The sequence below is a fragment of the Paenibacillus sp. FW507-14B1B genome (assembly GCF_058781425.1).
In genome coordinates this window covers 57,672-115,342 of the sequence record NZ_JBYSWS010000006.1, presented here as the reverse complement: position 1 = coordinate 115,342, position 57,671 = coordinate 57,672, and the positions used below count along the sequence as shown (strand labels likewise).

40 protein-coding genes and 3 pseudogenes (2 of these 43 cut by a window edge) are annotated in these 57,671 nt (G+C 41.1%); 32 read left to right on the top strand and 11 right to left on the bottom strand.

Annotated elements, in window-relative coordinates:
* A protein-coding gene (locus AC3WJJ_RS23195; RefSeq protein ID WP_492544230.1) for an SPFH domain-containing protein crosses the window boundary here: on the bottom strand, positions 1–736 show its 5' portion. The gene continues 563 nt to the left of window position 1, outside the view; the window shows 736 of its 1,299 coding nt (coding positions 1–736); its start codon is at positions 734–736; its stop codon lies beyond the left edge, outside the window.
* A 323-nt stretch (positions 737–1,059) separates the two neighbouring features.
* On the opposite strand from AC3WJJ_RS23195, the gene AC3WJJ_RS23190 reads away from it, so the two are divergent.
* Positions 1,060–2,247 carry an MFS transporter gene (locus AC3WJJ_RS23190; RefSeq protein ID WP_492544228.1) on the top strand — a complete coding sequence of 396 codons (1,188 nt, stop codon included), beginning with the start codon at positions 1,060–1,062 and terminating at the stop codon, positions 2,245–2,247.
* Between the two features lie 4 nt (positions 2,248–2,251).
* Here AC3WJJ_RS23190 and AC3WJJ_RS23185 read toward each other — a convergent pair whose 3' ends face one another.
* Positions 2,252–3,175: a LysR family transcriptional regulator gene (locus AC3WJJ_RS23185; protein WP_492544226.1), complete on the bottom strand. Its 924-nt coding sequence runs from the start codon at positions 3,173–3,175 to the stop codon at positions 2,252–2,254.
* A gap of 225 nt (positions 3,176–3,400) precedes the next feature.
* On the opposite strand from AC3WJJ_RS23185, the gene AC3WJJ_RS23180 reads away from it, so the two are divergent.
* The 4 genes from AC3WJJ_RS23180 to AC3WJJ_RS23165 all read left to right on the top strand — a co-directional run bounded on the left by AC3WJJ_RS23180 (position 3,401) and on the right by AC3WJJ_RS23165 (position 12,868).
* Entirely contained in the window at positions 3,401–3,880 is a 480-nt protein-coding gene (locus AC3WJJ_RS23180; protein WP_492544224.1) for a nucleoside deaminase, read from the top strand.
* Between the two features lie 200 nt (positions 3,881–4,080).
* Complete coding sequence (locus tag AC3WJJ_RS23175; RefSeq protein WP_492544222.1) at positions 4,081–5,049, top strand: tRNA dihydrouridine synthase; 969 nt, start codon at positions 4,081–4,083, stop codon at positions 5,047–5,049.
* Between the two features lie 133 nt (positions 5,050–5,182).
* On the top strand, positions 5,183–6,343 hold the full coding sequence (locus tag AC3WJJ_RS23170; protein WP_492544220.1) for a cobalamin-independent methionine synthase II family protein: 1,161 nt from the start codon (positions 5,183–5,185) through the stop codon (positions 6,341–6,343).
* A gap of 453 nt (positions 6,344–6,796) precedes the next feature.
* On the top strand, positions 6,797–12,868 hold the full coding sequence (locus AC3WJJ_RS23165) for a glycoside hydrolase domain-containing protein (RefSeq protein ID WP_492544218.1): 6,072 nt from the start codon (positions 6,797–6,799) through the stop codon (positions 12,866–12,868).
* Between the two features lie 128 nt (positions 12,869–12,996).
* Here the strand turns inward: AC3WJJ_RS23165 and AC3WJJ_RS23160 are convergent, their stop codons facing one another.
* The 3 genes from AC3WJJ_RS23160 to AC3WJJ_RS23150 are packed head-to-tail and all read right to left on the bottom strand — an operon-like array spanning position 12,997 to position 14,255.
* On the bottom strand, positions 12,997–13,572 hold the full coding sequence (locus tag AC3WJJ_RS23160; RefSeq protein WP_492544216.1) for a hypothetical protein: 576 nt from the start codon (positions 13,570–13,572) through the stop codon (positions 12,997–12,999).
* A gap of 55 nt (positions 13,573–13,627) precedes the next feature.
* Positions 13,628–13,987, bottom strand: coding sequence for a DUF1648 domain-containing protein (locus AC3WJJ_RS23155; protein ID WP_492544214.1), 360 nt, complete (start codon positions 13,985–13,987; stop codon positions 13,628–13,630).
* On the bottom strand, positions 13,968–14,255 hold the full coding sequence (locus tag AC3WJJ_RS23150) for an autorepressor SdpR family transcription factor (RefSeq protein ID WP_492544212.1): 288 nt from the start codon (positions 14,253–14,255) through the stop codon (positions 13,968–13,970). Before AC3WJJ_RS23150 ends, AC3WJJ_RS23155 begins: the two co-directional genes overlap by 20 nt.
* A 236-nt stretch (positions 14,256–14,491) precedes the next feature.
* Here AC3WJJ_RS23150 and AC3WJJ_RS23145 point away from each other — a divergent pair, with 236 nt between their 5' ends.
* The 7 genes from AC3WJJ_RS23145 to AC3WJJ_RS23115 all read left to right on the top strand — a co-directional run bounded on the left by AC3WJJ_RS23145 (position 14,492) and on the right by AC3WJJ_RS23115 (position 23,862).
* Positions 14,492–16,138, top strand: a complete 1,647-nt coding sequence (locus AC3WJJ_RS23145; protein WP_492544210.1) for a formate--tetrahydrofolate ligase — start codon at positions 14,492–14,494, stop codon at positions 16,136–16,138.
* 227 nt (positions 16,139–16,365) lie between these two features.
* On the top strand, positions 16,366–16,932 hold the full coding sequence (locus AC3WJJ_RS23140) for an SF0329 family protein (protein ID WP_492544208.1): 567 nt from the start codon (positions 16,366–16,368) through the stop codon (positions 16,930–16,932).
* A gap of 286 nt (positions 16,933–17,218) precedes the next feature.
* Complete coding sequence (hisD, locus tag AC3WJJ_RS23135; RefSeq protein ID WP_492544206.1) at positions 17,219–18,535, top strand: histidinol dehydrogenase; 1,317 nt, start codon at positions 17,219–17,221, stop codon at positions 18,533–18,535.
* A gap of 95 nt (positions 18,536–18,630) precedes the next feature.
* Positions 18,631–19,809, top strand: a complete 1,179-nt coding sequence (locus tag AC3WJJ_RS23130) for a DUF4317 domain-containing protein (protein WP_492544204.1) — start codon at positions 18,631–18,633, stop codon at positions 19,807–19,809.
* 261 nt (positions 19,810–20,070) lie between these two features.
* Entirely contained in the window at positions 20,071–20,727 is a 657-nt protein-coding gene (locus AC3WJJ_RS23125) for a TetR/AcrR family transcriptional regulator (protein ID WP_492544202.1), read from the top strand.
* A 53-nt stretch (positions 20,728–20,780) separates the two neighbouring features.
* Positions 20,781–23,099, top strand: coding sequence for an ABC transporter permease (locus AC3WJJ_RS23120; RefSeq protein WP_492544200.1), 2,319 nt, complete (start codon positions 20,781–20,783; stop codon positions 23,097–23,099).
* A gap of 4 nt (positions 23,100–23,103) precedes the next feature.
* Positions 23,104–23,862, top strand: coding sequence for an ABC transporter ATP-binding protein (locus AC3WJJ_RS23115; protein ID WP_492544198.1), 759 nt, complete (start codon positions 23,104–23,106; stop codon positions 23,860–23,862).
* 52 nt (positions 23,863–23,914) lie between these two features.
* On the opposite strand, the gene AC3WJJ_RS23110 is transcribed toward AC3WJJ_RS23115, so the two are convergent.
* The gene (locus tag AC3WJJ_RS23110) at positions 23,915–24,775 is read right to left on the bottom strand and encodes an AraC family transcriptional regulator (RefSeq protein ID WP_422659838.1); all 861 of its coding nucleotides are present in this window, start codon (positions 24,773–24,775) and stop codon (positions 23,915–23,917) included.
* A gap of 405 nt (positions 24,776–25,180) precedes the next feature.
* Between AC3WJJ_RS23110 and AC3WJJ_RS23105 the strand changes: the two genes are divergently transcribed.
* Positions 25,181–32,659: an endo-alpha-N-acetylgalactosaminidase family protein gene (locus tag AC3WJJ_RS23105; protein WP_492544195.1), complete on the top strand. Its 7,479-nt coding sequence runs from the start codon at positions 25,181–25,183 to the stop codon at positions 32,657–32,659.
* Positions 32,660–32,746: 87 nt separating this feature from the next.
* On the opposite strand, the gene AC3WJJ_RS23100 is transcribed toward AC3WJJ_RS23105, so the two are convergent.
* Positions 32,747–33,586: a helix-turn-helix domain-containing protein gene (locus tag AC3WJJ_RS23100; protein ID WP_422659840.1), complete on the bottom strand. Its 840-nt coding sequence runs from the start codon at positions 33,584–33,586 to the stop codon at positions 32,747–32,749.
* A gap of 217 nt (positions 33,587–33,803) precedes the next feature.
* On the opposite strand from AC3WJJ_RS23100, the gene AC3WJJ_RS23095 reads away from it, so the two are divergent.
* The 13 genes and pseudogenes from AC3WJJ_RS23095 to AC3WJJ_RS23035 all read left to right on the top strand — a co-directional run bounded on the left by AC3WJJ_RS23095 (position 33,804) and on the right by AC3WJJ_RS23035 (position 46,067).
* The gene (locus AC3WJJ_RS23095) at positions 33,804–35,171 is read left to right on the top strand and encodes a carbohydrate ABC transporter substrate-binding protein (RefSeq protein WP_422659841.1); all 1,368 of its coding nucleotides are present in this window, start codon (positions 33,804–33,806) and stop codon (positions 35,169–35,171) included.
* Between the two features lie 119 nt (positions 35,172–35,290).
* Positions 35,291–36,184: a carbohydrate ABC transporter permease gene (locus AC3WJJ_RS23090; protein ID WP_422659842.1), complete on the top strand. Its 894-nt coding sequence runs from the start codon at positions 35,291–35,293 to the stop codon at positions 36,182–36,184.
* A gap of 12 nt (positions 36,185–36,196) precedes the next feature.
* The gene (locus AC3WJJ_RS23085; RefSeq protein WP_422659843.1) at positions 36,197–37,090 is read left to right on the top strand and encodes a carbohydrate ABC transporter permease; all 894 of its coding nucleotides are present in this window, start codon (positions 36,197–36,199) and stop codon (positions 37,088–37,090) included.
* A 10-nt stretch (positions 37,091–37,100) separates the two neighbouring features.
* Positions 37,101–37,277 (top strand): DUF6903 family protein, encoded by a 177-nt coding sequence (locus AC3WJJ_RS23080; RefSeq protein WP_492544192.1) that lies wholly within the window; start codon positions 37,101–37,103, stop codon positions 37,275–37,277.
* A 14-nt stretch (positions 37,278–37,291) separates the two neighbouring features.
* Complete coding sequence (gene gnpA / locus AC3WJJ_RS23075) at positions 37,292–39,466, top strand: 1,3-beta-galactosyl-N-acetylhexosamine phosphorylase (protein WP_492544190.1); 2,175 nt, start codon at positions 37,292–37,294, stop codon at positions 39,464–39,466.
* 254 nt (positions 39,467–39,720) lie between these two features.
* Positions 39,721–40,083: a BlaI/MecI/CopY family transcriptional regulator gene (locus AC3WJJ_RS23070; protein WP_422659847.1), complete on the top strand. Its 363-nt coding sequence runs from the start codon at positions 39,721–39,723 to the stop codon at positions 40,081–40,083.
* 2 nt (positions 40,084–40,085) lie between these two features.
* Positions 40,086–41,861 (top strand): M56 family metallopeptidase, encoded by a 1,776-nt coding sequence (locus tag AC3WJJ_RS23065; protein ID WP_492544188.1) that lies wholly within the window; start codon positions 40,086–40,088, stop codon positions 41,859–41,861.
* Positions 41,862–42,051: 190 nt separating this feature from the next.
* Positions 42,052–43,095 carry a WXG100 family type VII secretion target gene (locus AC3WJJ_RS23060; protein ID WP_492544186.1) on the top strand — a complete coding sequence of 348 codons (1,044 nt, stop codon included), beginning with the start codon at positions 42,052–42,054 and terminating at the stop codon, positions 43,093–43,095.
* A gap of 14 nt (positions 43,096–43,109) precedes the next feature.
* Positions 43,110–43,568, top strand: a complete 459-nt coding sequence (locus tag AC3WJJ_RS23055) for a hypothetical protein (protein WP_492544184.1) — start codon at positions 43,110–43,112, stop codon at positions 43,566–43,568.
* A 203-nt stretch (positions 43,569–43,771) separates the two neighbouring features.
* Positions 43,772–44,065 (top strand): hypothetical protein, encoded by a 294-nt coding sequence (locus AC3WJJ_RS23050; protein WP_492544182.1) that lies wholly within the window; start codon positions 43,772–43,774, stop codon positions 44,063–44,065.
* Positions 44,066–44,510: 445 nt separating this feature from the next.
* Positions 44,511–44,687, top strand: coding sequence for a hypothetical protein (locus tag AC3WJJ_RS23045; protein WP_492544180.1), 177 nt, complete (start codon positions 44,511–44,513; stop codon positions 44,685–44,687).
* Positions 44,677–45,323 (top strand): annotated as a pseudogene (locus AC3WJJ_RS23040) (ABC transporter permease family protein); the annotation flags it as partial. The gene AC3WJJ_RS23045 and the pseudogene AC3WJJ_RS23040, both read left to right, overlap by 11 nt.
* A gap of 132 nt (positions 45,324–45,455) precedes the next feature.
* Positions 45,456–46,067 carry a DNA modification methylase gene (locus AC3WJJ_RS23035; RefSeq protein ID WP_492544178.1) on the top strand — a complete coding sequence of 204 codons (612 nt, stop codon included), beginning with the start codon at positions 45,456–45,458 and terminating at the stop codon, positions 46,065–46,067.
* A 165-nt stretch (positions 46,068–46,232) separates the two neighbouring features.
* Here the strand turns inward: AC3WJJ_RS23035 and AC3WJJ_RS23030 are convergent, their stop codons facing one another.
* From AC3WJJ_RS23030 to AC3WJJ_RS23020, 3 genes and pseudogenes are all read right to left on the bottom strand, one after another.
* The gene (locus AC3WJJ_RS23030; RefSeq protein ID WP_492544176.1) at positions 46,233–46,445 is read right to left on the bottom strand and encodes a helix-turn-helix domain-containing protein; all 213 of its coding nucleotides are present in this window, start codon (positions 46,443–46,445) and stop codon (positions 46,233–46,235) included.
* Positions 46,446–46,585: 140 nt separating this feature from the next.
* Positions 46,586–47,681, bottom strand: a pseudogene (locus tag AC3WJJ_RS23025) (IS3 family transposase).
* Between the two features lie 122 nt (positions 47,682–47,803).
* The gene (locus tag AC3WJJ_RS23020) at positions 47,804–49,030 is read right to left on the bottom strand and encodes a DNA adenine methylase (protein ID WP_492544174.1); all 1,227 of its coding nucleotides are present in this window, start codon (positions 49,028–49,030) and stop codon (positions 47,804–47,806) included.
* Positions 49,031–49,210: 180 nt separating this feature from the next.
* On the opposite strand from AC3WJJ_RS23020, the gene AC3WJJ_RS23015 reads away from it, so the two are divergent.
* Together AC3WJJ_RS23015 and AC3WJJ_RS23010 are read left to right on the top strand one after the other, a co-directional pair.
* Positions 49,211–51,004 carry an McrB family protein gene (locus tag AC3WJJ_RS23015; protein WP_492544172.1) on the top strand — a complete coding sequence of 598 codons (1,794 nt, stop codon included), beginning with the start codon at positions 49,211–49,213 and terminating at the stop codon, positions 51,002–51,004.
* 263 nt (positions 51,005–51,267) lie between these two features.
* On the top strand, positions 51,268–52,905 hold the full coding sequence (locus tag AC3WJJ_RS23010) for a DUF2357 domain-containing protein (RefSeq protein ID WP_492544169.1): 1,638 nt from the start codon (positions 51,268–51,270) through the stop codon (positions 52,903–52,905).
* A gap of 247 nt (positions 52,906–53,152) precedes the next feature.
* On the opposite strand, the gene AC3WJJ_RS23005 is transcribed toward AC3WJJ_RS23010, so the two are convergent.
* A complete protein-coding gene (locus AC3WJJ_RS23005; RefSeq protein ID WP_492544167.1) occupies positions 53,153–53,407 on the bottom strand; it encodes a helix-turn-helix domain-containing protein in 255 nt (84 codons plus the stop codon).
* A gap of 167 nt (positions 53,408–53,574) precedes the next feature.
* On the opposite strand from AC3WJJ_RS23005, the gene AC3WJJ_RS23000 reads away from it, so the two are divergent.
* The 4 genes and pseudogenes from AC3WJJ_RS23000 to AC3WJJ_RS22985 all read left to right on the top strand — a co-directional run.
* Complete coding sequence (locus AC3WJJ_RS23000) at positions 53,575–54,060, top strand: hypothetical protein (protein ID WP_492544165.1); 486 nt, start codon at positions 53,575–53,577, stop codon at positions 54,058–54,060.
* Positions 54,061–54,294: 234 nt separating this feature from the next.
* Positions 54,295–54,591, top strand: a pseudogene (locus AC3WJJ_RS22995) (helicase-related protein); the annotation flags it as partial.
* 487 nt (positions 54,592–55,078) lie between these two features.
* Positions 55,079–56,761 (top strand): DUF262 domain-containing protein, encoded by a 1,683-nt coding sequence (locus tag AC3WJJ_RS22990; protein ID WP_492544163.1) that lies wholly within the window; start codon positions 55,079–55,081, stop codon positions 56,759–56,761.
* 173 nt (positions 56,762–56,934) lie between these two features.
* Positions 56,935–57,671 carry the 5' portion of an SMI1/KNR4 family protein gene (locus tag AC3WJJ_RS22985; RefSeq protein ID WP_492544161.1) on the top strand. The gene runs 4 nt beyond the window's last position, so only the first 737 of its 741 coding nucleotides appear in the window; the start codon lies at positions 56,935–56,937; its stop codon lies off the right edge, out of view.

Sequence of the window (57,671 nt, the reverse complement as noted above, 5' to 3'; positions counted from 1 at the left end):
ATCTCTCTTGCTGATAGGTATAGCCGATGATGTCCATTTCTGCTTTTTTAGCTAAAGCCTCTTTGATTCTCATAGCTGCAGGGTCGTTGGCAGGAGTATTGATAGAGTCGATATAAAAATTAAGAAGAGATATACCCATTTCCCTGAACGAAGGCGTAATAGCTTCTTGAATATGCTTGGATATTTCTGCGGCATAGGCATTAATTTCAACGACACTGATTCTTTTGTGGATAATGTATGAAGAAATGATTTCATTGATATTAGACATGAGGATGCCGCGGTAATATTTTATTAATGTATCTTGGTCGAATGTTGGGAGTGTACCCACCAGTTTAAGTAAGAATTTACGTGGATCTTCGATCTGAATTCCGAATTGTCCAAAGGCTCTAACGGATACAATAATATTGAATTTAGGGTCTTGAAGTTGTAGAGGGGTGCTGGTTCCCCACTTGATATCTAGTGAACTCAGTTTATTTATAAACCACACTTCTGCGGTAAATGGAGACTTGCCGCCAAAAGGAAGATTAATAATGTTAGATAGGATTGGAATATTCGCAGTGCTCAATGTATGACGCCCTGCTGAGAAGGAATCCATAGCTTGTCCTTCTTTGAAGAGAATCACCTCTTGTGATTCCTGAACAATCAATTGGGTCCATGTTCCTAATTCCTGATTCGGGTAACGCCAAGCGAATACGCCAGGAGGTCCGTCATACTTAACTACTTCAATAATAGCCATCCCTTGCACTCCTTTTCATACGGTACAATCCATCGAATGTATAATAGTTCCAATATACTATCATTGTATACGATTTATAGCCTTTGTTGTTGCATAATTTGGAAAAACGTCAAGCGTATGATCACGTCAGTGAACAAGCACCTGGAAGAACCGGTGCGCAAGAGAACGCTCCTTCATCTATATCAAAAATATTAATTCCTTATATGTTTTTCGTATTTTTATTGTAGAAAGCCACATGCTAACATATACCAATGCAGATTGAGAGGGAACTAGTATTCAGTTTCTGATTCATATCTTTATCTATTTAATAGAGGAGATCATAAATGTTAAAGAAGTCAGCGTTTCCATTACTACTATTGAACATGTTTCTAGCCAATCTAAGTATGGGTCTTGTCATTCCGATCGTGCCTGAACTTCTCGAGATGTTTAACGCAAGCGGTCAGGCCGCGGGATATCTGGTCTCCTGCTTCGGCTTAACTCAGTTTCTATTCTCACCCCTTGCAGGCAATTTGTCAGATCGGTACGGCCGTAAACCAATGATTATTATAGGTTTAATCTTATTCGCGGTCTCAAACCTGCTCGCTGCGTTAGCAAACGATCTAACTTTATTGTTCATATCGCGAATGATTGGTGGAGTGGGTTCGGCAGCCTTAATCCCTTCCATTATTGCGTATATTGCTGATATTACAGCAGATGATCAGCGCAGCAAGTCTATGTCATGGCTAGGTGCTTCGATGACTTCTGGGTTTATTATCGGACCAGGTGTCGGAGGAATGCTAGCGGAATGGGGCATCAAAACGCCATTCTATGTATCCGCATGTGTAGGGCTAATAGCGATGATTTGCAGTCTATGGGGATTGCCTGAATCACTGTCGGCGAACATCCGTCAGATGCGTCGGCAATTGCAGGAAAAGAGGGACAATGTTTTCAAGCAGATCGTGCTTTCGGTTCGATCTCGCTATTTTGTCCTGTTATTCATTATTTTCGCTATGACCTTCGGTTTGACGCATTTTGAAGCGATTTTTCCGCTTTTTGTCGTGCAAGTTTATGGATTCACAACGCGTGATATCGCTATACTGCTTACCGTATGTTCGCTCATCGGCACAGTGAATCAACTTTTATTGACTGATCGGATCACACGACGATTTGGGGAAAAACGGATTATTGGTGCCATGTTGTTATTATCGGCGGTATCCCTTGTACTCTTATTATTTTCTGGCCAATTCTATTATGTCATGGTAGTCACGATGTTATTTTTTACGTTCGGTAATATTCTGCGTCCCACGATTAATACGTTGCTGTCTAAAGTGGCCGGGGATGAACAAGGATTTATGGCAGGGATGAATAATGCCTATACGAGTCTTGGTATGATATTTGGACCGTTGCTGGCAGGTATTTTGTTTGAAGTTCATATCGACTTGCCCTATCTGTTTGGAGGATTCGTACTGCTAGTGAGCAGTATCATATCGGCAAGCAGATTAAGAAAAGTACTTTCGTCTGAAGGCGCTTAGACGGTCATAGTAATCCATTCATTTCCTTCTGCGCATGATGTTGCAGATATCTTCCTTCTTTTTTGAATAATTCGATAAAATTCCGTGCCGTGTTAGATAAGCGATGATTTTTAAGCCATATTAACCCAAGTGGAGAAGACATCCCGATTGTAGGGGGGATTTTATACGCATGAATCGCAATACTTTTATGCCGAAGAAGAAGTGTTTCCGGAATGATCGACGAACAAAAGTCAGCAGAAACTAAATCCATCAAAAGCGCAACGTCGGAGCATTCACCGATAACAGCGGGCTGCAGCTGAAACTTAGAGAAAGCTTCCAAAATTGAATAATGCACACCTAATCCCTGCGTGCTTGGCAATAAGATCCGCCCGTTAGTCATGTCCGTGATCGTTATTTCATGTTCTAAACGTTTCTGGTTCCTAGATGTAATGAAATAAAACGGTTCCGTATACAGGTGAAGAACTGAAAAATCGTCCAATTCAAGTGGCAATCGAATGAATGCCAATTCAATAGCACGTTCCCGGACTAACTGACAAAGATGAGCGGACTCATTTTGCTGAATTTTGTACGTCACCTTTGGATATTGTTTTTGAAATTGATAGAGGATTTGAGGTAAATCAGTAACTGAAAACGTATTTACTCCCATCGTCAATCTGCCGTTTACCCCATTTCCAACTTCATTCACTTCCATTTTTGCCTCTTGCATTAATTGATCCATTTGCAATGCATAGGAATATAAGGTTTTTCCTGCATCCGTTACGACCATACTTTTTCCGCTTCTCTCCAACAATATTGTGCCGAGTTCTTCTTCCATTGCTTTCATTTGTTGGCTTAAAGGCGGTTGAGAAATATGAAGTCTTCTCGCCGCGGCTGATATGCTCTTTTCCTCTACGATCGCAATAAAATAGCGAAGCTGTCTAATATCCATCGTCGAATAGATTCCTTTCTCATATATGAAAAACATATACAAAACTAATTTATTATATAATTTTCATTTGGTTTTCTTCATGTTAGCATATTAGTAAAGTATGAAAAAGGAGGCCACGTCAATGCGTTGCACTGGAGGGCATTGTTAGAAGTGGTCTTAGTTAACTAATGCAATGTTAGAAACGGCTTTTGAGTATGATAACGATGTGAAAGGAATGTGAATACCATGATTAATGATTTAGATATGAAGCATCTTAAACGTTGTATCGAACTTGCAAGGACGGCTCTGGAAGCTGGCGATCAGCCATTCGGTTCTGTCCTTGTCTCAGAGAGCGGAAATGTACTTGTAGAAGATCACAACCATATTGCCGGTGGCGACCACACCCAACACCCAGAATTCTACTTGGCACGGTGGGCAGCTGAGAATATGTCTCCAGAAGAAAGAAGCAAAGCAACCGTATATACCTCCGGTGAACACTGCCCGATGTGTGCTGCGGCCCACGGCTGGGTTGGCTTGGGACGGATTGTTTATGCTAGTTCTTCGGCCCAATTTGCACAATGGCTGAATGAAATGGGAATACCTGCATCTCGTGTGCGCAATCTTGCGATCCAAGAGGTTATTCGCGATACAACAGTTGATGGTCCTGTTCCCGAGCTTGCAGAGCAGGTTAAGGAGCTTCATCGTAAGTACTATGAGAAGAGATAAGAGCTACAAAACTTAGAGCGAATCGTTGAAAGCTCCTCAAGACATTGAGGGGCTTTTTTTCTGTAGCTACAAGAAGAAAGAAGACTTCGTTTGAAGATGATAAATGAATAAAGCTAGGGTATACTTTAAAATGATTTCGTTTCTCATTTTTGAATGAAGATTTGACGATTTACTTATCATGAGAGGATTTGAATTTATATATGGCAGAAAATTTCTGGGAGCATTTACCGAAACCATTCTTCGTACTTGCACCAATGGAAGATGTAACAGATGTAGTATTCCGTCATGTGGTAGCTAAAGCAGGTAGACCGGATGTGTTTTTCACGGAGTTCACCAACGCAGAGAGCTATTGCCATCCAGAAGGAATGAAAAGTGTTCGAGGACGCTTGTTGTTTACTGAGGATGAACAGCCAATGGTTGCACATATATGGGGCGATCAACCTGAGAATTTCCGCCTGATGAGCAAGGGTCTAGCGGAGATGGGTTTTAAAGGGATTGATATTAACATGGGCTGTCCGGTTCCGAATGTGGCACAAAGAGGGAAAGGCAGCGGGTTAATTCTTCGTCCGGATGTTGCGGCAGAACTTATCCAAGCGGCAAAAGCGGGCGGACTACCGGTCAGTGTAAAAACTCGCCTTGGCTTTAAGGAAGTAGAGGAGTGGAAAGAGTGGTTAGCACATATTTTAAAGCAAGATATTGCGAACCTTTCTATTCATTTACGTACAAGAGATGAAATGAGTCTGGTTGATGCACACTGGGATCTAATTCCGGAGATTAAAGAGTTGCGTGATCAAATTGCGCCCAATACATTGCTTACCATTAACGGCGATATTCTTGATCGTCAAATGGGGATGGAGCTTGCCACAAAATATGGTGTGGATGGCGTGATGATTGGGCGTGGTATTTTCAAAAATCCGTTTGCCTTTGAAAAAGAACCGAGAGAGCATAGTAGTAAGGAGTACCTTGATCTCTTAAGATTGCAGCTTGATCTGCATGATCAGTATATCGAAACATTGCCTCGTTCCGTTTCAGCACTTCAGCGGTTCTTCAAAATCTATGTCAAAGGATTCCGAGGCGCAGGTGAACTAAGAAATCAATTGATGAATACGAAATCAACGGATGAAATCCGAGCGTTGCTGGATCATTTTGAAGCAAACAATTTTGAATGATATGAAAGTAGAAGTTTGCTATAGCTTTTAGCTATAACTAGATATCGATTATAAGTGTTACTTCGATCGGATTCCTTCATGCTAGAATCAAAGCATTACATAAAGAGCTTTGTGACATGGAGGAGGAACTATAATGTGCAATAGATTTCAAATCGTAGGTAGCCTGTTACGTCCGTCGGATTTATTAGAATATAAGCATCAAATCGAACATCGTGATGATATTAACTATCCTTTTTACGATGATTTAAAGGGGTATGAACAGACAGAATCAGATGCGATTCAGGCTGTCGTCGATAAAGAAATTCAGAATGGCTTGACCATTTTAACGGATGGGGAATACTCTAAATCCATGTGGCATCTAGACTTTGTTTGGGGATTCCAAGGGGTTAACCGTTATATCGCAGACCATGGATATTTCTTCCGAGATACGGATGGAACTTCGAAATACGAGACTCGAAAAGATATTGGTTTACGCATTACAGATGAATTGAGCGGGAAGAATCATCATTTTATTCATGTATACAAAAAGCTTCAAGCCCTAGCTGGCGACCGTGAAACGAAGCTATGTGTACCATCTCCATCCCATATTTTTGGTGAGTTATCCTGGTCAGATAATATTGGTGGTAAAGATGCCGTGTATAACGATAAACAGGAGCTTAAAGACGGTCTTGTTAAGGCGTATATAGAATTTGTAGAGGAGTTCGCTGCGGCTGGAGGGAAAATCCTTCAATTCGATGATTGCTTATGGGAGCTATTTGCAGATGATAACCCGAACTCCCCATATACTGGCGAGAGTATCAATCAAGAGGAAGTACAGGCTCTAGCTGCTGAATTTATAGACATTAACAATACAGTCATCGATTACGGTCATAGCCTAGGTTTGAAAATGTGGACCCATAACTGCCGTGGTAACTACGATTCCCGTAATATGGGTGGCGGTTCCTATGCCAAAATTGCGAATCTGTTCTTGAAGCAGCTTAAATACGATCGCTTTTTCCTGGAGTGGGATGATGATCGTGCAGGTTCCCTTGAGGCACTTGCGGTGTTCAAAGATAAGCCTGATACGGAAATTGTGCTTGGATTATTGTCTTCTAAGACGAACACGCTTGACGATGAGGAGCGAGTCGTTAGAATGCTGGATGAAGCATCTAAAATTATTGATAAGGATCGATTGTTACTCTCTCATCAGTGTGGTTTTGCGTCCTGTGATGGCGGTAATGAGTTAACGGAAGATGAGCAATGGGCGAAGATTAAACAAGGACAACGTATTGCAGAGCATTATTGGGCTAAGTAATATTTAACTAAGGTATAGTGGGATTCCTTCTTTCAGACTGTCGAAGATTTTGTCGGCAGTCTTTTTTCGCTATCCGTTCATATTGTCAACAAGATAACTCTGATCCTATCGGTGCAAGAAAGTATGGAGATATTGCTCCTGGAACTATCTATACAAAAACCTTGTCAAAATAAGATCCCAAATGTAAAAAGAAAGGTATATCAAAAATAAAACGATTTGTATACGATAAAATGAAAGCGCTTTATATTTGAAAAATGAGGGGGTTAATGGTTCCAGGCACATGAAATGATTTTACATAAAAAAATATTTATCTTATCTATGAAGGGAGGGATATTGTGTGCGGCGCAGAGGCGCTTTAAAAATCCTCGAATCAACACAAAGTGTATAAGTCCTGCAGCGTAAAAGGTAATATGATCATCAAAAAATTATGGAAAGTCAAAAGGAGTATGCACAATGAATAAATTAAAAAAAGTGACGAATAAATTTATTCAGATTGTTTTGACAAGCGTGATGGTATTAACGACAGTAATAACCGTTAATCCAGTCGAAGGATATGCAGAATCCACATCTAATCTTATCGTGGATGATACTGTAACCTCAGGTGATCATTATTTTACGTACACGACAGCTACAGATCCAAAAGGATTAACGGGATGGGCAAAGGATAGGAAGTCATCTATTATTGGAATTGAAGAAGCTAAGACGCAACACTGGGTGTGGAATATGAATTATGAAGAGGCCCGTAAGCATACCTATTCGTTTACATTTAAAGGAACAGGAATAGAATTGTACGGTGTTAAAAATGACCCGAAAAATACGTTCCAATTGGATAATCAAGCTCCCGAAACATTAGTTATAACAGGCGCTGCTAATACAGAAACAATACTGTATAGCAAAAAAGGATTAGCGAATGGAACTCATACCGTAAATGTTACTTTACCCGAAGGCGGTACTGGCTTACAAGTCAGTTACGCACGTGTGTACAACGATGATGTAGAAGTAGAGACTACAGCGATCCCACACACGAAAACGACGGGGACGAATAATCACTTTACATTCTCTAACAATTGGACAGCAGGCGATGCTGAACATACCTGGTCTAATCCACTAGGTGCTAATCCAAAAGATACCTATTACGAAGTGAATTTTATTGGGAATAAAATTGATATTTATGCAGGCAAAAATAGGCCTATGGGGAAGGTGCGATACCTGATAGATGGAGTAGAAATAGGTGTGTTTAGTTTGTATAATTCCTCCAATATCAATTCTACCTTGATTACCACGGTGAGTGGATTGACGGAAGGAACCCATGTACTTCGGGCAGAGGCAACAGGAGAGAAAGAGCCAAATGCTACAGGGACACTCATTGATAGCGCAAAAGTCGTTGTCTATCATTCCCCATACCAAGTGAGTGATATTGTACTATCACAAGACAATCTTACTCTCATTGCAGGCTCACAATATCAAATGAATTATACGGTGGTTCCCGATTACGCGGATATTAGCGATCTTAAATATCGTTCAAGTGATTCAAAAATTGCCACAGTAAGTGCCAATGGATTGGTTCAAGCTCTTTCTGCTGGAACGGCAACGATTACGATCAGCTCATTAAAACACAATTTATCTAAAACACTTACAGTGAAAGTAACCGAGGGTAATCCGCAGATCCATGGAAGTATAGTGGATACGAATTCGCAATACACACAGGATCGTTATACGGAAGTTAAGGGCTTGGGTGTAGTAGATAAGTCCATTTTTGCTTGGAAAAATGATAAAGCCGTATCCGAAATTGCATTGATATCATTAGAATCTGGATTAAATAATGTCAATGTACAGGCAACTGATTTTGTAAGCGGATCCAACACGTTATCGGCTAATAATATCACTGCAACATTTATTAAATCGACACAAGCATATACGGGTATGCCAGGCTATGGCAGCAAAACAAGGCCTATACCACAGGGGAATCGTGCAGAAAGTAATGATATTCTATATCAAACGACACCAATACAGATTCCATTTAATGCGGTGCAGCCCGTATGGGTTGAAGTTGATGTACCTAAGGATACACAGGCTGGAACTTATGTTGGTAAAATCATTGTAACAGCAGACAGAGTAGATACACCTTTGGAATTCACATACAGCCTGGAAGTGTTAGATGCAACAATGCCTGATGCAGAAGAGTTTAAACAGGGCTTTGATATTGAATTATGGCAGGCGCCGTATAGTGTAGCAGAGTACTATGGTGTGAAGCCTTTTTCACAAAAGCATCTGGAAATTTTACGTCCGCATATGGAGAAATATAAAGAATTGGGCGGGCACGCCATTACCACGACCATTGTTGATGATGCATGGGATGGTCAGACATACAGTGCAAACGAAATTCACTACCCATCCATGATCAAATGGACAAAAAAGACGGATGGTACGTTTACCTTTGATTATACTGAATATGACGCATGGGTAGATTTTAATAAAACATTAGGACTTGGAGACAAGATTGTTGCCTATGGTATTGCTCCATGGCACAACTCCTTTACCTACTATGACGAAGCTACAAGCCGGAATGTAAGTGCTTCGTTCTCTAGTGTGGGTACAAGTGAATACACGCGTATCTGGAAATTATTTTTAAATAGTTTTGTTACCCATCTAGAAGACAAGGGATGGTTTGACCATACCTATCTGGGGATTGACGAGAGAGGATTCAGCACGGCAATTTTCGATCTGATTGAGAGCGTAAAAGGGATTCACGGAGATAGCTTGAAAACCGCAGGGGCTATGGATGCTTTTGTAGCAAAAAGAGATTTAGGAATGCGTGTGGATGATCTGAGTGTTGGAACGATAGCAGTGAAAGATCATCCAACAGAATTTGCTCAATTTCTTATGCAACGTGAAGCACTTGGACTTAGGACCACCATTTATTCTTGCACGGGTCATATACCAGGAAACTTCTCACTTAGTGCACCGGCAGAAAGCTACTGGACGATGATGTATTCTTATGCTGTAGGGGGAGAAGGATACTTACGCTGGGCTTATGATTCCTGGGTAGAGAACCCTTTAGAGGATACGACACATAACGCTTTTGAGGCGGGAGATACATTTCTAATATTCCCTGATGAACGTACGGCTTCAAATCCGACTTCCAAATCAAGTGTACGACTTGAAAAAATGGCAGAAGGTGTGCGCGATGTGAATAAGATGATTTTAATGAAAAAAGAAGTTCCTGCTATGAAAGCTGATGTTGAAGGATTGCTTGCCAAAATAAAACCAAAATATAGTTCATCCGGTTACTACTTAACAGCGGCTGGCAAAACTCAAATTGCAGCAGACATGGATCAGATTCGTAAAGAACTAAAAGATCTAACGTCTAAATATATTCAAATTAAAAATAATCCTGAAACATTAAAATCGATAGCAATCCAAGAGGGTGCAGAAACATCTGTTGGTGTTGGGGCAACGAAACAACTACATGCCATACTGACACCTGCTAATATCAGTAACCCGAGCGTATCCTGGTCATCAACAAATGAAGCGATTGCAAGTGTGAATTCGAATGGACTCGTTACTGGTAAAAGCGTAGGGACTGTGACAATCAAAGTCGCTTCCCAAGCTGATCCAACGAAGACGGCTTCTATTCAAGTTATCGTAGAACAGTCAAAAGTTAATCCAGAAGCTCAAGTATCTTATTATTCTTTTGATAATGTTAAAGATAGTAGGATAACGGATAGTTGGGGATCGGCAAACGGAACGTTAACAGGTGGAACAATTGTTGAAGGTAAGTCGGGCAACGCGATTCAATTTGCAAAAGAAGACAAGGTCGAGATTACTTCACCAGTTACATTAACAAAAAATTGGACAGTATCCTTTTGGGTAAAAGATGCCGGTAGTAATGAGACCGCATCCGCACTATGGGATGGCAAAACGTTTACGGGTAATCAGCTAAGTTCCACTTCCATTGATGTGCGCCGTGATAGTACGGAAAGTAAAATGTCTATGCATGTACCAGAAGGTTTCTTAACTTTTAATTATCTCTTAGAAAAAAATAGTTGGAAACATGTTACGGTAACTAGCAACGCATCCAATCTTACTCTCTATATTGATGGCCTATTAAAAGCAACGATTAATTGGAATCAAAATGTGAAGACACCGCTTTTGGCTCCAACAAAAATAATGGGTGGACGTGGATTTAGCGGGATATTGGATGAAGTAAAAGTATTCAATCGTACATTGACTCCAGATGAGGTGATAACGTTAAGTTATGTAAATGGGCTAAATATTTCTGAAATGAGTAAAAAGCTATATGTAGGAGATTCCTATCAAATTCAAGCTGAGCTCATATCTGATCATCCAGATAAATCGTTAACCTATACTTCTAGTAATCCACAAGTTGTAAATGTAAGTGAAAGTGGCAAAGTGAATGCGATAAGTAAAGGTGATGCTACCATTACAGTCGAAAACGTGGCTGGCGGTTATAAGAAAACGATAAGGATTCAGGTAGCAAAACATTTGAATATTCAATATTCAATCCCACAATATCATCTAGACGATAAATATATTACTACCATTGAGAACGGCAAAGGTACAGAGCGGCAGTATTTGGGGCAGCCAGACATGGTTATGCTGAACGATAATAAAACATTGATTACAGCGTATCCCATTGGTCATGGTAAAGGTCCTCTTGTACTGCAAATGAGCTATGATGCGGGGGAAACCTGGGTTGAGAAGGAGACTCCGTCTTCATGGGCAAGATCTCAAGAAACACCTACTATTTATAAATTAAATATGAGTAACGGCAAAGAGAGGCTTATCTTGATTACTGGTTGTCCAGGGTGGGGAGATGGTTCCACAGGTTGGAATACATCGTATTCCGATGATGGTGGAGAGACTTGGACAGAGTACAAGCATTGGTATACGAATATTGATGATAAGCCGAATAACGTTATAGTAGCTATGTCAAGTTTAGTCCAGTTGAAAGATGAGAATGGGAATTTAATCGATAAATGGATGGGAGTTTATCATAATTATGGTTATACCAATTACAAAACTTATTTAACTTTTGATGAACAAGGCAATGAACAATGGAGTAAGCCAGAACCCTATTTAAGCGAATACAGATCGATTGAAAGCAGCTACCAAATATGCGAGGTGGGAATGTTCCGCTCGCCGGATGGCAACAGAATTGTAGCTTTGGCTAGAAGCCAGTCGCATCAACATAAATCAGTTATGTTCTATTCTGATGATGAAGGCGAGACGTGGAGTGAACCAGAAGATGTCCAAGGTGCGTTGCAAGGGGAGAGACATAAGGCAGTCTACGATCCAATCACCGGTCGTCTCGTCGTAACTTTCAGAGAAATTATTCTTGATTATAATCAAAACGGAATAATTGAACCGGGCGATTGGAGAGCGGGTGAATGGGTAGCTTGGGTTGGAACCTATGAAGATTTGATGCAGCAAAACGAAGGCGAATATCGCATTATGTTAAAAGAAGATTTTGCACAGAACACATATTCAGGAGATACAGGATACGCGGGTATTGTCGTACAACCAGATGGCACCTTTATCATGAATTCTTACGGACATTGGGACGAGGAATTCTCTAAAGCATGGAAAGGCGGAGTAACAACGGATCTAAGTTATATTATTCAAGCTAAATTTAAACTAAGTGATATCGACAATGTTAATGGGGAGACGAAGAATCAGTCTACTTTGACAGGTTTACATGAGGTAATTCATGGTCAAACATTTGATATGACGATGGGGATCAGCAACGTTATGCAGAGTGAATACCAGCAAATGTACGCTCAAGATTTAACGCTTCACTACGATCCGGTAAAATTACAGTTCGAATCGGTTGAATCACTGAAAGACGGATTCCAAGTTATCGATACAAAGGAATCTGTGCCGGGGAAAATCAGGATTGTGGCTGCAAGTGTGAAAGCGAATCAAGGCGAGCTTGGCGTGCCTACACAAGGTGATTTGCTCTCATTCAAATTTAAGGCTAAAACTGGAGTTCAGGCCTCCAATACGACCGTTTCCGTAGACCAAGTCGTTATTGCTAATGGAGAAGGGAATGAACTGTCGATTAACGGATCTTCTCATGAGATTATTATCAGTACAGCCATAGATAAATCGCAATTGGAGACGTTGATCGCAAGCGCTCAAGCTAAGCATAATGCAGCAGTGGAAGGAAATAAGGATGGTTTGTATGCAGTTGGATCTAAAGCACAATTGCAATCGGCAATCGATGCGGCTAGTGCGATAATGGACGATACGAATGTCACTCAACAGCAGGTGGACAGCACTATATCCGCACTGGAAGCAGCCATTCAAGTGTTTGATAGTAAGAAAATCTCTGCGGATGTCAATGGAAAAGACGGCATCACGATCGGTGACTTGGCAATCGTTGCAGCAGTGTACGGTAAGCAAGAAGGTCAGTCAGGCTGGAATGCGAAAGCCGATGTTAATCATGACGGAAAAGTAGATATTGATGACCTAGCGATTGTAGCCAAGGAGATCTTGCAATAATAATCAGTTAATCAAGCCGTTGATTCCACTGTACATGGGATCAATGGCTTTTTTATTCCCCAGATCCATCGTGGTATACAGTACGTATTCACTTTGAATTCACTATAAAACAACCTCCAGAGTGCAGCTTAGTATCCTCTACTCCAGAATCCATCAAGCATTTTCTTGGTTTCTGTTAGTGAGCGAAGTTGGACAGGATTTCCTCTCTCATCTAATGTAAAATGTCCTTTGAAAGCATCAGGCATGGCATTGTATTGTTCTTCTTCTTGTGCATATGCCTGGATAAAACAAGCATATTTATATCTGTCTACTAAATAGGGTAACCCAAAAGCAGAACGAAGCATCTCATATTCTTGATAGTTATATGGTGTGCTTTCAGGACGTTTCCTCAGAATTTCTATGAATTTAGACATTAGTTTCTCGACTTCGTTCTCCGTCGCATAACTCGCATAGCCTCGAATTGCAGTCAATCTCATATCTAGATAGCGCTCTTTTTTAAAAGCTTTGAAGAAAAAATCCTTCAAATTAATGTCTTCAGAAAACACAAGCATCTTCAATATGGTGTTGCGAATGTACAAGTTTTTGGATACAAAATATAATTCTGATAAAAATTCAACATCTGTATTTGACAATGCTACGTCCCTGCATTTTTCCAGTGTCTGTTGAAATTCGTCTTTATTTTCATAGCCCTTTTTTTGAGACAACCTCTCAGCTCTTCAATGATGCCTGTCATTGGTACACCTCCGTTTAATATTTATATTATTCTAATATAGTTAATAAGATAAATACATAACATAACATTGAAGACATTGCGAAATGGCTGCTGAAGCAGCAGTGAAATAAAACAGCAGGTAAGCGATGGCTTACCTGCTGTTTACTTATTTTAGAATAGGGGGCCGTTTCATTTCTAAACCATGAATATAAATAAAGTACAATCATAAGAGCAGGTATGCCAAATGCTGCTATAAACTTCGGTGCATAATTGTCAGGATTGCCTGCGTTATCAAAATGAATAGCGACTTGGTCAGGGAGTTCATTGTAGTAGATTGCCGATAGTATAAAAGGAATACAACAAATCACCAGCTTAAGAACAAATGACTTATTCATCTTTTTTTCCATCAGATTCAGCTCCTTTGAATTGTGAGAACCATAACATAACTTCTTCAAAAACCGTGATATTGAGCTCGTAATAGATAAAGTTTTTATACTTGGATTCGAATATCAGGCCTGCTTTCTTTAACTGCGACAAGTGGTATGATATCGTAGCTCCCGTCATGTCAAAATTAGAAGCTATTTCACCTGCAGACAACCTACCATTCTTCAACAACACGAGAATATTACGGCGTACAGGATCGGATAGAGCTTTAAAAGTTTCGGGAAATCCCACGGTATCTATCCTCCTTATGTAATCTATTTAGAATATTTTCTAATTAGATTATACGACTTGCCTGTTCGAGATTCAATAGTTATTTAGATGGTATTCGAAATAGTTTTTCTCTCATCTTCAACATGCATGTACTAAATTCGCCTCATGATCATGAACTTTTGGAGGTGAATTTTTTTATAATATTCTATAGAGAGGATTCAGCTTAACAGTAAAATAGAGAACAAAGCGGAATAGGTATGGAGGCAGATATGAAACCAATCACAGAAGTTGCAGCACCACTAGGTCTTGAAGCAGATCAGCTTGAGCTTTACGGGAAATGGAAAGCGAAGCTTTCCGAGGATGTATGGGACTCTATATCTCAGCGGCCAAATGGCAAGCTTATCCTTGTTACGGCCATGAATCCGACGCCAGCGGGGGAAGGAAAGACGCTCACAACGATCGGACTTACACAGGGATTGAACCGAATTGGACGGAGAGCAGCCGCTGCACTACGCGAGCCATCTCTTGGACCGTGCATGGGCATGAAGGGGGGCGCTACAGGCAGTGGAAAAGCCCAGATTGTACCAGCTGAGGATATTAATCTGCATTTTACGGGGGATATTCATGCGATTACATCCGCGCATAACCTACTTGCGGCGCTTATAGATAATCATCTATTCCAAGGCAATGCGTTGCACATTGACCCATCTCGTATAGTATGGAAACGAGCGCTTGATATGAATGATCGGCCACTGCGCCAGATTGTGATCGGCATTGGTGACAATAATGGTACGGTACGTGAAGATGGCTTTCTGATCTCAACGGCTTCAGAAGTGATGGCAGTGCTATGTTTAGCAGCGGATATGGCGGATTTGGAGGAACGGCTCGGCAGAATTGTAGTGGCATATAATATGGATGGGGACCCGGTGACGGCGAAAGAGCTTCGGGCGGTAGATGCGATGTGTGCCCTCCTAAAGGATGCGATCCATCCGAATCTGGTCCAGACCATTGAAGGAGATCCGGTATTCGTTCACGGTGGTCCGTTCGCGAACATTGCCCACGGTTGTAGCAGCATACGAGCAACTCGGCATGCGCTCAAGTTAGCCGATTATGTCGTGACGGAAGCGGGCTTTGGTGCCGATCTGGGTGCGGAGAAATTCATGGATATTAAGTGCCGTAAGGGAAATCTGCAACCAGCAGCTGTGGTCATCGTTGCGACCGTACGTGCATTGAAATACAACGGTGGTGTTCCGAAGCAAGAGCTCCTTTTAGACAATGCTGATGCGATCCAGTCCGGATTCGTTAATTTGCGTCGTCACATCGAGAATATGCGCATCTTCAACGTCCCAGTCATCGTTGCTATTAATCGCTTTGCAGCGGATGTGGAGACAGAGCTTACGCAGATTAGAGCCCTTTGTGCAGAGCTTGGTGTGAAGGCGGTCATCTCGGATGCTTGGGAGCTTGGCGGCGAAGGGTGCCGTGAGTTAGCGCAGGAAGTGGCAGAGCTGGCCGATGGTTCATCGGCAGATGACTTTGAGCTGCTATACCCTGATGATATGCCGCTAGTAGAGAAGATTGAGACGATCGTTACACGTATCTATCGTGGAGCTGGGGTTAGATACCGCCCGGCTGCGAAGCGAGCACTTCAGGAACTGGAACGCCTTGGCGTGCAGGATCTTCCGATCTGTATGGCGAAAACGCCCTATTCATTTACAGACCGCCCGACTGTGCTCGGGGCTCCAGAGCAGTTTACCATTGAGGTGCAGGATGTCCGCTGGTCGGCAGGTGCTGGATTCATTGTTGTATTAACAGGGAAGGTCGTCACAATGCCGGGACTACCTGCGGAACCAGCTGCATGGCGCATACGGCTGGATGGGGCAGGACATATTGAAGGCTTGAGCTGATATGCAGAACAGAGAGATGAAGGACGTTAACGAATTATTGGATACAACGGTGAATGAATAAGACGTGATATAATCGAGGAAGGGATTATGGATGAGGGGATTTCCGATCCATTAATTCCTTCCTCTATTTTATACGGTAGTATTTAAAGGTGTTAAAGTCGAAAATAAACGAACCTACCTGACAGTCACATACCTTATAGTCAGGTCTAGAGAACATAGGAGGATATATGTCCTGGAGTAAATTGAAGCAACAGTTGGAGAGTTTTCTATGTCCTGCGCTCATCGGAAGAGTAGAATACCGAGCAACGGGTTATCGGTATGTACCGGATAAAGCGGGACTTTGTTATATTTCAGTAGATAAAAAGAACATACTCAATATGAACGATAAATCTAGCGTGATCAAATGGTATCATACAGAGCTTGAAATTAAGAATGATCCAAATCTACAGATTCCAATCAGCGAAGAAGAAATCGAAGCGGTAAGTAAAGATACCAAGGGGCCTGTCCCGGAGGATCGCCTAGTAGTCATTGCGAGAAACAGGAAAATAACAGAATGTGCAAAGGAACTATTATCAGCACAGGCTGCGTTAAGCAAGTCGAATTTCATTGTGGTGGCTAACAAGTTTTTATCTACATCCATAGATGAGAGTATCGAAAGCAACGATATCTTATTGAACATTCTAGCATTGGTTGATCGTCGTGTTGGTAAGAAGCGAATCTTAAACATGAGTGAGAAGATGAAGTTAAAGCATCCAGCAGTGCAGTATTTTTATGAACTCCGTCGTAGCACATGATGAAATGTTAGGTTAATGCATGGAAAGTATTTACAAATGGTGTGCTCCAACCTATAATAAGTCCAAGTGTGGTTGAGGAGGTTGTTCTTATGAACGGTTGTGTAGTAATGCTTACTAAATCCTATAGCCATCATCATCGTTAGGCGTTTGTATTACGGATTTTCTCCGTAGGTACAAGCGCTTATTGGCGTTATACCTACGGACTTGAACGATAAGAGTCATGTGGGTATTTTTTTATCCACGTGGCTCTTTTTTTTGCTTATATCTAACATTGGAGGTAATGATGATGCGAAGCCAAAGTATGATTTACACCATCCCAGAACAGAATGAAATCATTAAAGAACGGTTCAAAACACACAAAACATTGTTCAACAGGGATGTTCTAAATGGGGTTTTATCGATCTTCGATGAGGTTGCAAGTCACGGAGATGATGGGATTAGAAGTCTCACCAAGAAATATGACGATGCTGTATTGGATGAACTAATGCTATCTAATGAATACATTCAGAATAGCATTTCTTCACTGTCGCCATCCTTTCGAATTGCTATAGAACAAGCGATTAACAATGTGCAGGATGCTAACCTAGCGATGTTGCCGAAATCCTGGGAGAAGGAGATAAGACCTGGAACCGTGATCGGTGAAAGCATAAGTCCGTTAGAGTCTGTCGGTATATGGATACCTGCAAGAAAAGGTCCGCTAATCTCGACTGCTATCATGTTGGTCGTAGCTGCGAAAGTAGCAGGTGTTAGACAAATCGTTGTAGGGATGCCCCCGTTACCTGACGGAACTGGAGATCCGGGAACAGTCGCTGCCGCAAGACTTGCGGGTGCTGATCAATTCGTCGTAGGCAATGGGGTAGCCATCATAGCAGGATTCGCGCAAGGAACTGCTTCCATTCCTGAGGTTGATGGAATCTTTGGTCCTGGACCCGGAGGAATTGCTGCAGCCATTAGTGTTGCTATGACCTATGGGAAGAAGAGTGTGCTAGGTATTGGTCCTACAGAGTGTGTGATATTTGCAGATGAAACGGCTGATCCATTAAAGGTGGCATATGATCTAATCAATGAAGGGGAGCATGGGCCAGATTCTTCTTCTATACTGGTCACCACATCGGCAAACCTTGCCCGAAAAGTTGAAGAGCTTCTATGGAGATGTATTGATAAGGTTGAAAGCGTGCGAAGATCATATTTAGAGAATGTCTTCAGCCCTCAAGGTAAGGGGGCAATCGTTGTTGCCTCAAGCGTGGATACAGCTTGTGAGTTTATCAATTGGTTCGCTCCAGAACATGTCATGGTCGTATGTGATCAAGATATTGAGGATCGTGTGTTGACTCAGATACATCATGCAGGTGAAATTCTTATCGGTGAATACACCCCTTTTTCGGCGGCTAACTACGGGATCGGAATTACAGCCGTTTTACCGACCAATCATTTTGCAAGAGCATTCTCGGGCATTACATCCAAGGATATGGTGAAATATTCAACAATCGGAAGACTCAGTAGGGAAGCATTACAGGAGATTTATCCAATCATTAAAGAAATGGGTACATATGAGCAATTACCAGGTCACGTCCAAGCGGCTGATATTAGGTTTTTTGAATAGTTGATTATGTGTTAATGGTCTCTTTCTAGAGAAAGTTTGATATTTCGTATATACTGATAAGGCCAATTTACTTTCTAGGAGTTGTGTAAAGAACGATGAACAAGAAAGAAGTCGCACATATACGTAAGCAGTTTAAGCTGGATAATGATCTAATGAATATTTACGATATTCTGAATGTGTACATCATGAAAGAAACGAACGAAATCTATCACTGGGAGCGGCATCCCTTTGAGTTAGTAGATAGAGAGAAGCAAGACTTATACATGGGGAATTTCAAAAAACTATTGACCGGGGAATTGGATCATAAGTTATTTGAACTAAAGTTTCTGCAGGAAGCGGAAGACCCTACGCAGGTACTCCTTCATCAAGGGTTGTTGACTGGTGATCCCGAGGAATGGACGGACTTGATGTTGCTACTGGTAGAGAAAATGCTGGTGGATACCAGATATGAGCGGGATACCGTAGTTACGTTTATTCGAGGCCAGTATTATCGGCCGACCAAGGCAAGGAATGAAGATACGGAGGAGAGCGTGAAGGATGAAGTGTTCGGGCATCCGTTCATTTTATGCAGTGTGAATTCTACGGAGAAGCAGCGCAAGGCTCTCTTGTTTGATTATGTGGAGCGGGAATACAAGTACAATGTCATTGTAGATCCGATTATTAAGCTGAGTACACCGGAGCAAGGCTTCTTTTATCCTAGCGTAACAGACAATTATTCAGATGTTAACCGAGTTCTGTATTGTACGGGGAAATCGAATGATCCGAACCCTCATTTCATCGAACAGGTCTTGACGGCCGAGCGGAACATGACAGCACTAGAAGAGAGAGCGATCTTCGAAGACATTGTGAGGGAAGTGGCGGGCGAGCAGGTAGACGCGGCTATCATCGGGCATGTGTACGAGGAAATTCACCAGATTATTGAGAGCAACCAAGAGGAGGAAGAACCTCCAAAGCTCGATTATAAAGATGTAGAACGTGTATTGACCGTTAGTGGTATAGAGGACGTGACACCGGAAAAAGTAGAGCTGGCATTCCAGACGATTGTCGATGACAAGAATTATGAGCTGAAAGCGAATAGTGTCATGCCGAAATTCACATCCAAGTCGATTAAGATTGATACCAAGGTAGCTACCATTTCAGTCAGCCCACAGGATCTAAAGTATGTGAAACAGGTAAATTACCAAGGCAAACGATGCATTATGATTGAGGTAGACGAAGACGTTGTTATTGAAGGATTTACACTTAATACCGAGACGTTATTAGAGAAGGCATGATGGCATAAGAAAGACCGTTAGATAGTCATTCCGAACATACCGAGCATATACGATAACAATAAAGCCCCCCTCAGAAGAGGAGGGCTTTATTTAGAGTCGTCACATTAACATATAATCAAGACGTAATTATATTCGCGTAGCATATCTGCTCATGGAAGGCGCGCCCATCCCGGAGTATTCATCGAAATCATTGACAATACACATCAATATGCTAATATCAAATCAATAGACAGACAGTCGGTCTAATGAGGGAGGTATTCGATGAGAGTTATTAAAGGAGCTGAGGAACGCAGGAACGAAATCCTGGATGCGGCGGATGAGCTTTTCTTTCAGAAGGGGTTTGATGGTACGAGTACCAACGATATTCTTAACAAAGTCGGTATTGCAAGGGGAACCCTGTATCATCACTTCAAGTCTAAGGAAGATATCATGGATGCCCTCATTGAGAGGTACAGAGTCCGCATATTAGATGGTGCGCAGAAGATTGCCTTAGATAAAGGGATACCTGTCGTTGAGCGTATTATCCAAGTGGTGATGGCATTGAACATAAGCGGTGGAAGCAGCGCGGAAATTATGGAGCATATTCATAAGCCGCAAAATGCACTCATGCATCAGAAGATACAGAAGGTTATGATCAGCGGCATCACACCGATTCTGGCGGATATTATTCGCGAAGGCATTGAGAACGGACTGTTTAATACACCGTTCCCTTATGAATGTATGGAGATGGTTGTGATCTATGCAAATACGGTTTTTGATCATGAGTTTGAACTGACACAGGAGGAGCTTGCCACGCGCGTTCATGCATTTGTCTTCCATATTGAAAGAATGCTTGGGGTTGAACAAGGTAGCCTTATGCACACCATGAGAATGTTCGACAACAACAAGGGCGAATCCGATGGAACTGATCATGAATAATTGTTGCTCCGTTTATTAAAGTCAGTACATTAGCTTGAAGGCAGAGGTGACCTATGTATTATCGGATCATTCGCAGTGATGTGCTAAAGAGTAAAGTAATTACACTCGCAACCACCATTTTTGTCTCTGCTGCAGCCATGCTTGTTTCTCTTGCTGCCATACTTATTATCAATCTTACAGGTGCGCTGGATTCGTTAATGACGCAAGCGAAAACTCCGCATTTCATGCAGATGCACGCAGGTGAAGTGAATACGGCCCGGCTTACATCATTTGCGGAGCAGAACAGTAATGTTGATGAGTTCCAAATTGCCGAATTTCTTAACATAGACGGCGCTAAGATTATTCTCGGCGATCAATCACTTGCAAGTAGTGTTCAGGATCATGGATTCAGCGTCCAGAATGAGCAGTTTGATTACCTCCTCGATCTTGAAGGTAACAAGATAAGTGTGTCAGACGGAGAGGTTTACGTTCCTATAAGCTACATGAAAGATAACACGACGAAGGTTGGGGACAAGGCGTTCGTAGCCGGTAAAGAATTTACCGTGGCGGGATTTCTGCGAGATTCGCAGATGAATTCTGCGCTCGCTTCTTCCAAGAGATTTCTACTCAGCAACAATGACTACACCGAGATGAAGAGCTTTGGCAATACGGAATATCTAATTGAGTTCAGGCTGAAAGATATGTCGGAGCTCGGCGCATTCGAGACAGCTTATGCCTCAGCAGGACTTGAAGCGAACGGACCAACCATTACATACCCACTATTAAAAATGATTAACGCTCTTTCTGATGGCATGATGATCGGCGTCATTCTTCTGGTCAGTATTCTCATCGTTATCATCGCATTAATGTGTATACGATTTACGCTTCTTGCGAAAATCGAACAAGATATCCGTGAAATCGGCGTGATGAAAGCCATCGGGCTTCGTGTTTCCGATATCAAGAAGATGTATCTTGCTAAGTATGCAGCCATTGCAGCTGCAGGTAGTGTGATCGGATTTGCATTATCGCTTATGGTGAAAGGGATGCTTCTTGAAAATATACGACTTTATATGGGGGAAAGCGGGAATGCATCTCTTGCCTCACTGTTCGGATTTATCGGTATACTTTTTATATTCCTAACGATTATGGCCTATGTGAACGGCGTGCTCAGACGCTTTGGAAAGATATCTGCTGCTGAGGCCATACGTTATGGCACTTCACAGGAGAAGAATACAGGGACGAAACGCTTTCGCTTGAGCGGAAACAAGTGGTTTACCACCAATGTGTTTCTCGGTATACAGGATGTGCTTGCAAGGAAAAAACTTTATGGCACCATGCTGGCGGTTCTCGTCATTTCGGCATTTATGATGATGGTTCCTCAGAACCTGTACAACACAATATCTTCAAAGGACTTCATTCAATATATGGGGATCGGAAACTACGATATGCGGGTGGATATTCAACAGACGGATGACATCGCTGCAAAAACAACGGAAATCGTAAATCATATGAAAAATGACAGTTCCATTTCTAAATACGCCGTTTTAACGACTAAAACATTCAAAGTAACAACAGATAACGGTTCAGAAGAGAATATTAAAGTTGAACTCGGAGATCACTCGAAATTCCCAATAGCCTATTCTAAGGGTAAGGCACCTGCTCAAGTTAACGAAATTGCGCTGTCGACAATTCAAGCCGATGAACTAGGTAAAAGGATCGGTGATCACTTAACACTTGTGACCCGGGGGCAGGAGAAGGATCTGACGGTAAGCGGCATTTACTCCGATATTACGAATGGCGGCAAGACGGCAAAGGCCGTATTTTCAGATAACACGGCAGATGTCATGTGGTCTGTGATTAGTGCTGATCTGTCAGACCCATCGCTTATTGTTCGCACAACAACGGATTATGGAGATATGTTTTCTTTTGCCAAGGTATCCGATATTGATGAATTTGTTGCGCAGACGTTTGGCTCTACCATCAATTCTGTCAAAAAGGCATCCTTTACTTCAATCATCATTGCACTAGTGATAGGTCTGCTTGTAACTCTATTGTTTATGAAGCTCCTTGTTGTGAAGGATAGATACTCTATTTCTGTAATGAAGGCGCTTGGTTTTACGAACTCAGATATAAGGAAGCAGTATGTTACCCGTTCGGTTGCTGTTCTAAGTATCGGTATCGTTCTGGGTATTCTTCTGGCAAATACGGTTGGAGAGCTGCTAGCCGGTGCGATCATCTCCTCCTTTGGAGCTTCGTCTTTTCGCTTTACTATCAATCCGTTCTCCTCGTACTTGCTTATCCCATTGATGATGATTGGTGTTGTACTTATCGGGACGATCATCGGTACATCTGGCGCTGGAAATATCAAAATATCCGAGAATATAAAGGAGTAGGCATATGAAGAAAGTAATTATCGGGGAACAACTTGTAAAATCTTTCGACGAGGGCAATGAACAGCGGCGTGTTCTTGATCAAGTGTCTGTTGAGATCAACGAAGGAGAGTTTGTTGCGGTTATGGGCCCTTCGGGTTCAGGGAAATCAACGCTGATGTTTGCACTGAGCGGGACTGATGGTATTGATAGTGGAACAGTGATGGTGGATGGGAAGGAACTTTCAACGATTGGAGAGAATGAGCTGTCGGATCTTCGTAGAAGAATGATGGGGTTCATATTTCAGCAACCAACGATGCTCAGTAATCTGAATATTCTCGATAATATCATCCTTCCAGCCATGCGGGATAATCGAAAGAATGTAGTAGAAATTTCACAGAAGGCAAGAGCACTGATGAATAGGGTTGGGATTACAGAACTTGAGAAGCGAGATATCAAGCAAGTTTCCGGCGGTCAGCTTCAGCGTGCGGGAATATGCCGAGCGCTTATGAACAACCCGAGAATTATATTTGGCGATGAGCCTACGGGTGCGCTTAATTCTCAGTCTGCACAAGAAATCATGGATATATTATCTGAGATAAATGCGGAAGGGACTGCGGTGATGCTTGTAACGCATGATGCTAAGGTTGCTGCAAGAACGGAGCGCGTGATGTTTATGAGGGATGGTGCGATTGTAAGTGAGCTGAAGTTTCCGAAGTTCGAAGACACGGATATGGATAGAAGGGTTGAGGAAGTAACAGAGAGGATGCGAGAGATCGGAATTTGATCCTGAACAATAAAATAGACCATCATTGAAGATGATCTTTGTGTTGAAATATTTAGATATCCTTCGTACGAAGTGTTTTAAATTCTTTTGGTGTGACGCCGCTGTATTTCTTAAATACCGTTGAGAAATATTGTGCACTTGAAAATCCAAGTTTGGAGGATATCTCAGTAATGGAGAATTCAGAATTGCAGATATAACTCATCGCCTTATCTACTTTTGCAATACATATGTAATCTTTTACGGTGATATTCACATACTTTTTAAAAATTTTGGATAAATATCTCGTCGTTACGTTACAGTTCTGAGCTACATCATCCAGCGAAATATTACTCTCCATATTTTGATTAATGAAATGGATCGCTTTAATCGCAATCGGATTATCAACACTAAATACCTGGCGAACACTTCGTTCTATTTCACGAGATAGTAGAAACAACAATTCGTAGATATAGATATTAGCGAGTGGGACGTGATATTGATAGGATTCATTATTCGTTTCTTCACAGATTCGCTCAACACAGGAGAGAAGCTGGTCAGTAAATGAATGGATCGTGTACGCGCTATGTTTATCGGCCATATACTGCAGGAACTTTATATTCTCGTTGATTTTTGAGTCGGTTGCAATAAAGTTTTCAGGATTAAAGTGAATCTGTAGGAAGACGGCTGTTTGATTCGCCTTGACATGAAATGAATGAATCATATGAGAGAAGATGACCATCAACTCACCCTTGTGAACGGTAACCGTCTCACCATTTACAATGATGTCACATTCGCCTTCTTTCATTAAACAGATCTCCACATTACTATGGCAATGAGGTCCAAAAAAATATCCCGGCTTCAGCGTGCGCTGTAGTGCATTGTAGATCATGTTTTGTTCTAACTCATGGTATAAGAGTTCAACAGCCCTCTTCACATTAAGCGCCCCCGATCGTCTGAAGAAATTCAAGATCCTGTTTTCTATTTTTTTCTTATTTTGTGTGGTGGATGTATCCATGTCAAGTAGACAACACAAGGAGAGCAGCGATTGAATGTCGTTTTTTTTGAATAAAACACGAATTTTAGTTCCGTATTTCAAACAGTTTATCCATTTCGAGTACCTTTTTGGAAGCTAGTAAAAGAAAAACTTTGATAAGATTAATACGTTGTTGTAGGAATTACTCTAATTTTGTAATTAGAGTTTAACACTAAATAGAGAAGGGAGGATCAATCTAAATACATAAACATGAAACCGCATTCAATAGTTTTTAGTTGATTAATTGCAAACGCTTACTTGATATGCGAAGGAACTTGAATTCTAGACATTAGGGGGAATACATTAGTGCGAAGAAAACATAGTCGGATGATATCCAAATTATTTATTTGGATGATGGTTTTGTTGGTTGCTTCAAGTCAGCTGACGGTGCTCCCAAGTACGATTTATGCTACAGCAGGAGAGACGGGTGATCTGCCAATGATCGAAATTGAAAAAACAATCGAAAGTATCCCAGAAATCACGGTTGAGACTTTCGTGGGTGAACAGCCAGAACTTCCATCGGTAGTACAGGCCGTATACAATGACGGCACAACTACGGAAGTTGCGGTGATCTGGGATACAATAGAGCCTTCTGATTATGCTCAGGTAGGTACCTTTAACATAGAGGGCAGTGTTGAAGGCACGGATATCAAAGCCGAGGCAATCATCTCGGTTATGGATAAAGAATCATCAAGTGACGACATAACGGAGAATAAAGATCTTGAAAATTTCCTAGCGGAAATTAAAAGTAATGTTCCTGTGGATCAAGTCCCTGCATCCTATACGAACAACTATCAATCTATGGAACCGGAAGCCATGACTTTCGTCAAAGGAAACGGCTCTGCTTCCGTTAATAACGGATTGGCAGTATCGATTAGTAATTTGGGAAGTGGAGCGGTAGCAACATGGGATAAGGCTCCATGGCTTTCTTCAGGAATTATAGATACAACAATGCGTTATACGAGCACTAGCCAAGGAAATGTCGGTTTTGTTATTGGAGCTGGTGATCGTAACCAAGGCATGGCTATTCGTTATGATGCCGGCACCACTTGGGTAATTCAGAGTCCGGATGGCACGGGAGACTGGGAGCCATTTGTCGGACCCGAACTCAAGCGGGATACCGAGTATCACATCCAGCTTGGTTTTAGTGGGAAGAAGCTGCTTGTCATTGTAGACGGTAAGACTTACTACAATAAGGAAACGAATTTATTGAGTCAGGTGTCTGGATTAGGCCAGATCGGTCTGTATAAGCGCTATGCAACAGGAGATATCTCGATTAAGAGTCTAAGAATTGAAGGTGTAGGGTCCAAGGATAAACCTTCAAATATTATTAATTATGTGCAAGATTTTGAAGGTGAAAATTATATCCCGAGATGGTCTGGGCTAAATGCCAATGTTGTGACAGATCCTTTTACCGGGAATAAAGTACTTTCTCTTAAAAGAGGAACAAGTGAACGTGGTGTCGATTTGGATTCGCCTCAGATCCAGAAAGGTACCCTCTCATTAGATTTCAAACTGGTGGACCCAGTGAAATTGGGTAGTGGCCAAGGGTTTGCTTTTGGTTTTAGAATGAATGATTCAGCGAGCATCTTCAATGAACTCGGGGTGGACCCAAGTAGCTGGATTCCAGAATCCAATACAGGCTGGGGATCGAAGCAGGAGATTCCTTATCCGATTCAAGGTCGCTGGAACAATCTGATGTTTAATTTTAATGAAAAGACAATCACAGTTTATTTGAATAAAAAGCTGATTGGTAATATTACCTTTGATAAATTCTCTGATGTAGCTGGGCGTTTCGGTCTTCGCATTCGAAGCAGTGTAGAACTACACATCGACAATGTACAGTATACGAATCAGATCATTGAGCCTAAGAAAATAGCACAGTACAGCAATGATTTCGAAGATGGAATTAAGGGAATCTGGGAGGGTGCTGTTTCAACCATTATTAAAGAAGGCAGCAACCGAGTACTGAAGCTTTCTGAGATCACAGACAAAGCGATGAATATGGATGCAGTGTCTTTACCAAGTGGAACATTATTGTTAAATGTGAAGCCTGCAACAAGTGAGATTGGGTTTGTGATTGGGAATGGTTCCGTTGTTAGATATGACGGTGCGAAATGGGTACTGCTCAATAAAGATGGAGGCAGCACTGACTTTGTTCCTTCTGCTTCTAATAACTCGGCTCCTTTACCTTATCTCTGGAATAAAGTTGGACTTCAATATTCCGATAAGTCGGTAACTTTAAGTATAAATGGCGCTGAATTGCTTGCCACTTTGCCGGAAGGAGAGCAATTCGGAGAGGGACGTTTTGGGGTCATCTCCCAAGATGATATTTACGTGGATAACGTGCTCTTTACCGAAGAGTTCATTGATATGGATACGTCTTCATCCCATACGGAGAAACTGAGCTATGAAGCGTATTATGAAGGCCATTCAATAGTGAATTGGGATGGATTTAGTGGGACTCCGCAAATTTCAAACGGCTATCTGGAAGGTACAATTGCTGCAGGAGGTACTGCAACGAATCAGGATATAACAAATGTACCGAATGGCATATACCAAGTGAAGATGCACGCAGATAGAGCACTTGGCATGAAACTCGGAAATATCGCGGTATATGAGGAAAGTCCGGGAGAATGGACATATAAGCTAGAAGGCAGTAACGATGCTAATTCTATTGGCAGCGCTGCAGCTCTTGAATCCGGGAAAGATTACACACTCCGTGTAGAAATGATTGAGAATGAGCTTGTGCTTTATGTCAATGGAATGCTGGTTGGCCGCGTCATTGTAGATGGGTATGTACCAGGTTCATTCGGAATTTATAATTCGGGTAACCAAGCGACTCAGGTTAAGATTGATGCAATCACTGCAGAAGAGATTCGTGTGTATGCACCAGATTATAAATCTCAGAACTGGGGGCCTCTGGATAGCAGTAATCCAACCGTGCTCTCTCATGGCGATGGTAAAATCCAAGTCAACATGCCAGGCGTTTCATTAGCGGTGGATAAGGATAGCCCTAAATTTGCTGATCAGCGGCTTGAATTTGATGTTCAGACGAATGTGTCTGCTGGAGCAGATGGGGGTCGATATGGTTTTATCCTAAGAGGCTCGGCTGCTGACAAATATGTTGGTGTTGTTCACGATATCAATGGAAAGTGGAAGATCACTGCAAGTAGTGGTAACGAGGTGTCCTTCCCGAACACGTATCAGATGGAGGCAAATACTGAGTATCATATCGAGCTTCGTCTGGTGGGATCCACAGTAAGCCTCGCGATTACAGATCCGAAGGGTGTCACTACGGATATGGGTTCCGTATCGGAAGAGACACTGACTTCTATTCCAGGTTCGTTTGGTCTTCGTTCCTGGTATTCCGCCAAGAAGATGACGGTGAGTAACCTGAAAATGGTGGAATTAGAGTCCCTGCCTAGACTTAAACTGGCACAGGAGACAGATACGATTGAGAAAGATGGTCTGATCGTTACCGTCTATCAAGACTTCCCAGGCATTGTAGATTATCAAATGGATAATCACACACTTCAGGCTGACGTGGAGCAGACGAATAGCTTGAAGATTAATAATATGGAATATGTACCAAGTACAGTATCGAAGAAGTTGGGCGAGAGCACATATCAGTACACCATGACGATTGACGAAATCGGCGTTGTGATTGATGGACATCTCGAAGTTAAGCCCAACCAAATCGTTCGTTTTGAAATCGATAAAATCACTGAAAACTCAAGTTTCTTGGTGCGTTCGATCCAAATGAATAACTCCCTGATTCATGTGAACAGCGCGATGAAAGACGCTACGTATGCATGGAGCAAGTCAGACGGAGCGTGGCACGGAATCACGGAAGAAATCGTTGATAACATGTCGAATATGAAACAAAGCGGAACGGCCGGAGTTACGATGGCTATGGTCAGTGCAGAAGGCCTCGGCGCATCCGTAGAGAACAATGTAATGAGCGGTGGTAATAAACTAATCCTGACCTCAGAGAAGAAACCGCTTGTTAATAAACTGACGGTGAAGCCGGGCAGCTGGACTTATCGCCATCTTCAAAGCAGTGAGACGGAGGCATTGCCATGGTATGAAGTGGTGGTGACTGGGGAACGCAATAACGATGGAAAAACAGATTGGCAGGATGCAACCGTCGCTTATCGGACGGACATCTACAAAGAGCCATTTGGCGCACAGGACATCAAGAATAATATGATGTACATTGCATTCAACTTCGCAAGCCAAGCGAATGATCCATTTGTGAACAGTCTGGATACAGGGAAAGTTCTGTATAACTATACGGATGGATTTGGACAGATGGTTCTGCATAAGGGTTATCAGGCAGAAGGACATGATGACGATATTCCTTCCTACTCCAATATTGGTGTAAGACAAGGTGGAGTGGAAGATTTCAACTATCTGATCAATGAAGGGAAAAAGTACAACCTGAACATCGGTGTGCATCTGAATGCAACAGAATATCAATTGGATGCGAACGAACTGAAATACTCCAATTTAAGTGGAGCAACAACGAATGGTCCGAAGACAGACAGGCTCCTTAAAGGTTGGGACTGGATTGATACCGCGTATTATGTAGATCAAACGAAGGATGTCTTGAGTGGCGAATTGAACTCACGATTTACGAATCTATATAATCTCACGAAGGATTCTAATGATCCAAACGATCCTGGGCTAGATTTCTTCTATGTAGACGTGTATACCGGCAATGATTATAACGCTTATAAATTGTTGCAGTATGCGAATGACCTTGGAATCAAGATCGGAACAGAATTTGCGGGTCCACTGGAACCGGGTTCAACTTTTGTTCACTGGGGTCCGGATTTAGGGTATCCGAATAAAGGGAACAACAGCATCCTGTCTAGAATGGTGAAGAATAACCTGGATATTTTTGTGGGTAATGCACTATTTAAAGGGCAGAAGATCCCGGTTGTGACCACTTGGGGTGACTCCAAGCCGGATCTACAGCAAGGGGTAACGGTATTCTTCAATGAAGTATTGCCAACGAAGTTTATGCAGCACTTTGGTGTACTGAAATATGAAGAAGATCAAATCACTTTTGATAACGAAGTTGTATCGAAGCGTAATAAGAAAACCAAAATGATTGAGCTTACGAAGAACGGTAAGCTGATCTCCTCTTGGAAGGATACAGGAACAACGACTGATGAATCAGTGCGTCATACCGGTGAAGCGAACTCATTGATTCCATGGGTGTGGGATATTAAGACTAATAACACCTTAGGTGCGAATGAGGGTGCGAAGCTGTACCACTGGAACACAACAGGGGACCCAACGACTTGGGAGTTGACCGATGAGTTTAAAGATGTGACTCAGTTCAACATGTATGAACTGACCCAACAAGGTAAAGTACTTGTCGGCACGGTGGTTGCTCAGAATGGATCACTTACCATTAACAAAGCTAAGAAAAACACGCCATATGTGTTGTATCCAGCTTCAGCGGAGGCCTTGAATTTGGTCCCTAGTGCAGGAAATTGGGGAGAGGGCAGTCTAATCAAGGATTTCGCCTTCAATTCAGAGAAGTTCAATGTTCCTGGTTCATGGACCGTGGATGATAAGAATAACATTGCCATCAAGTCCGTTGAAGGTGATGTGGAGTATGATACGACAAAGGAAATGAACCGATCGAACTGGAATAGATATGCCGAGGTCGGAAGTAAGGCGGGTGTCCTATCGCAAGAAATTACCGGACTTCAGCCAGGTCAGGATTACACCGTCGGGGTGTGGACTCAGACTGAGAAGGGAAGGAAATCTTCAATTCAAGTTACGATTGATGGTAAGACTTATACCAATGACGTCACAGGGATGGATGGAACTCACAAGTCATCGTTCAAATACGTGGATACGAAATGGCAGCGAATGAGTGTTGAATTCAAGGTTCCTGCAGGAGTAACAACGGCTACAGTGAGCCTTGAAGCCGAGGCCGGAGCGGGTACCGTACAATTTGATGATGTGCGTATTTGGAAGCATACCACGGTCGAGAATGATCCAACGAATGAGGGTTATGTGGTATATGAGGACTTCGAGAATGTGTATGAAGGTTGGGGACCATTTGAGTACGGTGGTGGTTCTAGACAAATTCATATTGCGAGCGATCGAAGCAATCCACTTGACAATAATCCAATCGCTCTGCCATCCGAGGACCAAGTAGGTCCAGTCATGACTTGGGTTCTAGATGGAGAGAATTCGCTCAAAGTGAACGAGACGGATGTTGGCAAATTCATTCAAACGAATGAATCCAGTGTCAAATTGAAACCAAACACCAAATATGACTTAGGCTTTATCTATACTCAGGAGAAGAGCGCCGTTTACGAGGTTTCTGTGCAATCCCGCTCTACTGGGAAGGTTGTGCTTAAGGAAGTACTTCAAAAGGTAGAAAATCCGGGTAATAAAGCGGGGAAAGATGGAGGCTATAAGCCATTCCAGAAATACTTCACAACAGGTGATCAAGATGATTACCAAGTCATTTTCAAAATGGTGAAGAAAAATGCAGATAGTGGTCCTACATCGGATTTCGCTTTTATTCTAGATAACTTCTACATTAAAGCGTATAGTGTGGAGGCTTCAAAAGAGATTCTTAAGGGATCCATCGAGCATGCTCTTACACTGAAGGACTCTGATTATACAGCCGAGACATGGGCTGTGGTTGCTACAGCTCTGGATAAGGCTCAGAAGCATCTTGACGATCCAAGTGCTACGGCCGCTTCACTAGATGCGGTGAGAGAAGAACTAGACCATGCAATTGATAGTCTTGTATTGGCAGTTACTATTATATCCATTGCGGATGTACAGGTTGAAACGGTAGCGGGTACAGCTCCGAGTCTGCCTAAACAAGTGACGGTGACATGGAGTAATCATACGACAGAGAAGGTTTCGGTTGTATGGGATGCAATTAGTCCTTCCAAGTATGCACAAGCGGGTACTTTCCAGGTGAAAGGATCGGTCGATGGAACGGATCTGAAAGCTACTGCGACTGTAAAAGTGAAAGCGAAGGACACCGGTAATCCGGGTACAGATCCAGGTACAGATCCTGGAACAGGGTCTAACCCAGACCATGGATCGAACCCAAGTCCAACTCCGAAACCTGAGGTTAATCCGAAACCAGATCCAGAAGCGGGTGGTGGACCGGATACGGGGAATGAGGAAGGAAGCAAGCCTGAAGAGGGTAACAACAAGCCGAAATTATTCGTGGATACAGTCGGTCACTGGGCGAACAAGCATATCGAAGCGCTTTCGAGTCGGGGAATTATCATGGGCGTAAGCGAGCAGAAATTTGCTCCGAATATGACCATCAACCGCTCTGAAATTGCGGCGATGTTAACACGTGCTCTTGGTCTTAAAGCAGGTGGTAGTGCCGTATTCAAAGATGTCGCAGAAGATAAGTGGTACAAGGATGCTATAAGTGCGGCAGCGGATGCAGGTCTGCTTCAAGGATACGCAGGGAATGTGTTTGCTCCTACGAAGCCTTTAAGCCGTGAAGAGATGGCTGTTATTATCGTAAGAGTGCTTGAGATGAAAGGGAAGTTGCCGGAAGTTTCGGGTACGACACAGCAAATGCTTTCGAAATATAAAGATGCCGATCAGGCTGGAAATTGGTCTAAGAAAGCATTAGCCATTTGTACTGAGCTTGGTCTCATCCAAGGAACACCTGATCAGAAGCTCAATCCGAAGAAGCATCTGACTCGGGCTGAGGCGGCAGTATTATTTAACAAGTTATTAACGATTGTAGAATCAGATAAGAACGTGGACTAAAGAACTTGTGCAACACATGAAAAACGAGCCTTAGGTATATTCCTAAGGCTCGTTTGTTTTTTTGCTATTATAAATCTATGCTAATCACTACACGCGCCCTTTGGTCATAATCCGGTAATCTCGTGGCGTGACGTCACAGCTGCGGCGGAAGCTTTGTGAGAAATAACTCTGAGAGGAAAAGCCCGTCGATTCAGCAACTTGTGAAATGGAAAGATCCGTTGTTTCTAGTAGCTCTTTGCTGGCACGAAGCCTGACCTCATTCAAATAATTGATAGGGGACATACCATAATATTTAGTAAACGTATGAGATAGATAATATTTACTTATATGAGCTCGTTCTGCAAGAGAGTCGAGCGAGATATCTTCTGAATAGTTGGAATCGATATAGCGTTTGATCCGGCTGCAGACCTTGTTCGCCTTTTGAGTAGTGACGACAGAGAAGGGATGACCCGAGCTACGCATTAAGCTAATCACAACAACCTCAAGTAAGTTTTGACAGATGGCCTCGTAGTTTTCATGCTTATTCTCCGTTTCTCGAAGCATCGCGTTGAAATAGAACAATAGCTCATCCCGCTGATTTTGATAGTTAATGATCTCATGATTACGACTTCCTGTTCGATCTCCGAAATCGAAGCTCATTCCCTCGACCCCAAGAACAACATACTCCAGCGGATTATTGCTAACAGATACCTCGGTATGCTCTACATTCGGATTGACGATGACAAGATCATCTTGCTTCACTGGAAACATTTCATCCTCTACGATGAAATTGCCTTGCCCGCTTCGGACATAGAACAACTCAGAAAAATTATGAGAATGACGTATGCTGGACCAGTCACCTTCATAGATTGCGGAACTGACATAGATGAGCCGAGCTGGAATCTCTCCTTGTCTCTTCCCAGGTATCCAATATCGTACATTCCCCAAATATCTCAGTCCTTTCCTGTCATATAATTTCACTCTACCACTAGATTCGACAACAATAAACAAGGATCGTTATTAATTTATAAAATTGTAATATAGCAAGATATATAAAATGAAAGGCAATATGTCTGTTGAAATAAAACGACTTGGTGGGATAAGATGAAACAGTAATGTATACGGTTACACTATTCACAAAAAAAGATAAATACGGAGGGGTATTGTGAAAAAAGTTATTAGCCTTGCAGTTACAGCTTTATTGTCGCTTAGTCTTGCAGCCTGTGGTAGCACTTCAGAGAATGGTTCTGGTTCTACATCGACAGATACGCCTAATACACCATCGGATACGACAACTACAGAGACGCGTACGCTTAAGTTAGCCGCACTCGAAACGGCTTATGGCGCTGATGTGTGGGGAGAGATTACAGCAGCATTTGAAAAGGCAACCCCTGGAGTAAAAGTAGAAAGCACGATTGATAAAAATATTGAAGATGTCATTGGACCTGGCATGAAATCCGGTGAGTTCCCTGACGTCATCCATTTAGCAACTGGTCAGAAAAAGGGTCTGACTGAAACTTTTGTTAAAGATAACAACCTAACAGATCTTACCGATGTTCTATCGATGACTGTTCCTGGTGAAAGCGTTACCGTAAAGGACAAGTTGATCCCTGGATTCACGGATACGACAATTACGAATCCTTATGGCGACGGTAAGACTTACCTTATGCCAATGTTCTACAGCCCTACGGGATTATTCTACAATGCAGGTCTGTTTGAACAAAAGGGCTGGGAAGTTCCTAAGACTTGGGACGAAATGTGGGCTCTAGGTGATAAAGCTAAAGCTGAAGGAATTGCACTATTCTCCTACCCAACGACAGGATACTTTGATTCTTTCTTCTATGCTTTGCTTAACGAAGTCGGTGGTGCGGAATTCTTCACGAAAGCAACGCACTATGCTGAAGGAATCTGGCAGTCCCCAGAAGCGACACAAGTATTCGATATCATTACTAAACTAGCTACATATACAGAGAAAACAGTCCCAGCGAACGGTAACAAAGATAACTTTACTAAAAACCAACAACTTATTCTAGACAATAAAGCACTGTTCATGCCGAATGGTACTTGGGTCGTTGGCGAAATGAGTAAAGCTCCTCGTGCAGAAGGTTTCAAATGGGGCTTCACAGCTCTTCCTGCCGTAAAAGATGGTGGCGACAGCTACTCTTACACATTCTTTGAACAAATCTGGGTTCCTGCAAAAGCGGAGAACGCGGATCTAGCAAAACAGTTCATCGCATATCTGTACTCTGATGAAGCCGCTGCTATTTTTGCTAAAGTGGGTGCCGTTCAACCGATTAAAGATATGTCCAATAAACTTGATGGTGACAACAAACTCTTCTACAGCATCTATGATAATGGTGCAAAAGCATCTATGGGCGCATTTGCAACAACAGACCCTGTTGAAGGCGTTAACATCAGTGATACCGTATTCGGTACGATCGATTCCCTAGTAACCGGTGCTAAGACTCAGCAACAATGGGTTGATGCCATCACAAAAGATAGCGATGCCCTGCGCGGTGCATTGAAACAATAATAAGGTGGATTTTTAGGGTTCCCCTCGATGAAGTAGGGGAATCCACAAAAATCCAGTAATGATGGTGGTCAGCATTAGCTGCCCACCATTATTCTGACCTTAAGAAGGAGAGATCGCCAATGAATTCCACCAAAGGAAGAGGACGCTTTATATTCCTCTGTCTAGCACCTGCTGTTCTCCTATTCATCATATTCTTGATTATCCCTACATTTGATGTATTTCGGATGTCCATGTACAAGTGGGGAGGCTACACCGATAACAAAACCTTTGTAGGTATGGAGAATTTCACGAAACTTTTTCAAAGTGATAAATTTTATCAGACCTTCCAAAACAGTGTTCTACTCATTGTCATCGTTACAGTCGTAACCTTTAGCTTGTCACTTCTATTTGCCTCGATGTTGTCCCGTGAAAAAATCAAAGGACAAAATCTATTACGCGTCATTTTCTACATTCCGAACATCCTGTCCGTTGTTGTTATTAGCGCGATCTTCTCAGCCATTTATGATCCGAATAGCGGGCTTCTGAACTCCTTCGTGAATTTATTCCGTGGATCAGGGGCAGAGCCGATTCTGTGGCTTGGAGACCAGAACATTGTTATCTTCAGTCTCGCCGGCGCAATGATATGGCAGGCCATTGGCTATTACATGGTCATGTATATGGCAAGTATGGCTAACATTCCCGAGAGTTTATATGAATCAGCGCAGCTAGAGGGTGCAGGTCGGATGACTCAGTTTTTCTCTATCACTATCCCACTCATCTGGACGAACATACGCACGACCCTCACCTTCTTCATTATCAGCACGATTAATATGAGCTTCCTATTCGTTATGGCTATGACAGGCGGCGGCCCAGACGGTGCCACTGAGGTATTCCTGAGCTACATGTATAAAGAAGCTTATACCAATTCCTCGTATGGCTACGGAATGGCAATCGGTGTTGTTGTGTTCCTGTTCTCGTTTGCGCTTGCAGCGATCTTGAATGTAGTCACTAAACGAGAGCATTTGGAGTATTAAGGAGGGGACAAGATGAAGAAAGATAAACTCGCAGGGCAACGCGGTAGCGATAAGTTCTATAAAGGCTTTATATATGTAATATTGATTGCTTTGGCCGTCATCATTGCAATCCCCGTGCTATGGGCGTTCATGTCTTCGGTCAAACAAGATAGTGAGTTCTATGGCAGCCCGTGGGCGCTTCCAGAAGGCATTTATCTGCAGAACTTTGCGGATGCATGGTTTAAGGCCAAGATGGGTTCATACATGCTTAATTCGGTTTTGGTAACAGCTATGGCACTCGTGATTTTACTTGTAGTAGCACTGCCAGCAGCCTATGTACTTTCACGATTTAAATTTATAGGAAATGGTTTTTGGAACATGTTGTTCATGGCGGGGTTGTTTATCAATATCAACTACATCGTCGTACCGATTTTCCTAATGCTTAACAACGGGGATAAGGTAGCTCGCAGTATTTTTGGACATCCGATTCTATTAAACAATCTGTTCGTCCTTGCCATCGTTTATGCTGCTATGGCACTGTCCTTCACCATCTATCTGATGTCAGGATATTTCAAATCTCTACCGAAAGAATACGAGGAAGCAGCTTCCGTGGATGGCGCAGGTTATTTCCGCACGATGGTTCAAGTGATTATGCCTATGGCTAAACCGAGCATTGTCACGGTCATTCTGTTCAACTTCCTATCGTTCTGGAACGAATATATCGTTTCTATGACACTATTACCAAAGCCGGGACTCAAAACACTGCCTGTTGGCTTAATGAACCTGATGGCAGCGCAGAAATCGGCGGTTGAATACGGTCAGATGTACGCAGGTCTCGTACTCGTTATGCTTCCGACTCTCATTCTGTATATTCTCGTACAAAAGAAGCTAACCCAAGGAATGACTATGGGCGGGTTGAAAGGTTAAGGTGGCTAATATGAATGATTCGATGAATGCTTTACGTGGTGTGCTGATGCTGATTGTGTTTATCATCGGTATGACACTCGTGATTGTCGGCGTAAAACACATTGGTGCACCCGGACTCGGTCTTATGTTACTTGGGCTCGCCATGTTGATTAGTCTGCTGTGGTTCTATAATCGTAAATACAAATAAAGGAGCTGTCATCGATGAGTAAAACTAGAGGACGTGTTACGATACCAACGGATTTGGACGTTATTTCCCAGACGCATGAGGTCATGAAACGCTGGGGAGCGGACGCCGTACGTGACTGTGATGGTACTGACTTTCCGGTGGAGCTGCAAGAAGTCGATGCTAAGATATACTCCACGTATTATACGACTCGTAAGGACAACGTATGGGCAAATGCGAATCCGGACGAAATCCAGCAGATGTATTTGATGACACCGGCACATACAGCTGAAGGACCAAGCCTATCCATCAACTTAATGAAGGGTCTTTATCCGGATATGCTCGCTGTGAACACCCGCGATGATATCAAGCGCTGGTGGGAAGTCATCGATCGCACGACAGGAGAGCCTGTCCCTACCGATCAATGGAGCTATGACGAGAAGACAGGAAATGTAAACATCACTACCACGGCATTCCATGATTATACGGTTAGCTTTTTGGCTTATATCATGTGGGATCCCGTTCATATGTACAATGCGGTCGTCAATGAATGGAAGGACGTGGAGCATCAGATTACCTTTGATGTTCGTCAACCGAAGACCCGTGAATACACCATGGAGCGTATCCGTAAATTTATTAAAGATCATCCGTATGTCAATGTGATTCGTTATACAACATTTTTCCACCAATTCACCCTCGTTTTCGATGAGCTTGCTCGTGAGAAATACGTGGACTGGTACGGCTATTCAGCTTCGGTAAGCCCGTATATCCTCGAACAGTTCGAAGAAGAAGTTGGCTATAAGTTCAGAGCTGAATATATTATTGATCAAGGCTATTACAATAACAATTATCGCATACCAACCAAGGAGTTCCGTGATTTCCAAGCCTTCCAGCGCCGTGAAGTGGCGAAGCTTGCCAAGGAAATGGTCGATATCACCCACGAATGTGGGAAGGAAGCGATGATGTTCTTGGGCGATCACTGGATCGGTACAGAGCCTTTCATGGAGGAATTCGCGACGATTGGTCTGGATGCCGTAGTTGGCAGTGTAGGGAACGGTTCAACACTAAGGCTGATCAGTGACATTCCAGGTGTGAAATATACAGAAGGTCGCTTCTTACCTTATTTCTTCCCAGATACCTTCCATGAAGGTGGAGATCCAGTTAAAGAAGCGAAAGTGAACTGGGTGACAGCAAGACGTGCGATCCTTCGCAAACCTATAGATCGGATTGGCTATGGTGGATATCTGAAGCTGGCGCTCGATTTTCCAGACTTTATCGATTATGTAGAAAGCGTAACGGATGAATTCCGTACGCTATACGACAACGTACAGGGAACAACACCTTATTGTGTTAAGACGGTTGCGGTTCTTAATTGTTGGGGGAAAATGCGGGCATGGGGTAACCATATGGTCCATCATGCACTCTATTATAAGCAAAATTACAGCTATGCTGGCATTATCGAAGCACTCTCCGGTGCACCATTCGATGTGAAATTCATCAGCTTCGATGATATTAAACAAGATGCCTCCATTCTGGATGGAATTGACGTCATATTGAATATCGGGGATGCAGATACGGCCTATACGGGCGGAGAATGGTGGCTGGATACAGACATCGTGACCGCAGTGAAAGGTTTTGTTCATAAGGGCGGCGGATTCATCGGAGTGGGTGAGCCAACGGCGCATCAAGCAAATGGACGATATTTTCAACTGGCGAATATCCTCGGCGTAGAGGAAGAGCGTGGATTCACCCTAGGCTATGATAAGTATAACTGGGATGAGCATGATCATTTCATTACGGCCGATTGCAAAACCAATAGTGATGGACAAAAGGAAATCGACTTTGGTGAAGGTAAGAAAAATATCTTTGCACTAGAAGGTACGACGATCCTCCGTCACTTGGATAAAGAAGTCCAGCTTGCTACGAACGAATTCGGTAGCGGAAGAAGCGTATATATTAGTGGTCTGCCATATAGCTTCGAGAACAGTCGCTTGTTGTATCGTGCAATCCTGTGGAGTGCTCACAGCGACCACGAGCTGAACCGCTGGTTCAGCGAGAACTATAACGTCGAGGTTCACGCCTATGTGAAGAACGGTAAATACTGTGTCGTGAACAACACTTACGAGCCGCAAGAAACAGTCGTTTATCGTGGGGATGGGTCTAGCTTCGCTCTGAAATTGGAAGCGAATGAGATTAAGTGGTATGAGATTTAAATGCGGCAGGATGTAAGTTGCTATTGTGAGCTTAAGTGATAGGAAAGACCGTCCATTGGGCGGTCTTTTTGTATTTGGGGCGAAGTTGCTTGGTAGGTTCATGCACGAGGTGGGGGGAATCAGCTTTTGTTGTTTTGCAACGGAGCTCACTTCGTCAAAAGAATAGGCAATAAAGACATTGACTTACTGGTCTATAAGTCGTAGACTTATAAATCATAAAGGTCGATAACATATAGACCAAGGGAGGTGCAGTCATGGCGGAATACACACTTACCGAAAGTGAAGAGAAGTTCGCAGATATCATCTGGCAGAATGAACCGATCGGCTCTGGCGATCTGGTGAAGCGGTGTGAAGACGAGATGAAGTGGAAAAAGTCCACTACGTATACCGTGTTGAAAAAATTATGTGAGAAAGAGATTTTTCAGAATGAAAATGCAGTGGTTACGTCTTTAATTCCTAAGGACGAATATGTTTCAAAACAAAGTCACCGTTTCGTTGAGGACACCTTCGGCGGGTCATTACCTAAATTTCTAACAGCATTCATGGGCGCGAAGAAACTAAGCAAACGACAAGCTGATGAATTAAAGAAGCTAATTGATGAACACAAGGAGGAGTAGAAATGCGTGATTTGTTTCTTACGACATTGAACATGAGTCTGACGGCCAGTTACGTCATCCTCTTTGTGATTCTTGCCAGATTTCTGTTAAAAAAGGCGCCCAAAATCATCTCCTATGCCCTATGGAGTGCCGCTGCATTCCGCCTTGTTTTTCCGTTCTCATTCGAAAGTATATTTAGCCTGTTCCCCCGAGGCACGGATAACTCGATCATCCCGGATAAAATCATCCAGCAATCAAGTCCGCTGATGGATAGTGGCATCACTGTAGTTAATTCGCTCGTAAGCGGGGCGTTTCCAGCCGTTGATTCTGGAGCTAAAGTGAGCTCTCTGCTCATGTATTCAAATATAGGGGCTTATATCTGGATTGTGGGTGCGGCAGTACTGCTCCTTTACAGTGTGGGATCGGTTGTGATCTTAAAGAGACAACTTAAACATGCAGAGTGGGTAGAGGACAATATTTACGAAGCTAGAAATTTGAAGACGCCGTTCGTGCTTGGTCTGATAAGACCCAAGATCTATTTACCCATGGGAATGAGTGCTGACGAGAAAAAGTATATCCTCCTTCACGAACAGACGCATATTCGGCGCAAGGATCATATCATTAAAGCGTTAGCTTTCATCATCCTATCTTTCCATTGGTTTAATCCGCTAGTGTGGATCGCCTTCATCTTAATGAGCATGGACATGGAGCTGTCCTGTGATGAACAGGTACTGAAGAAGTTGGATGCAGATGTGAAGAAGCCTTATGCGGCTTCCCTATTATCGCTTGCTGTCGGAAAGCATATCATGAACGGGAGTCCACTTGCTTTTGGTGAGGGGAGCATAAAAGCAAGGATTAAGAATGTCCTTAAATACAAGCAGCCAAGGCTTTGGGTAACGGCATTCTCTGTTATCTTTGTCATCGCTATTGGTATTGGGCTTATCGCTAATCCAAAAACGACTATATTAAAGGCAGAAGAGTCACTTTTACCGGAGAAGATTGAAGTCCACGAGGAACTGTGGAAAGCTCACACACCTTATATAGGTAATGCCTCCGCTGTTGGAAAACTGATTAGCTTGTTGCCTTTGCCTAATAATGTGCAGTATGACCACATGGAACTGAAAACAAGTGAACGGCCCTATGAAGTTAAACTGGTGTATTCTGCTTCGTCCGAAGTCTTGGCGGCGTATGACAACAAAGAAACGAATGTTTCTCGTCCCTTCTTCAACAATGCGCTGATCCTGCTTGCTCTGATTGATAATGCAGACGGCGTTCAGGCATCCCTGACAGACGGCAACCGTGAAGTGAACTTTAATTATGGACGGGAGTGGGCAAATTATACGGTAGGAGAAGACATCAAAAACTATGCCGAAACTCCTGAGAAGCTGAAAGAGCTTATAAACCTTGAACCAGCACAACAAAATATGGGTAAGGTTACTATGTATCTGATGGAAGAGAGCAAACGTGTCTTTTCTCCTTATTATGATCTTCAAAATTTTGTAATATCGGACTATAAGGAAGAAACGATCGATGGGATTGTGGAAGCTACTTTCACCTACACGATAAACTATAAGAATTATGATAAAGATCCGGATACCGTGAAATACATTAAAGATGCAAAGGAGAGCGGCAGTAAGTATTACCAACAGTTATATGATGAATATCTAGAGACCAAAGAAATGAATTTTTATTTTAAAGTGAAGATGGATAAGGACGGCGGAATGACTCTATTTAGCGCTGATCCTGCTATTAAGGATAGTTGGGATGAAGTACAAATGTCTGATTTTATTATTAATTAAGTAGGCGTGTAGATGGAGTACAAGGAAATGCCTCGCGGAAGCGGGGTGTTTTTTTATATTGGTAGTTTCTAATGACAGATATGATGAGCGGTATCCAGTTCTGATAGATCAATAAATTCAGGACCTTGGAATGTTTTCCAGATACTTGTAATTGGGTATAATCTGTTTAGCAAATAATGGAGTGATACATATGTCCAAAATCCAGGTTCCACCCGAGGTGCTGATTCAAGTCGCTGAGAAGTTCCGTGTAGAGTCCCTACAGATGGAATGGAGAGTAAGTTCACTGGACCATCAAATGGAGACCATGCTGATGTGGGAGGGAACGACGAGGCAGCGTTTTTTTGAAGATTATCATAGAGCTCGCAATGATATGACGAAGACCATCGAATATATGATCTCAATTAGTGAAGAATTAAAACGCATAGCTTATCGATTTAAATTAGTAGATGAAGAGCTATTACCTCTTGCCCTGGTGGGTAGGAATGAAGAACCGAAGGAATGGTTTGAAGAGGCCTGGGATAGCTTGAAAGGATTAGGGAATGATTTTGTAGAAGCTTCTAATGAGAGATATGATAGACGGTATGCTTCTGTGTGGGGCTTTTTGGACTACTGGACAGCTGGGATACCCAAAGCAGCTTATCAAGGGTATGTCGATCGAGCTAATAAGGCGTTTTCTTCCCCGAATGACTTCGCCAATTATATGACCCTTGGAGTCCATGGCACCATTAGAGAAACCCTCTTTCCTACAAAAGCTTGGTCTGAAGAACATATGGCTAGTATATTGGGATCAGCAGGACTTGTTGCGGGTGGAGCTCTTATTAAACCGAAAGATGTGTTGAGGCCATCTGTTAAAAGTGAGGTTGGAAATGGTAAGAAAGGATTGAAAGGTGAATCGGATGGAGATGGAGGGGGAGTAGCGAAGGCTGAGGGGCCGGGAGATGCTCCAACACCAAAGTATGTTCCTAAGGACGCTAGCGGTAATCCCATGGCTCTTCCTAGAACAGACGGGAAAATGGTAAATGGAACCGTTCATGTACCTGAATCAATGAACCCTCATACACAGATTGGGTGGCAAAAAGGTAGAAAAGGGGATTATATTCAGACCCTTGAGTGGGGGGAGAATGGTGTTCCAGTGAAACGTACAGATTGGACTGACCATGGTCGTCCGCAGAATCATACCAATCCACATGACCATCCTGCAGTCTTTCAAGATGGATCATGGAGTTTTAAGTAACGGAGGTGGGAAAGTTGGAGGACAATTATCTTAAAAAACCTACATTTATACTTAGATTAAGTGGCGATCATTTCCAAAGCGAGATAGGTTGTTTGGGAAAACAGCTTGTTCAAATACTAGACTGTATTCATCAGGAAACTTCCAATTATACTTGGTTTGCTTTTGATGTGTTTGGTAGCAGTAATCAACCATCCGAAGTGTTGTTTCCAAAACCATACTCAGAAATCCTAAGTACAGATGAACTGATTAACAAAGCAGAAGAGATAGTGCAGTTCTATTCGGGAGTGTTCATCGGGATTAAGAAAGGTAAAGAAATTGGATGGAATACCGATACATTACCGGAAACAGAAGAAAGTGAAGGATTACAACATCCTGAGGCAGAATTAGAAATTCGTCCATTTGATACTTCGTATTTTGAAGTTTACGGTATGGACATTGATATCGAAAATAAAATTAAATCTTATTTCATGTAATTGTATTGAGAACACCAGTAGAGATTTTACTGGTGTTTTTTTATAGTTGAAAGGAGTACCCATTGCCGGATAAACCGAAAGTATTGAGCTATGACTTGGGTAGAGAGGGGACTAGGGTTCCACATCCCTCTATCTCTGGAGTATATGATGTTTACTATAAGTTAAAATAATTCAGATTTCTATGGGGGTTTGAAAGAAACAACATGATTAAATATTTGTATACAACTGAATATAATGAAGATTATAACGATGTTATTTTGGATTTTGGTATAGATAAATCTTTGAAGAATGGTTATCTGATTAGTAATTCATTAGGTTCAGATATTTTTGGGGATTTTGCTGCTTTGCGGGAGGGAATAGAAAAGATGCTTGAATTAATAAAAGGGAAAATTACCTTATACGAAGGCGGGGGGAATGTAAACTTAATACAATCTGACAAGTACTACACAACCATTAAAGATATTTTTGCAAAAGATGATGAAGAGGATAGACTTTAGAATTTGTGGAAATAATATTGGTCTGGGCAAAAGAAAATTTTCAGTATAAGTGCAAGCGAGGCGTTATATTAAGAGAAGAGGCAGAATTAGCAGTAGAATGGATAAATAAAAAAATGCTCAGTTGTGTATGAATTTGAGAGACGATAAGGCGAGTTATTCCTACTAATTTAAAGAAGTTATGGGAGTTAGTCAGTGTTAGTTCAATCCAACATATTAATTGAAGGCACACTAAGAATCTAATAGTGTTACACCAATCAGGTCGATTCTATGGTCAGTTACAACCAGGATTGACCTTTTTAGTTATCATTGTATCCGTTTTATTAAAAATAGAAATCAATTTATTTAGTTGATGAAGAGCTATTACCTCTTGCTCTGGTAGGAAGCAGCAACGAGGAACCAAAGGAATGGTTTGAAGAGGCCTGCAAATGCTTGGTCTAAAGAAAATATGGCTAGTATTTTTGGATCAGCAGGACTTGTTGCGGGTGGAGCTCTTATTAAACCGAAAGATATATTGAAGCCATCTGTTAAGAATGCGGTTGGAAATGGTAAAAAAAGATTGAAGCATGATTCGGAGGGAGGTATAGGGGGACTCCAAAGGAGATTGAAGGGGCTTTTTAAATAAACCAAAAGCAGTAGCGAGTTCCTTTGGTGTCATGGTGAGTACAGTGTTACTGATCACTGCTTTTGGTACGCAGATGGGCTTGATGCAAGTAGCTGCCCAGATCGAAAAAGTGAACACCTATGACTTAAAAGTCGATTATATGAGAGGAACTGTCCTCGAGACGGTACACTGCCCAGCGGTATTGAGAGTAGTTATGATCTATCTACCTTTCCGGTGGAGCTCATCCTAGGAGAAGATAACGAGAATGCCACGTTAGTGGTTACGGATAAAGAAAATACACTTATTCATTTCATGGACGAAAATGAAAAGCGGTTCGCGTTGAATGACAGTGGTGTGCTAGTGCCTAAATAGTATGCCGACAAATACCGGATCGCAGAAGGGGATCTCATCGGAATCAAGTTCACCGATCCAGCGGTTGCTATCAAAACGGTCGACATGAAGGTTGCACATATATCCACCCAGTATTCGAATCCGTCTTTTTATATCACACCGGAGTATCTAGAGAGCTTTGGCATCGCCAATAATCCAACAACGCTATTAGTCGAAGCGAGTAACGCAGCGGATCTTACAACCGTTCGTAGCTTCTTCGAGCAAGATCAACAAGTGGAATCCATTGCAGATAAGACAGATTTAAAGTGATCCGCGGAGTATATAAAATAGTATTAATCTGAAGAAGGATATGATATATTTAAGATGTGTTTTATTGTCGGAGCAAAGCATGCCCAATTATTTTTTTGGGCATGCTTATTTTGTTATTGGGAGGATTTTATGAAAAGTGTAATCTCTTATCCGGATCGAGGAAAGTGGGGGGAGTCTAACTACAGAGGAAATTGCTCTGGGTTTGTAATTAAAGACTTACTTGAGTTTTACAAACCCAAATCCTTTATGGAGGTTTTTGCAGGAGGAGGTACTGGCTATGAAATAGCAAGAGAGCTAGGGTACACAGAATCTGTCCATTTAGATTTAAATCCACGTTGGGGTATGTGGAATGCGTTGAAGGATGATATACCAATTCAGTCTGACTTCATCTTTTGCCATCCTCCGTATTTTGATATGGTTATTTATTCAGGAAAAGTATGGGGAGAGCCTCATGAAGATGATTTATCACGCGCAAAAGATTATCAAGATTTTATTAAAAAACTTAATATAGTTCACGGTAGATTATTTGATAGTCTTCAAGGAGGGGGGAGGCTTGCAACATTGATCGGAGATTGTAGGAAGCAAGGAACTTACTACTCAATCATTAAAGATATGGATTTTTTTGGATCAATAGAATCTCATATCATTAAATTGCAACATAATCAGAGTTCTTCGAGAAAAAAATATATAGGGAATTTCATTCCAATTGTTCACGAGCACTTACTGATTTTTAGAAAATAATAACTTAATAGTAAAGATAATTAAAAATCAGGTTGAATAGATGAATAATTTGGTCTCCCCTATACTACATGGAAAAAGTTAAAGTTGTGAATAATAGAGCCATTTGTTATAGCCTCTTAGCGGGCAAGAGTTAATCGTTAGGTGGCTTTAATATTAAGATGGTCATTATGTTCGTTCAAATAATTCATTGAAATCATATATTTCTAATGCCTCCATTATCAACTCTAAGTGATTCTTATTAATAACTGACCTTAAATCGCGAGATATGTCAGATAGAGTACTCTCGTGTAGCCCTGTTAGTTCTGATAATTGTTTCTGGGTTATCCCTCGTTTAAGTAGTAATTCTTTTAATTTAAAGTGGATAGACATACGAGTCACCTCATTTAATATTATACACAAATAATCTACTAATAAATATACTACTAATTACAACCGTTTGGACCTGACAACAAAAGGACCCTTTGGCGATTAGGGATTGCTTCTCGTTTGTGAGACAGGAATCAAAACACCTTACAAGCCTAAGCAGCTAGTTGCCGGAAATAAATCGGTAACTGGTTAATTAGTTTCGTTTGAATGCGAATTGAGTTATAGTAATTAACGGTTTGCTCAACGATTGCCGTCGTTGTACAGGTTAAACCTTCGAGATAGAACGTTTCAGACTTTAGAGTGGAATGGAACGATTCAATGGAGGCATTATCAGCGGGCGTGCCCTTACGGGACATGCTCATGGTAATGCCGTTTCCTTTTACAGCTTCCTGATATGCTAGAGCTTGATCACTATGAAGTATTACGTCTGGTAGAAACGGCAGCGTATCCAGCACCAATCCAGTATCTTGTCTGTCTGCTATACTGTAAGCCACTATTTCTCCGTTAAACAACTCTAAGATGCTTGATAGGTACAGCGTTTTTACGCCAAACGGTAAATACGTAATATCCGTGACGAGTGCATCAGCCTTTAAGTTGGCGCTTTAACAGATGCTCTGCTATATATGCAGGTTGTCCCTTTGGTTTGCGTTTTTTGACTTTGACACGACACTGAAGTCGTCCATCTGATTGTATACGTTTTGTGAATGATTGTATGTCCTCCTTGAAGAAAGCCGTTATCTTCGGTATCCATAATGAAATTTTTGCTGAATACAGAGGTTGCGAATCTTCTGGGCTATCATATGTTCCTTGTGTTCGCTCGCATACTTGGCTTTCCAGCGGTAGTAAGTAATACGAGGGCTCTCTTACCACCCGCATGCTTGATTGACAACGGCTTCTCCCCGGATGGATTAGATCGAGTCCACGACAACCTTTGGTGACAACTCCTTTTCACAGATCCTTGTACTTTTTTAGCACATCTAAATTGTTGTTTCAAAAGCCGATTCTCCACTTTTAGGTTTCTCTAGTTCGGATGTATACTCAGGTCCTTTTCCATAACTGTATTGTTTGCCTACAGGTTGCTCCAGACGATTCGTGTCAACTTTACGATACGACTGCATCTAGGTTTTAACTTGAGTCTTATTACGTATACCTTAGTTGCTCCATAGCTTCTTTAATTGCAATCCCAGCCAATCTCATTTCAATGGCTTTCATCTTCACATCCACAGGGTAGCTAACTTTTGTTTCCAATGAAAAAACACCTCTAAGATTGTATTCATATCTTACGACATGAACGCATTCTCTTGAAGGCGTTTTGATTTGTCTCACTTTATGGAGCAGTTTAGCAGTTCCATTATGCCAAAAGATCTTTTTTAACTTATCTTTCTTGCTAAGATAAGCCATTCTTGAACTTTACGATTCTTGTCATCTTTTCTTCCCATAGTACTATGCAAGTAATCCTGAGATCGAACTTCAACAGTATAATTGCTACCAAAAGTAACATTTGCTAGTTCTTGCAATTCGTCAAGTAATATCATGCCTGTATTACTATAGCTAAGTACTAGGTTAGCTTCTTTATTTGCAATTTTTCTGAACATTTCCTCAAAAGCTTTTCTAACCTTTGTTCGAATGCAAAAAGGGGATTGGTGCCTGTCAGTTCTATATCTGCCCTTAAATTTTACATCAGGGTAGTCATATCTTACCAAAGTTTCGATTGCATGATAAAATCTAGAATAATGGACAAAACAATATGGTGGATCAGCATACACTGTAGTATTTGGTTCAATCAAGTCCAAACATTCCAAATAATCGAGCGAAGTTACTTTATGTTTAAGGGGGTTTCTTCCTAACACTCCTTGAAATTCTTCAAACTTTCTTTGGAAATAAGGAAGAATCTCTTTTTGACGGTAAATTTTAATATCGTTCATTGACTCTACAGTGTTTGGATCGCGGTATTGTGCATAATGACCTGTACTTTGAGAATTATATGACATGGCAAACATTAAACTGGATATAATCGGATAATAAAAAGCGGTATTTTTATAGTCATCTGCAACAGACCGTATTGAATCTATCCACACACATTGTTTGTAAGACCAATAGGTGCCTGAATAATTCTTTACAAACAGATGATAGTCGTATTTTGAAAAATCATATCCAACAAGATCCTGTTGTTCTTTTTCAATTTCCTGAAACTGCTGAAGAGTTAGCTCGTTTTCGTAATTAAAATTAAGATTTGGATGTGCGCTGAAGAAAATCTGGGCACGTTCAGATGCTTTCTCAATAACTTCACTTAATATGTTCTTGTTTTCTTCCCAGTTATAATCCGCTAGGTAGGTGTTAGCCAAAAATGAAGAGTAAACCTGAATGTCGTTAGAAAAAACAGGCGCTGAATTTCTTAGTGCGCCTGCTAGCGAAGCTGAACCAGCAAACAAATCACATACAGTCCCACCAAGATAACTATCCTGTATACCTTGAATCACAAAATCTAGTATCTGTTTTTTTGAACCCATGTATTTGGTGATATGGGGTGCGTTAATATCGTAATTTTTCAACTGAAGAGTATCCTCTTCTGTAGTCGTAGTTGCATTGTTAATCATTGATAACACCCTTTCATTCTCTTAGAACTTAATTATATCACTTTAAGAGAGATACAGATACGGCTTGTGATTCATTATTTCATAAATTCGTGAATTTGTGAATGACTTTGTGGTATTTTGATTAGATTTTCTTAATGATGAGTCATTTAGACCAAATACAAGTAAATGGAGACATAGAATATGCTATCTAAAATTAATGCTTCGCAAACAAAATATGGAATTGTGAATATTATTGCCCTTGTTAAAGAAGGTCGTTTGCGTGATTACCTTAATGGTACATATCGTAGTGAACTATCAATAGACCCATCGCAACTTCGCGCTACAGTAGGACTTTATGAAAACGGTGAAATCCCGACTTATTGGGATGAAATACAAAAGTATCCTGAGCAAATTGGGTTGTTTTGTTTAACTGCGGTTTTATTCACACATGAAAGTTTCATAAGTATTTTTAGTGGATCCGCCACTGAAAATATGAAAGGTGTAATAAATAGAAAACAATTCGACAATGAGAAGACATTTACAAATATTCGAGGTATTTTAGTTACTTCAAAAGCATCGTCAGATCAAGCGATACGAGCGGATATCGTTGCATATGATTTTTCAGAACTTTTTAAGTCTGGTGAAGTGGGTAAGCTTGTAAAAATACTATTATTTGATAGATTGAAAAAGACTTATTGGGAGGAAAATCCAACCGGAAATTATAAAGAACACATTAGGGATTTTTACGAGCAATGTATTTCATATAAGTTCCATTTAGTGTTCTCACTTAGTGCAAAACAGTTTGTGAGTTGGTTGGATGGGAATGCGCTTGTTGAAGATAATGAAATTCCATTAGAATTTGACTTGTCAAATGATGTTGAAGTTGATACGCACTTGTTGGTTTCGCTTGCGACTAAGCCTTTTCTAATTTTAACTGGGGCAAGTGGAACTGGAAAGACATACGGCATTAGGAAATTGGCATATTCTATCAACCCACTTAAACATAAAGACGAAAACTTTAATATAACCTTCATTCCTGTTGAAGCAGGTTGGAAGGATGGTAGAAATATTATTGGATATAAAAATCCTTTCGGTGAGGAGGGGGAGGTTTATCAACCTACATTGTTGATAAATATGCTGTTAAAGGCGAATTCAAAAAGATATAACGAAATACCTTTTTTTGTTCTTTTTGACGAAATGAACTTATCCCATGTGGAAATGTACTTTGCCCGGTTCCTTGCATTACTTGAAACTTCAAGACACGAAGGTATAAGTAATGTTCCGTTATTAGCAACAAATGAGTTGTTGTTGTTACAAAAATATTACCAAAATAATACCGAATACCTCGAATATATATATGAAGCAATTAGTAGGAATGGACTTTACATACCAGACAATGTATTTTTTATTGGTACAGTAAATATTGACGAGACAACTTATATGTTTTCCCCAAAGGTGCTTGATCGTTCATTTGTTATTGAAAGAAACACAGAGCCTCCTTCAAATATTTTGAATCAATCCCTTATTAGTAGTGATGTGAAGGCTTCTCTGAGTATCGGCGAACTAAACAAATATTTATTAGAACCATTGAATGTTAGTAGAATGTTAAATAATTCAAGTCCGGAAGAAGGTGCATTAATAAAACCAATCATAGACTTCCTTGACAAAGTTTATGAATTGGTTGAAGAATTCACCTTTGGTTATCGTATTGTCGTTGAAAGTTCTGAATACTTTTTAAAGGCAATGGAACTGTATACAAACTATAATGTAAAATTAGATTGGTTAGTGAAAAATGATAGTTTATTTGATGAAATTCTTATGCAAAAAATATTGCCAAAAATTCATGGGAACCGAAAGCAACTGGGATTATTGCTTAAAAAGTTAACACAGTTCTGTAAGGTTGGAGACGAGATAAGATATAACAAATCTTATGCGAAGTTAGTCGCAATGGAGAAAAATCTAAACGTTACAGGGTATTGTGGTTTTATATGCTAATAAGTAAATTTACACGAACTATAGAAACTTTGTTGGGGCACCCTCTTGTTTTTTCCTTATTACTCAACAGGACATCTGACGTTGGAACTGAGTTTCACTCTAATCGACTTATAGGATATCGATTTTACGGCGTTGATTCTAATGATTATTGGATCAGCAATTCGCGTCCCCCTTTGATGTTTGTTAGAGATGTAGCATCGGACATATTTAAGGATATATGCTTGCGTGAAGAGACTGAGTTTGATTTTGTTCTTGACTACCCAATGAGCAAAAGAGAGATTTTGTTAAAAAGGAAAGAGCCACAGAATGAAATCTATCCTTTCTTAAGTAGAAAAATGATGCACTATATTTCGTTTAATAATATTGAGACTTGGGTTGAGGTTGGAGCAGAAGTTACAAGAATATCTGGTAGAATAAACTTTAAAAGTTATGCAGGTATTGTAAAGTTTGAATTTCATGATGCATTAGATACTATTGAGTTAGAAGTGATAAGCTATAAAATAAATTATGAAGATGATTTCAGAATATTGTTAAGTGAATTAGCTCAATACCATAGCGAACTTATTTTCTTGTTGGATCAACCGACTGAGGTTTCTTTAGGGATCGATCAAATGTCTGAAGCCTCGCCTCAAGTGTCAATTTTTCATTTGCGAAGATTAATGGAAAGAAATAACCTTCCACTAGCGATTGAGACAATTTTAGCAAATCCCCATGTTAAGATAAGTCACAATATACTAGCTGATGATAGTTCACTTATTGTAAGTCCAGATCTTTTTGAAATTAGTTCGAATTCAAGTGGATTCAACTGGGTAAAAGGTGGAATTCTAAATAGGCGATTTAAGGGTTTTACTCCAATGTCTTTGCCTGAAGAGTATATCGATCATGTGTTTGACACACAAGAAAACCAATTTGTTAAATTTTTCCTTGAAGAATTGGCAGATAACATTCAGAAATTACTAAGCACCTTACCCTCGAAATTTCAAAATAGTAAGGTTTTTTTAGAGAATAGTTTAGATATTATTGAAGGGTACTTAAACGAACCATTTTTTCAGAATATTAGTCCTTTTAGACGAATCTCGAATTCTATGATTATCCAAAAGAGAAGTGGATATAAAGATTTATTTAGGCTTCTTCAAGAGTTTGAGCTGGGACTTCAATTAGAATCCAATATTTCAGAGTTCGATAGTGTCAATGGAGACCTACGTCCAATACATAAACTTTATGAATATTGGTGTTACTTTTCATTGTTCGGTATACTACAAAAAATATGCGGTCAATCAACAACCTCTGATATTCTTTTGAGGTCAGATAGGGGGTATACCCTCAACCTAACAGAAAAAAATGAAAGTAAGATCAGTTTTGTTTACAATAATTCTGAAGTAAACTTATTCTACAATCGAGACTTTAAAAAAAATGTTGATGAGAGTTGGGAAGGAACATATGACGGAGGGGTGTATCATCCGGACTTCAGTTTACAAATAATTAGTCAGGGGCAAACACATTGGATTCATTTTGATGCAAAGTACAAATTGGATTATAAAAAATTTATTTCAATGATTAAAAGTAGTGAAGAAGATGAGTTCTTAAAGGTGCAAGAAGGAAGTTACAAAAGAAATGATATTTACACAGCACATGCATATAGAGATGCAATTTTAGGTTCAAGAGGTGTTTATATTCTCTACCCAGATAATGTTGAGCATCTCAGTATATTTACTCGTAACCCCAAAAAGGATTACTCTTTTAACCTTCCATCAATAGGAGCAATCCCTCTTAGACCTGGAGAGAATAGCTTTAATAAAAAACAGCAACAACAACTTCAGCAACACATCGTTGTAATTTTAAATCTTCTTACATCGGGAAAGTTCGAATACCAAGAGGAAGTAGGCAAATTAAAGGATTAGATCACATCCTTATTATTAGAAAAATTTTATACTAATGAATTGAAGAAAGAAATAACATACATTGAATATGTGTGATGATAAGTACAAAAATAAACAAGCTTCTGGTAATACTCCTAGGGCTTGTTTTTTTGTCTAATGAAATAAATATTAGAGAAAGAAGTTCTTAATAGTGGAGGCATATTCTTACCAACACTTATCTCATGATGGAGAAGGACATCTAAACTTAAGCTGACATGCAAGGATTTTTCTAGTTCTCCAATTCCAACTCCCTCTCATACCCCTCCACTAAAACCGAAGCCTTAACATGAAGCGCCCTAGCTAATGCAGTAATCGTTAGCAATGTAGGCGCTTTTTCTCCGTTCTCAAGTTCACTAATATAAGACCGATCGACGCGGGAGTATAGGCTCAACTCATCTTGGGTGAGCTTATTTTCTTTGCGGATTTTTCGAAGCGCTCTGCCGAAGGCAAGTAACTCTATGGATTTTTCATTATGATTCGTCACGTTATAACCCCTTAATGGATAGTTAGATTCATCTTATGCGGTTCTATAAGCGAATTTCTGTAGGCTATTGCCTACAAAGTGGTTAGAGTGATATAATACAGATACTGGAAAATGGTAATACCGGATTAATAAAGTGTGTTCTTATTGAGAGTAGGGGGGGGCTAATCATGAAATCGATGGTAACGAGTAATACCGATGCAAGTGTGGATCTGTCCTCTCAGCAGGAACAGGAAGAAGCAGACTGCTTTGACCAAGGTGCGATTTTTCTTCTTACCCAATGCTCTCAAGAATATATGAGTCTATCTCTACATCTCTTAGACAAAAAATTTCTTCACGTCAGTTTACTACTATGCACCAGAGCCCTAGAATCCATGCTAAACGCTTTATATATAAAGCAGGAGAGAAGATCACTTAGTACAAATATTTTGCTAGATGATATACTTCGGATGTTTTCTGAAAAATCATTGATGAACGTTGAAACGTTGATATTCATCCAATCCCTATCCTTTTTATCACAAGAGATCTCTTTAATTAGTAAAATGCAGCCTTCACATTTAATAGACTTGATCAAGAGAGTGGATGAACTTCTTCTTCAGATATCCAGCCAACTAGAAATGCCCTACGAAACATACCACTCTGTCTTTGAAAAATAAAGCTTGGATCGGATTGGTTCAGTTTATTGTCCACTGGCATGATCGGGGAAATTGCTTCGAGTGGTGTTACTGGAGCTCTTCTTAAATAGAAAGTTGCAAGGTGGTTGGAGGGGAGAAAGAATGAACTGCGAGTTGTTTTACGATCTAATTTAGAAGAAAATTGCTAGAAAGATTTACTCTTGAATTTCTGAATCGGTGGAGGAAGCTTCTGAGTCGCATCTCCAACATACAATTCAGATCCATTCCATTGAGGCCATTCGTCGGGGCTGGTTGTCCCCGTTTAAATATTTTGGTGTCTATGATCATCGATTCGACAGGCTGATTTTTTGGCGAGTTATTTTCAAGACAGGGGAGTAGCAGCAGTTAGTCTTCACTCAGGAACCAACGGGATCACCAAGGGAGAGGAGATTAACAGTCTGACAAGTGAAAAGCTAGAGGTCATTTTTACGGTTGATTTGTTTAATGAGGGTGTAGATATTCCAAGTGTGAATACGCTGCTATTCGTTCGTCCGACGGAATCCTTAACAGCAATGGTGGGAATAGCAAAGAGGGGCGAGAGCCGCTCTTTTTTTGTTGCCTACTTCTGTTTAGTAAAGGCCACTCTCAATGATCTGATCTTCGATTCAAGTTCCTCAGACGATAACTCTTTTGAGAAATTCTTCATTTCACTTTAACGGCTAGGTCCTATTTCATTAAATGAATGTTGATTTAGTCTTTGTTGAGCTACATAAGGGTTTAAAATATGTATAGGCTATTACATTTGCATATTCTATTGTAAAATTAGGCTTATAGTACTAGTTATACACTAAACACTGTTTTAAATGCCGAACTATAAATGAGCGTATACGTTTGCAATTACAAAGGGTGAATTTGGAGGTCATAAACAACTTCGACAAGCTATAGTCTGAACAAGGGCAACTACGATCTACTTGTCATCGATGAATCACACAATTTCCGTAACAACAAACTGGGTACCGAAGCATCGAGGATATCTTTAAATTAAGGAGCTATAACAAACATGACTACTTTATCTGCACAAGAAATGCCACTACATAAGGTTTTTTCGGATGATTATTTATTTACGATTCCTGCTGTTCAGCGGCCATACTCATGGACGACAGACCAAGCAGGGGAGCTGTTGGATGATTTGCTGCAGTTCATCGAAGAGAATCAGATTACTCCTACCAATGTGAGTCAAAAGCAAGACCCCTATTTCTTAGGCAGTATTGTTCTGGTTAAGCGTGACAAACCAGATTCAGATGTATTAGATGGTCAACAAAGGCTTACGACACTGACTATTTTACTTGCGGTTTTGCGCGACGCATTAGGGGGAGAGTACGCTTCTAATATCGAGGCTATGATACTCCAAAAGGGAAATCGAATCTTAAACAAGTCAGATATGTATCGTTTACAACTTCGGAAGATTGATAATGACTTTTTTAAGAATCATATTCAAATCAACGGATCCACCTCTAAACTTACTAATGAAACGCCGGTAAAGACGGATAGTCAGAAAGCGATAAGAGATAATGCTTTATTTTTTATTGAGAAGTTAAATGAATTAGAAGAGGATAAGATCAATAGTTTGCCAAGTGTTATTGCAACACTGTGTTACCTTGTTATTGTGTCTACTCCTAATTTTGATTCTGCATTTCGTATCTTTACGGTGCTTAATGACCGCGGGCTTGATCTCATGACGAGTGATATTTTCAAGGCGAAGGTCATTGGTGATATAGAAGATAGTGAGAGGGATGTATACACCCAAAAGTGGGAGGATATAGAGGTTTCTCTTGGAAGAGATCATTTTAACAAGTTGTTTGATCATATACGAATGATTGTCCAGAAGCGTAAAGGTAGTGCGAATTATAAAGAAGAATATAATGAGATTTTTTCAAAAATCAGCGGTTGTAAATTTATTGATGAATTTTTAATTCCCTATGGTGATATATTTCAAAAAATCAATAATTATCGGGCTTACTATAATGATCCTGAAATTGTGAAGATACTCAGTCTACTTAATCGGATAGATAATAATGATTGGATTCCACCTACTATGTATTTTATGAAAAATTATCAATACGATCATACAACGTTAATGAAGTTCTTATCTCGGTTAGAAGTATTGGCGGGAGTAGCCATGATTTTAAGGAAAAACTTCAACTGGAGGATGTCAAAGTATTCTCTGATCTTAAGAGAGATGGAGCAAGGAAAAGATTTGTATTCTCATGAATCTTCTCTGGAAATCATCGATGTAGACAAAAAGGAAGTTTTAGAAAAACTGCAAGGTGATGTCTATTCTGATTTAAAGGATACAGCCAAACGATATCTTCTACTTCGCTTAGATTCTCTTTTGACAAATGGACAACCTTATTATGACCACTCCGTCATTACAGTTGAACATGTATTGCCGCAGACTCCCAAATCTGATAGTGAATGGTTAAAGCATTTTAAGAATCCTGAACAATATGTTCATAAGCTAGGCAATCTAGTATTGCTTACACGTGCTAAAAACTCGCAGGCTAGAAATTATGACTTCAATAAAAAGAAAATGTCTTATTTCCAATCTAGTAATGGAGTCAGCTCATTTGCTTTAACTTCTCAAGTCATACAAGAGACTGAATGGACTCCGGATGTGCTACTGTCACGGCAGAGTAAATTGATTCAATTGTTGAAGACAGCATGGAAATTGGATAGTCAGTAAACCACTATCATTTCATCATCATATAGGCGTGAATGTGTTACTTTACTCAAGTAACTTAAGTTATTATTCAAGGAGAGGGTTAAAGGACCCTCTCCTTGTTTCATTTCGTTTACTCTTCCAATGGATATGGCATGAAGGTGGGACTTAAAACCAAGGAGGTTGACTAGCGTTAAATGAAAGCGAATATCGAAGCACTTCTACGTGTATTGGGAGAGTATCATAAGGAAGCCCATGGCATTCCGGAGGCTGACATCTTGGAAAAGGAACAGAGTCTAGGCTTCCCACTGCCGACAATACTGCGGAATTATTACATGACATTAGGACGATCACCTTATATCACTCAAAGGTGTAATAACCAATATGAACCGCTGCCGCTACAGGAAGTGTTTATTCCGGATGACACATTTTTTACAACGGACAAGGCGTTTCTTGTCTTCTATCAAGTGGAGGAATCCGTGATCTATTGCGGAATCAGGATTCAGGATCTAGAGAAGGAAGATCCACCGGTCTATCTTTGTGCGTGGAATTCACCTGACTGGCAGCTGGAGAATCAATCACTGGAGCGATTCCTCGCCGGCAAGGCACTTGTTCAGCTCGGCATCGAGGATCGTCTGCCTTATTGGGCTATCTTCGATGAGAGTATGTGGAACTTATCCGACTATCGCAGATGTATGTGTCTCGAGGAATCAGAGTATGAGATCGATGAAGGATCAGAACTGAATGCGTGGAGAATCTATATGAAGGACGATGTGCTGATCGTGTTTGAACTTGATGTTTCCGAAGTAGAGGCGGATGAATTGTTAGCTGTATATCTAGCGTCCTTTCGGCGGTCGAGTATGGAGAATCTGCTAAGCGAGATGGGAAAGGTAACGGACTTGCCAGCGTTTCGGACAAATCTCTCAGCGCATGA

What these genes read in the sequence shown, in the direction of transcription:
- AC3WJJ_RS23060 (WP_492544186.1), top strand. Translation starts at nt 42,052, where the DNA reads ATGTCCAAAATCCAGGTTCCACCCGAGGTGCTGATTCAAGTCGCTGAG.
- AC3WJJ_RS23085 (WP_422659843.1), top strand. Translation starts at nt 36,197, where the DNA reads ATGAAGAAAGATAAACTCGCAGGGCAACGCGGTAGCGATAAGTTCTAT.
- AC3WJJ_RS23185 (WP_492544226.1), bottom strand. Translation starts at nt 3,175, where the DNA reads ATGGATATTAGACAGCTTCGCTATTTTATTGCGATCGTAGAGGAAAAG.
- AC3WJJ_RS23035 (WP_492544178.1), top strand. Translation starts at nt 45,456, where the DNA reads ATGAAAAGTGTAATCTCTTATCCGGATCGAGGAAAGTGGGGGGAGTCT.
- AC3WJJ_RS23015 (WP_492544172.1), top strand. Translation starts at nt 49,211, where the DNA reads ATGCTATCTAAAATTAATGCTTCGCAAACAAAATATGGAATTGTGAAT.
- AC3WJJ_RS23165 (WP_492544218.1), top strand. Translation starts at nt 6,797, where the DNA reads ATGAATAAATTAAAAAAAGTGACGAATAAATTTATTCAGATTGTTTTG.
- AC3WJJ_RS23080 (WP_492544192.1), top strand. Translation starts at nt 37,101, where the DNA reads ATGAATGATTCGATGAATGCTTTACGTGGTGTGCTGATGCTGATTGTG.
- AC3WJJ_RS23155 (WP_492544214.1), bottom strand. Translation starts at nt 13,987, where the DNA reads ATGGAAAAAAAGATGAATAAGTCATTTGTTCTTAAGCTGGTGATTTGT.
- AC3WJJ_RS23125 (WP_492544202.1), top strand. Translation starts at nt 20,071, where the DNA reads ATGAGAGTTATTAAAGGAGCTGAGGAACGCAGGAACGAAATCCTGGAT.
- AC3WJJ_RS23170 (WP_492544220.1), top strand. Translation starts at nt 5,183, where the DNA reads ATGTGCAATAGATTTCAAATCGTAGGTAGCCTGTTACGTCCGTCGGAT.
- AC3WJJ_RS23130 (WP_492544204.1), top strand. Translation starts at nt 18,631, where the DNA reads ATGAACAAGAAAGAAGTCGCACATATACGTAAGCAGTTTAAGCTGGAT.
- AC3WJJ_RS23180 (WP_492544224.1), top strand. Translation starts at nt 3,401, where the DNA reads ATGATTAATGATTTAGATATGAAGCATCTTAAACGTTGTATCGAACTT.
- AC3WJJ_RS23190 (WP_492544228.1), top strand. Translation starts at nt 1,060, where the DNA reads ATGTTAAAGAAGTCAGCGTTTCCATTACTACTATTGAACATGTTTCTA.
- AC3WJJ_RS23145 (WP_492544210.1), top strand. Translation starts at nt 14,492, where the DNA reads ATGGAGGCAGATATGAAACCAATCACAGAAGTTGCAGCACCACTAGGT.
- AC3WJJ_RS23120 (WP_492544200.1), top strand. Translation starts at nt 20,781, where the DNA reads ATGTATTATCGGATCATTCGCAGTGATGTGCTAAAGAGTAAAGTAATT.
- AC3WJJ_RS23070 (WP_422659847.1), top strand. Translation starts at nt 39,721, where the DNA reads ATGGCGGAATACACACTTACCGAAAGTGAAGAGAAGTTCGCAGATATC.
- AC3WJJ_RS23000 (WP_492544165.1), top strand. Translation starts at nt 53,575, where the DNA reads ATGAAATCGATGGTAACGAGTAATACCGATGCAAGTGTGGATCTGTCC.
- AC3WJJ_RS23050 (WP_492544182.1), top strand. Translation starts at nt 43,772, where the DNA reads ATGATTAAATATTTGTATACAACTGAATATAATGAAGATTATAACGAT.
- AC3WJJ_RS23010 (WP_492544169.1), top strand. Translation starts at nt 51,268, where the DNA reads ATGAGCAAAAGAGAGATTTTGTTAAAAAGGAAAGAGCCACAGAATGAA.
- AC3WJJ_RS23175 (WP_492544222.1), top strand. Translation starts at nt 4,081, where the DNA reads ATGGCAGAAAATTTCTGGGAGCATTTACCGAAACCATTCTTCGTACTT.
- AC3WJJ_RS23115 (WP_492544198.1), top strand. Translation starts at nt 23,104, where the DNA reads ATGAAGAAAGTAATTATCGGGGAACAACTTGTAAAATCTTTCGACGAG.
- AC3WJJ_RS23020 (WP_492544174.1), bottom strand. Translation starts at nt 49,030, where the DNA reads ATGATTAACAATGCAACTACGACTACAGAAGAGGATACTCTTCAGTTG.
- AC3WJJ_RS22990 (WP_492544163.1), top strand. Translation starts at nt 55,079, where the DNA reads ATGACTACTTTATCTGCACAAGAAATGCCACTACATAAGGTTTTTTCG.
- AC3WJJ_RS23045 (WP_492544180.1), top strand. Translation starts at nt 44,511, where the DNA reads ATGGCTAGTATTTTTGGATCAGCAGGACTTGTTGCGGGTGGAGCTCTT.
- AC3WJJ_RS23140 (WP_492544208.1), top strand. Translation starts at nt 16,366, where the DNA reads ATGTCCTGGAGTAAATTGAAGCAACAGTTGGAGAGTTTTCTATGTCCT.
- AC3WJJ_RS23090 (WP_422659842.1), top strand. Translation starts at nt 35,291, where the DNA reads ATGAATTCCACCAAAGGAAGAGGACGCTTTATATTCCTCTGTCTAGCA.
- gnpA (WP_492544190.1), top strand. Translation starts at nt 37,292, where the DNA reads ATGAGTAAAACTAGAGGACGTGTTACGATACCAACGGATTTGGACGTT.
- AC3WJJ_RS23065 (WP_492544188.1), top strand. Translation starts at nt 40,086, where the DNA reads ATGCGTGATTTGTTTCTTACGACATTGAACATGAGTCTGACGGCCAGT.
- hisD (WP_492544206.1), top strand. Translation starts at nt 17,219, where the DNA reads ATGCGAAGCCAAAGTATGATTTACACCATCCCAGAACAGAATGAAATC.